General features: G+C 71.6%; 45 protein-coding genes. 24 read left to right on the top strand and 21 right to left on the bottom strand.

Annotation, left to right across the window (positions count from 1 at the left end; translation table 11 throughout):
- Window positions 1-63: 63 nt before the first annotated feature.
- Window positions 64-792: a FadR/GntR family transcriptional regulator gene (locus tag TR46_RS25840; protein ID WP_042405489.1), complete on the bottom strand. Its 729-nt coding sequence runs from the start codon at window positions 790-792 to the stop codon at window positions 64-66.
- A 192-nt stretch (window positions 793-984) separates the two neighbouring features.
- On the opposite strand from TR46_RS25840, the gene TR46_RS25835 reads away from it, so the two are divergent.
- From TR46_RS25835 to TR46_RS25820, 4 genes are all read left to right on the top strand, one after another.
- On the top strand, window positions 985-2328 hold the full coding sequence (locus TR46_RS25835; protein ID WP_042405488.1) for an enolase C-terminal domain-like protein: 1344 nt from the start codon (window positions 985-987) through the stop codon (window positions 2326-2328).
- 148 nt (window positions 2329-2476) lie between these two features.
- A complete protein-coding gene (locus TR46_RS25830) occupies window positions 2477-3535 on the top strand; it encodes a sugar ABC transporter substrate-binding protein (protein WP_042405486.1) in 1059 nt (352 codons plus the stop codon).
- A gap of 17 nt (window positions 3536-3552) precedes the next feature.
- Window positions 3553-5061, top strand: a complete 1509-nt coding sequence (locus tag TR46_RS25825; protein ID WP_042405485.1) for a sugar ABC transporter ATP-binding protein — start codon at window positions 3553-3555, stop codon at window positions 5059-5061.
- Window positions 5054-6094, top strand: coding sequence for an ABC transporter permease (locus tag TR46_RS25820; RefSeq protein ID WP_042405483.1), 1041 nt, complete (start codon window positions 5054-5056; stop codon window positions 6092-6094). Before TR46_RS25825 ends, TR46_RS25820 begins: the two co-directional genes overlap by 8 nt.
- 85 nt (window positions 6095-6179) lie before the next feature.
- On the opposite strand, the gene TR46_RS38290 is transcribed toward TR46_RS25820, so the two are convergent.
- Both TR46_RS38290 and TR46_RS25810 read right to left on the bottom strand, forming a co-directional pair.
- Window positions 6180-8012 carry a ricin-type beta-trefoil lectin domain protein gene (locus TR46_RS38290; protein WP_084718927.1) on the bottom strand — a complete coding sequence of 611 codons (1833 nt, stop codon included), beginning with the start codon at window positions 8010-8012 and terminating at the stop codon, window positions 6180-6182.
- 49 nt (window positions 8013-8061) lie between these two features.
- On the bottom strand, window positions 8062-9423 hold the full coding sequence (locus TR46_RS25810) for an extracellular catalytic domain type 1 short-chain-length polyhydroxyalkanoate depolymerase (protein WP_042405481.1): 1362 nt from the start codon (window positions 9421-9423) through the stop codon (window positions 8062-8064).
- A gap of 970 nt (window positions 9424-10393) precedes the next feature.
- Between TR46_RS25810 and TR46_RS25805 the strand changes: the two genes are divergently transcribed.
- The 7 genes from TR46_RS25805 (at window position 10394) to TR46_RS25775 (ending at window position 24157) form a co-directional block, all read left to right on the top strand.
- Window positions 10394-12802: a ricin-type beta-trefoil lectin domain protein gene (locus TR46_RS25805; protein ID WP_042405480.1), complete on the top strand. Its 2409-nt coding sequence runs from the start codon at window positions 10394-10396 to the stop codon at window positions 12800-12802.
- A 105-nt stretch (window positions 12803-12907) separates the two neighbouring features.
- The gene (locus TR46_RS25800; RefSeq protein WP_042405479.1) at window positions 12908-14896 is read left to right on the top strand and encodes an alpha-L-fucosidase; all 1989 of its coding nucleotides are present in this window, start codon (window positions 12908-12910) and stop codon (window positions 14894-14896) included.
- Between the two features lie 231 nt (window positions 14897-15127).
- Window positions 15128-16525, top strand: coding sequence for an arabinofuranosidase catalytic domain-containing protein (locus tag TR46_RS25795; RefSeq protein ID WP_236655504.1), 1398 nt, complete (start codon window positions 15128-15130; stop codon window positions 16523-16525).
- Between the two features lie 149 nt (window positions 16526-16674).
- Window positions 16675-19116, top strand: a complete 2442-nt coding sequence (locus TR46_RS25790) for an RICIN domain-containing protein (RefSeq protein ID WP_063770673.1) — start codon at window positions 16675-16677, stop codon at window positions 19114-19116.
- Between the two features lie 198 nt (window positions 19117-19314).
- Window positions 19315-20868 (top strand): alpha-L-arabinofuranosidase B, encoded by a 1554-nt coding sequence (locus TR46_RS25785; RefSeq protein ID WP_042405474.1) that lies wholly within the window; start codon window positions 19315-19317, stop codon window positions 20866-20868.
- 1028 nt (window positions 20869-21896) lie between these two features.
- A complete protein-coding gene (locus TR46_RS25780; protein WP_236655501.1) occupies window positions 21897-23519 on the top strand; it encodes an MFS transporter in 1623 nt (540 codons plus the stop codon).
- Window positions 23516-24157 carry an HAD family hydrolase gene (locus tag TR46_RS25775; RefSeq protein WP_042405472.1) on the top strand — a complete coding sequence of 214 codons (642 nt, stop codon included), beginning with the start codon at window positions 23516-23518 and terminating at the stop codon, window positions 24155-24157. Before TR46_RS25780 ends, TR46_RS25775 begins: the two co-directional genes overlap by 4 nt.
- Before the next feature lie 160 nt (window positions 24158-24317).
- On the opposite strand, the gene TR46_RS25770 is transcribed toward TR46_RS25775, so the two are convergent.
- Together TR46_RS25770 and TR46_RS25765 are read right to left on the bottom strand one after the other, a co-directional pair.
- Window positions 24318-24722, bottom strand: coding sequence for a VOC family protein (locus tag TR46_RS25770; protein WP_042405471.1), 405 nt, complete (start codon window positions 24720-24722; stop codon window positions 24318-24320).
- A gap of 267 nt (window positions 24723-24989) precedes the next feature.
- Window positions 24990-26564 carry a DUF8823 domain-containing protein gene (locus tag TR46_RS25765; RefSeq protein WP_174505154.1) on the bottom strand — a complete coding sequence of 525 codons (1575 nt, stop codon included), beginning with the start codon at window positions 26562-26564 and terminating at the stop codon, window positions 24990-24992.
- Between the two features lie 612 nt (window positions 26565-27176).
- On the opposite strand from TR46_RS25765, the gene TR46_RS25760 reads away from it, so the two are divergent.
- On the top strand, window positions 27177-28382 hold the full coding sequence (locus TR46_RS25760) for a hypothetical protein (RefSeq protein ID WP_052433092.1): 1206 nt from the start codon (window positions 27177-27179) through the stop codon (window positions 28380-28382).
- 69 nt (window positions 28383-28451) lie between these two features.
- A complete protein-coding gene (locus tag TR46_RS25755) occupies window positions 28452-28835 on the top strand; it encodes a VOC family protein (RefSeq protein ID WP_236655500.1) in 384 nt (127 codons plus the stop codon).
- Between the two features lie 5 nt (window positions 28836-28840).
- On the opposite strand, the gene TR46_RS25750 is transcribed toward TR46_RS25755, so the two are convergent.
- From TR46_RS25750 to TR46_RS25700, 11 genes are all read right to left on the bottom strand, one after another.
- Window positions 28841-29503: a hypothetical protein gene (locus tag TR46_RS25750; RefSeq protein WP_042405467.1), complete on the bottom strand. Its 663-nt coding sequence runs from the start codon at window positions 29501-29503 to the stop codon at window positions 28841-28843.
- Window positions 29500-31062, bottom strand: coding sequence for a hypothetical protein (locus TR46_RS25745; protein ID WP_042405465.1), 1563 nt, complete (start codon window positions 31060-31062; stop codon window positions 29500-29502). The genes TR46_RS25750 and TR46_RS25745 overlap by 4 nt, the downstream gene beginning before the upstream one ends.
- The gene (locus TR46_RS25740) at window positions 31059-31802 is read right to left on the bottom strand and encodes an ABC transporter ATP-binding protein (RefSeq protein WP_042405463.1); all 744 of its coding nucleotides are present in this window, start codon (window positions 31800-31802) and stop codon (window positions 31059-31061) included. The genes TR46_RS25745 and TR46_RS25740 overlap by 4 nt, the downstream gene beginning before the upstream one ends.
- Complete coding sequence (locus TR46_RS25735; RefSeq protein WP_042405461.1) at window positions 31799-32560, bottom strand: hypothetical protein; 762 nt, start codon at window positions 32558-32560, stop codon at window positions 31799-31801. The genes TR46_RS25740 and TR46_RS25735 overlap by 4 nt, the downstream gene beginning before the upstream one ends.
- Complete coding sequence (locus TR46_RS25730; RefSeq protein WP_042405456.1) at window positions 32560-33144, bottom strand: RNA polymerase sigma factor; 585 nt, start codon at window positions 33142-33144, stop codon at window positions 32560-32562. The genes TR46_RS25735 and TR46_RS25730 overlap by 1 nt, the downstream gene beginning before the upstream one ends.
- A gap of 217 nt (window positions 33145-33361) precedes the next feature.
- Window positions 33362-34396, bottom strand: a complete 1035-nt coding sequence (locus TR46_RS25725) for a zinc-dependent alcohol dehydrogenase family protein (RefSeq protein ID WP_042405454.1) — start codon at window positions 34394-34396, stop codon at window positions 33362-33364.
- 89 nt (window positions 34397-34485) lie between these two features.
- Window positions 34486-35103 carry a hypothetical protein gene (locus tag TR46_RS25720; RefSeq protein WP_042405452.1) on the bottom strand — a complete coding sequence of 206 codons (618 nt, stop codon included), beginning with the start codon at window positions 35101-35103 and terminating at the stop codon, window positions 34486-34488.
- A 143-nt stretch (window positions 35104-35246) separates the two neighbouring features.
- A complete protein-coding gene (locus tag TR46_RS43450; RefSeq protein ID WP_052433091.1) occupies window positions 35247-35948 on the bottom strand; it encodes a hypothetical protein in 702 nt (233 codons plus the stop codon).
- 179 nt (window positions 35949-36127) lie between these two features.
- Window positions 36128-36406 (bottom strand): antitoxin, encoded by a 279-nt coding sequence (locus tag TR46_RS25710; protein WP_161790194.1) that lies wholly within the window; start codon window positions 36404-36406, stop codon window positions 36128-36130.
- Between the two features lie 145 nt (window positions 36407-36551).
- A complete protein-coding gene (locus TR46_RS25705) occupies window positions 36552-38453 on the bottom strand; it encodes an ABC transporter ATP-binding protein (RefSeq protein WP_174505155.1) in 1902 nt (633 codons plus the stop codon).
- Window positions 38454-38525: 72 nt separating this feature from the next.
- Entirely contained in the window at window positions 38526-38987 is a 462-nt protein-coding gene (locus tag TR46_RS25700; protein ID WP_174505153.1) for a MarR family winged helix-turn-helix transcriptional regulator, read from the bottom strand.
- A gap of 165 nt (window positions 38988-39152) precedes the next feature.
- On the opposite strand from TR46_RS25700, the gene TR46_RS25695 reads away from it, so the two are divergent.
- From TR46_RS25695 to TR46_RS25670, 6 genes are all read left to right on the top strand, one after another.
- A complete protein-coding gene (locus tag TR46_RS25695; RefSeq protein WP_042405445.1) occupies window positions 39153-40121 on the top strand; it encodes an alpha/beta hydrolase in 969 nt (322 codons plus the stop codon).
- Between the two features lie 120 nt (window positions 40122-40241).
- The gene (locus tag TR46_RS25690) at window positions 40242-43349 is read left to right on the top strand and encodes an FAD-binding and (Fe-S)-binding domain-containing protein (protein ID WP_084718924.1); all 3108 of its coding nucleotides are present in this window, start codon (window positions 40242-40244) and stop codon (window positions 43347-43349) included.
- An 85-nt stretch (window positions 43350-43434) separates the two neighbouring features.
- Window positions 43435-43794, top strand: coding sequence for a hypothetical protein (locus TR46_RS25685; RefSeq protein WP_042405444.1), 360 nt, complete (start codon window positions 43435-43437; stop codon window positions 43792-43794).
- 140 nt (window positions 43795-43934) lie between these two features.
- Entirely contained in the window at window positions 43935-45002 is a 1068-nt protein-coding gene (locus TR46_RS25680; RefSeq protein ID WP_084718923.1) for an EamA family transporter, read from the top strand.
- Between the two features lie 95 nt (window positions 45003-45097).
- Complete coding sequence (locus TR46_RS25675) at window positions 45098-45727, top strand: DUF2231 domain-containing protein (protein WP_052433090.1); 630 nt, start codon at window positions 45098-45100, stop codon at window positions 45725-45727.
- A gap of 16 nt (window positions 45728-45743) precedes the next feature.
- Complete coding sequence (locus TR46_RS25670; protein WP_042405504.1) at window positions 45744-47531, top strand: glycoside hydrolase family 15 protein; 1788 nt, start codon at window positions 45744-45746, stop codon at window positions 47529-47531.
- Between the two features lie 24 nt (window positions 47532-47555).
- Here TR46_RS25670 and TR46_RS25665 read toward each other — a convergent pair whose 3' ends face one another.
- Window positions 47556-48806 (bottom strand): serine/threonine-protein kinase, encoded by a 1251-nt coding sequence (locus TR46_RS25665; RefSeq protein WP_052433089.1) that lies wholly within the window; start codon window positions 48804-48806, stop codon window positions 47556-47558.
- 254 nt (window positions 48807-49060) lie between these two features.
- Here TR46_RS25665 and TR46_RS25660 point away from each other — a divergent pair, with 254 nt between their 5' ends.
- Complete coding sequence (locus tag TR46_RS25660; RefSeq protein WP_042405441.1) at window positions 49061-50266, top strand: AI-2E family transporter; 1206 nt, start codon at window positions 49061-49063, stop codon at window positions 50264-50266.
- Window positions 50267-50323: 57 nt separating this feature from the next.
- Here TR46_RS25660 and htpX read toward each other — a convergent pair whose 3' ends face one another.
- The 3 genes from htpX to TR46_RS25645 form a co-directional block, all read right to left on the bottom strand.
- On the bottom strand, window positions 50324-51232 hold the full coding sequence (gene htpX, locus TR46_RS25655; protein ID WP_042405439.1) for a zinc metalloprotease HtpX: 909 nt from the start codon (window positions 51230-51232) through the stop codon (window positions 50324-50326).
- Window positions 51233-51378: 146 nt separating this feature from the next.
- On the bottom strand, window positions 51379-52662 hold the full coding sequence (locus TR46_RS25650) for an APC family permease (protein WP_042405437.1): 1284 nt from the start codon (window positions 52660-52662) through the stop codon (window positions 51379-51381).
- 123 nt (window positions 52663-52785) lie between these two features.
- Window positions 52786-53256, bottom strand: coding sequence for an ArsI/CadI family heavy metal resistance metalloenzyme (locus TR46_RS25645; RefSeq protein ID WP_042405435.1), 471 nt, complete (start codon window positions 53254-53256; stop codon window positions 52786-52788).
- An 87-nt stretch (window positions 53257-53343) separates the two neighbouring features.
- Here TR46_RS25645 and TR46_RS25640 point away from each other — a divergent pair, with 87 nt between their 5' ends.
- From TR46_RS25640 to TR46_RS25630, 3 genes are read left to right on the top strand one after another with little or no spacing between them, the layout of a single operon-like run.
- Complete coding sequence (locus tag TR46_RS25640) at window positions 53344-53736, top strand: ArsR/SmtB family transcription factor (RefSeq protein ID WP_042405433.1); 393 nt, start codon at window positions 53344-53346, stop codon at window positions 53734-53736.
- Entirely contained in the window at window positions 53733-54479 is a 747-nt protein-coding gene (locus tag TR46_RS25635; protein ID WP_042405431.1) for an aquaporin, read from the top strand. Before TR46_RS25640 ends, TR46_RS25635 begins: the two co-directional genes overlap by 4 nt.
- A gap of 55 nt (window positions 54480-54534) precedes the next feature.
- Window positions 54535-54954: an arsenate reductase ArsC gene (locus TR46_RS25630; RefSeq protein ID WP_042405429.1), complete on the top strand. Its 420-nt coding sequence runs from the start codon at window positions 54535-54537 to the stop codon at window positions 54952-54954.
- Window positions 54955-54982: 28 nt separating this feature from the next.
- Here the strand turns inward: TR46_RS25630 and TR46_RS25625 are convergent, their stop codons facing one another.
- On the bottom strand, window positions 54983-55825 hold the full coding sequence (locus tag TR46_RS25625) for a DUF1206 domain-containing protein (protein WP_042405427.1): 843 nt from the start codon (window positions 55823-55825) through the stop codon (window positions 54983-54985).
- A 155-nt stretch (window positions 55826-55980) separates the two neighbouring features.
- On the opposite strand from TR46_RS25625, the gene TR46_RS25620 reads away from it, so the two are divergent.
- Entirely contained in the window at window positions 55981-57459 is a 1479-nt protein-coding gene (locus TR46_RS25620; protein WP_042405425.1) for a bifunctional phosphatase PAP2/diacylglycerol kinase family protein, read from the top strand.
- Window positions 57460-57671 lie beyond the last annotated feature (212 nt).

The raw sequence follows: 57671 nt of genomic DNA, 5'->3' as shown, positions 1-57671 counted from the left end.
GGTAGGCGCGGGAGGCAGTGCCGCCGAAGCGCTCGGCGCCCACCGGGTCGATGCGGATAAGTCTCACTCCGGCTCCCCGGAGGCGGGTGACGGATCGGTGAAGGAGTCGGTGGCCTGGGCGTAGTGCTCCCGGAGCCATCTGTCGGTGGTGCTGACGTGCACGTACGCGGCGGCCTGGGCGAGTACGGCGTCGCCGGCGGCCAGCGCCTGGTGGATCGCCTCGTGTTCGGCGAGCGTCCGGGCCGCTGCGTCCCCGTCGACCAGGCCCCGCCAGACCCGGGCGCGCACGGTGCGGCTGCCGATGCCCTCCAGCAGGGTGATCAAGGTCTGGTTGCCGGTAGCGGCGATCACGGCGCGGTGGAAGGCCGCGTCGTGCTGGTTGAGCTGTTCCACGTCGTCCCTCGCCGCCCGCATCGCCGTCAGGTGGCGTTCCACCTCGGCGAGTTGCTCCCCGCTGATGCGCGTCGCGGCGAGGCCGGTGGCGACCGGTTCGAACAGCTTGCGGACCTCGGTGAGCTCCAGCAGCGTGTCGCCCTGCAGCAGTTCGACCGCGGCGCCGAGACCCTCCAGGAGCAGCCCGGGTTCCAGGCTCGTCACATAGGTGCCGTCCCCCCGGCGGATCTCCAGGACCCGGGCCACGACCAGGGCCTTGACCGCCTCGCGCATCAGGTTCCGGGAGAGGCCCAGTTCGGCCGCGAGCTGCTGCTCCGGTGGAAGTTTCGCCCCCGGGGGCAGCTCACCCGACTGGATGAGCTCCCGGATCCGGCTGATGGCCTTGTCGGTCAGTGACATCGCTCAACTCTCGCTCAGTTGCACCGTGACTCGACAGCGTAACAGGACATCCCATGTCCATGAAGTGATGGGACTCCTCCCTCGGCAAGCCGTTCAGATGAACCATCAGAAATGATAGGAAATAGGACCGATTTTGCCTTCCTCTGCCCGACCTATGGACATCAGACCGCTCACCGCCCTTAAATCCATCCCATGTCTCCCAGCCCGGAAGTCGTCGCTGCGGTCGAGGCGGTCGATGTGCGCTTCCCCACCTCCCTCCATCTCGACGGCTCCGACGCGATGAATCCCGAACCCGACTACTCCGCCGCCTATGTGACAGTGCGTACCAGCGCCGGCCAGACCGGCCACGGGCTGGCCTTCACGGTCGGCCGCGGCAACGACGTGGAGGTCGCCGCCGTGCGGGCGCTCGCCCCGCTGGTGGTGGGTCTGCCGGTGGCGGACGTCCTCACCGACCTGGGCGGCTTCTCCCGCCGGCTGACCGGCGACAGCCAACTGCGCTGGCTCGGCCCGGAGAAGGGCGCCATCCACATGGCCGCCGCCGCCGTCGTCAACGCGGTCTGGGACCTGTACGGGCGCCGTGAGGGCAAGCCGGTGTGGCAGCTGCTCGCGAGCCTCTCCCCCGAGCGGCTGGTGGACCTGGTCGACTTCCGCTACCTGGAGGACGCGCTGACCCGGCAGGAGGCCCTGGAGATCCTGCGCCGTGCCGAACCCGGCCGCGCCGAACGCACCGGGCACCTGCTGGACCGCGGATACCCGGCCTACACCACTACGCCCGGCTGGCTCGGCTACTCGGACGAGAAGCTGGTACGGCTCGCGAAAGAAGCGGTCGCGGACGGTTTCACCCAGATCAAGCTGAAGGTCGGCGCCGACCTCGCGGACGACGTGCGCCGGCTGCGGCTGGCCCGGGAGGCCGTCGGTCCTGACATTCGCATCGCGGTCGACGCCAACCAGGCCTGGGGCATCCAGCAGGCCGTCGACTGGATACGCGAGCTCGCGCCCTACGACCCGTACTGGATCGAGGAGCCCACCTCACCGGACGACATCCTCGGCCTCGCCGCCATTCACCGCGCCGTCGCGCCGATCCGGGTCGCCACCGGCGAACACGTGCACAACCAGGTGATGTTCAAGCAGCTGCTCCAGGCCGGGGCGCTGGACATCGTGCAACTGGACGCCAGCCGCACCGCCGGGGTCACCGAGAACGTCGCGATCCTGCTGCTGGCAGCCAAGTTCGGCGTCCCGGTGTGCCCGCACGCCGGGGGCGTGGGGCTGTGCGAGATGGTGCAGCACCTGGCGATGTTCGACTACGTGGCCGTCAGCGGCAGCACGACCGACCGCGTCATCGAGTACGTCGACCACCTGCACGAGCACTTCACCGACCCGGCTCGGGTCGAGGGCGGTCACTACCTGGCGCCCACCGCACCCGGCATCAGCGCGGAGATGCACCCGCGCTCCCTCGCCGACCATGCCTACCCGGAGGGGCCGGTATGGAGCGGCCCGGCAGCGTCGGCTGCCGACAGCGCGGAGGTGCCGGCATGAGCGCCGGGGAGTCCGCCGGGCTGTCCGCTCTCAACGCCCGCCGGCCGATCGGCCGCCCGTGGACGGCGGCACGAGCGGTCTGCGCCTGCGTCCCCTTCCGACCGGCCCCTGACCACCACCCACACCGCTCCCTGTGAGGCAGACCGCCATGAGACTCAGATCCGTCGCCGCAACCGCCACCGCCCTCCTCTGCATCAGCCCACTCGCCGCCTGCTCCAGCAGCTCGTCGACCGCGACCGCCGGCAGCTCTCCGGTCGTGGGCGTGGACTACCCGCGCTCCGACACCGACTTCTGGAACTCCTACATCCAGTACACCCCGCAGTACGGCAAGGAGCAGGGCCTCACCCTCAAGACGACCAACTCGCAGAACGACGTCGCGAAGCTCGCGGCGAACGTGCAGACCTTCATGGCCCAGGGCGTCAAGGGCGTGGCCATGGCGCCGCAGGACACCGCGGCGATCGCCCCCACCCTGGCCCAGCTCGCCGCCCGGAAGATCCCGGTCGTCACCGTGGACACCCGGCCCGACACCGGCAACGTCTACATGGTGGTGCGCGCCGACAACCGCGCCTACGGACAGAAGGCCTGTGAATTCCTCGGCACCAAACTGAAGGGGAAGGGCTCGGTGGTCATGCTGGAGGGCGACCTCGCCTCGATCAACGGCCGCGACCGCACCGACGCGTTCAACTCCTGCATGAAGCAGAGCTTCCCCGGCATCACCGTCTACGGCGAGGCCACCAACTGGGACGCCGCCACCGCCGCGCAGAAGCTGCAGACCGACCTCACCGCGCACCCGGGCGTCAAGGGCGTCTACATGCAGTCCAGCTTCGCCCTCTCCGGCACCCTCCAGGTCCTGCAGCAGAAGGGCCTGCTGGTCGGACCGAGCGACCCCCGGCACGTCTTCGTCGTCTCCAACGACGGCATCCCGGAGGAGCTCAAGGACATCGCAGCCGGGAAGATCGACGCCACCGTCTCCCAGCCCGCCGACCTCTACGCCAAGTACGCGCTCTACTACCTGAAGTGCGCGATCCAGGGCAAGGTCTTCAAGCCCGGGCCGACCGACCACGGCAGCACCATCGTCCAGGTCCGCCCGGGACTGCTGGAGGACCAGCTCTCCGCGCCGCTGGTCACCGCCGACGGCGGCGGCTACGGGGGCATCTCCAGCCTGAAGAGCACCGACTCGTCCCTGTGGGGCAACCACCTCGGCTGACGGAAGGCGGCACTCCCATGGACACGGCCCCACCCGTCGTGGAAGCGGCGGGCATCACCAAGCGCTTCGGCTCGACCGTGGCACTGCGCGACGCGCACATCACCGTCCAGCAGGGCGAGACCCATGCCCTGGTCGGCCGGAACGGCGCAGGCAAGTCCACTCTGGTCTCCATCCTGACCGGGCTTCAGGCGCCCGACGAGGGAACGGTCCTCTTCGGTGGGGAGCGGGCCCCGCGGATGACCGACCGGGACGCCTGGCGGCACCGGGTGGCCTGCGTCTACCAGAAGTCCACCATCATCCCCCAGCTCACCGTCGCGGAGAACCTCTTCCTCAACCGGCACGCCCGCACCCGCAGCGGCCTGATCAGCTGGCAGACCGTGCGCCGACAGGCCCGCGAACTGCTGGACACCTGGTCGGTGGCGGTGGACGCGGGCGCCCCGGCCGACGAACTGTCGGTCGAGCAGCGGCAGTTCGTGGAGATCGCGCGGGCTCTGTCGTTCGGCGCCCGGTTCATCGTCCTGGACGAGCCAACCGCGCAACTCGACGGCGCGGCGATCGAGCGGCTCTTCGCCCGGATCCAGGAGCTGCAGCGGCAGGGCGTCACCTTCCTCTTCATCAGCCACCACCTGGAGGAGGTCTACCAGATCTGCGACACGGTGACGGTCTTCCGGGACGCGCGGCACATCGTGACCGCTCCGGTCCAGGACCTGCCGCGGGCCGATCTGGTGGCCGCGATGACCGGCGAGGCAGCACGGACCAGGAGCGGCCTGCCCCGCCGACCGGACGTCGCCGCCGACGCGGCGGAACTCCTGTCGGTGACCGGTCTGGGTTCGGACGCCTACCACGACGTGGCCTTCTCCGTCCGCAGCGGCGAGATCGTGGGCCTGGCCGGGGCCGCGAGCAGCGGCCGCACCGAACTGGCCGAGACCGTGGCCGGGCTGCACACAGCCGTGGCGGGCGAGGTACGCGTCGCCGGCCGGCGGCTCCGCCCCGGCAGCGTGCCCGCCGCCCTGGCGGCCGGGGTCGGCTTCGTGCCGCAGGACCGCCACCACCAGGGCTACGTACCGGAGATGTCCATCGCGGACAACGGGACCCTCACCGTCCCGGAACGGCTGGGCCCGCAAGGACTGATCAACGGCCGCCGCCGGGACGCCCTGGCCCGGGAGATGATCGATCATCTGGCCATCAAGGCCCCCGGCCCCGGGCAGCACGTCTCCGGGCTCTCCGGCGGCAACCAGCAGAAGGTCGTGATGGCACGGGCCCTGGCCAACGATCCGGGACTGCTGGTGCTGATCAACCCCACCGCCGGCGTGGACGTGCGCTCCAAGGAGTTCCTGCTCGGCAAGGTCGAGGAGACCGCCGCCGCCGGCACGGCCGTCGTCATCGCGTCCGACGAGTTGGACGACCTGCGCCTGTGCGACCGGGTCCTGGTGATGTTCCAGGGCCGGATCGTCGCCGAGAAGCGCAGCGGCTGGCACGACCACGACCTGGTGGCCGCAATGGAAGGAATGGACCTCCATGTCTGAGACAACGACGCCCGACCCCACGACCGCGCAGCGGGTCCGGCGCGGCGTGGCGGGCGCCGGCCCGGTGCGGCGCATCGCCTTCGCCCGGCTCCGCGACCTCGCCCTGATCCCGGCGATCATCGTGATCGCGATCGTCGGACAGCTCGTCAACCCGGTGTTCCTGCAGACGGACAACCTCGTCAACGTGCTGCAGACGATGTCCGAGATGGCTGTCCTGGTCCTGGCCGAGACCCTGGTGCTGATCGTCAAGAAGATGGACCTCTCGCAGGAGTCCACGGTGGGCCTCGCCCCGGGAATAGCCGCCTGGCTCACGGTTCCGGCCGGCGCCGGACACGGGCTCGGCCTGCTTCCCGGAGCCTGGGCCGTCCCCGTGGCCCTCGCGGTCGGTCTGGTCGTCGGTGCCGTCAACGCGCTGTTCATCATCCGCTTCGGCCTGAACGGATTCATCGTCACCCTGGGCATGCTGATCGTGCTGCGCGGTCTGCTCACCGGCGTCTCCGGCGGCCAGACGTTCTTCAACCTGCCCGGCTCGATGCTCTACCTGGGCACCGCGCAGTGGCTGGGCGTCCCCGCGTCCGTGTGGGTCTGCCTGATCCTCTTCGCCGCCGGCATCGTCGTCCTGGGCGCGACCAGCTTCGGCCGCTCCCTGTACGCGATCGGCGGCAACATCGACGCTGCGAAGGCAGCCGGCATCCGCACCGACCGGGTGCTGTGGACGGTGATGGTCACCGCCGGCCTGCTGGCCGCGCTCAGCGGTCTCATGCTCTCCGGCCGCCTCGCCTCGGTGGCCTCCGCCCAGGGCAACGGTGACATCTTCACCGTCTTCGCCGCCGCCGTCATCGGCGGCATCAGCCTCAACGGCGGCAAGGGCAGCATGTTCGGCGCCTTCACCGGCATCCTGCTGCTGTTCCTCATCCAGAACGTGCTCACCCTGGGCGGCGTGCCCGCGCAGTGGATCGGCGCGCTCAACGGCGCGATCATCCTGGTCGCCCTGGTCATCTCCCGCATCACCGGCGGCAAGGTCCAGGACTGACGCCTCGGCGGTGGTGGGGGCCACCGCCGAGGCGTCAGCCTACGGGGTTGAGGCGGGATGTGGATCCCGGGCGCGGCCGGGTCGGTCACCCGGCGCTGGGGGCTGTCGCCCCCGGCACCCACGTGTAGGTGGCGATGCCGTGGCTGGGAAGCGAGTCGCTGAAGGACTGTCCGTTCCAGTTCGTGGCGAACGACTGGGTGGAGCCGGAGGTGTTGTCGACGATCAGCACGAGCGACCCGTCGGGGTTCTTGAACGCCACGTCGTCGAGGTTCGCCGTGGTGGTCGAGGCGACCCGCTTGGCGCCGGGCAGGACGAACTTGCTGAAGTGTCCGACCGAGTAGTAGGCGGCGTTGTAGGTCACGTTCCCGGTGCTCTGGTTGATCGTGACCAGCGGGGTGCAGGCGTTGCAGCCGCCGGGGATCACCGGTCCGTTGTTCTGGTCCTGGGCGATGTTCCACATGGTGGCGGCCCGTGCCGAGTTGCGGGTGCTCTGGATGAAGGTCTCGATCGCGTTCTGCGGGTCGATGCCGTCCGAGCACTCGGTCTCGTAGTTGTCCTTGTCCGGGAAGGCCGACTGCATGGTGGCGATGGTGTTCAGGCCGCCCGCGTAGCAGTGCCAGGAGGTGCCGGCCAGGTACTTGCTCGCGCCGGGGTCCTGCATCAGCGGCTCGGCGTAGCCGCCGAGGACGTTGGTGTTGAAGTCGGTGCCCAGGACCTTCGGTGAGAGGCCGGCCTGTGCCAGCGACGGGCCGAGGTCGTCGGCGACGAAGGCGGCCTCGTTCTGTTCGCTGAACTCCATGCCGGGATACGCGGAGGCGTAGGTCGGCTCGTTCTGTGGAGTGATCGCGTAGATCGGCACGCCCTGGGCGGCATAGCCCTGCAGGAACTTCACGAAGTACTGTGCGAGCGGGCCGTAGCTCGCGGGCAGCAGGGTCCCCGCGTGGCCGGTGTTGTTCATCTGGCCGTTCGCCTTCATCCACCCCGGCGGACTCCACGGATTGGCCATGAACTTGATACCCGGGTTGAGGGCCGCGGCCTGCTTCAGGTCGGGGACGATGTAGCCGAGGTCGTGGGCGATCGAGAAGCTCGCGAGCGACGGGTCCGGCCGGGTCCAGCGCTGGTTGGTCGCACCGCTGCAGCCCCACAGTTGCACCGGACTGCCGTTGCCGGTGGCCGCCCCGCTCACGTCCAGGCACAGGCCGGACTGCACGCCGGTGATCGAGCCGTCGACGTTGAGCTTCCACTTCTGGTTGCTCTGGCCGTTGCAGGTCCACAGGATCACCTTGGTACCGGAAACCGTGCCTTGGCCGTTGGCGTCCAGGCACTTGCCGGCGACCTGCAGCTCCGCGGCGCCGGTGTAGGCGAACTGCTGGTTCGCGTTGCCGCTCGCGCAGTCCCAGACGTACGCCTGTACGCCGTTGGACGGGTTGCCGGTGTCGTCCAGGCAGCGGCCGGAGCCCACGCCGACCGTCGTGCCCGTCGAGGTCGAGAGGTTGTCGTCGTAGGAGTACGGCTGGGCCGTCGCGGAGAAGTCGGACGATCCCATCGGGATGCGCACCCAGCTGATCCCGATGCCCTGACTCGGGCTGAACAGGGCATTCATCAGGTTCGTGTGCGCGGCGCTGCTCAGCTTGTCCGACAACAGCCACGCCGAGCTGTCCGTCATCGCCGCGCCGAAGCCGTCCATGGTCTGGTAGGTCTGCGCGTCGTCGATGCTGATGGTCCCCGACCCGGATGAGGCCGAGAAGCCGAGGTTGGCCTGTTGGGTCAGGTGCTGGCCCAGGTCCGAGGTGGTCAGCCACTTGTGGACCGTCTCATTGGAGGCCGAAGCGGGCGAGGCCGGGATCACCACCAGCGACAGTCCGATTGCGCCGGACAGAGCGCCGGTCAGACCGACGCGAAGTCTCGCTCTTGCCATCTGTGCGCACCTCTCTGCTGCTGCGAAGGGTCCACCGGGGATTCCGGACTCAACCGAGGCTCCACTGCTGGTTGCTGCCGCCGTTGCAGGTCCACAGCTCCACCGGGGCTCCGTCGGTGGTGGACCGGCCGGTCACGTCGAGGCAGAGGCCTGACTGGACGCCGGTGACGGTGCCGTCGGCGTTGAGGTTCCACTGCTGGTTGGCCTGGCCGTTGCAGGACCAGGTCTGCACCTTGGTGCCGGGGCTGGTGCCCCGGCCGCTGGCGTCCAGGCACAGGGTCGAGCCGTTGACGGTGACGCTCAGCTGGTTCGCCGAGGTGTGCGTCCAGGTCTGGTCGGCCTGGCCGTTGCAGTCCCAGATCTGCTGCTGCGTACCCGGGGTGGTGCTCGCGTTCGGATCGTCCAGGCACTTGCCGGCCCCCACCGCACGCAGTGCACCGGACTTCGGCCCGCCACCGCCGGACGAGCCAGCGTCCAGACCCATGAAGTGGACGGCGTAGGCGGCCATACCGGAGCCCTGGACCGGCAGCTGGTGCCCGGCACCCGCGATGCTGTACGCCTCGACCTGGGTGCTCCCGCTGCCGCTGTTGTAGCGGGTGCGGGTCCAGCCGGACACCGGCGTGTCCGTGGCTGAAGGGGTCTGGCTCACCCCGAGCACATCGGTCCACTGCTTGACCTCTTCAGCGAGGTTGTTGTAGCTCAGGGTGGTGTCGGCGGTGCCGTGCCACAGTTGCATGCGCGGGCGCGGACCGCTGTAACCCGGGTCGGCGCCTCGCGCCAGGTCGCCCCACTGCTGCGGGGTCATCGACACCTGGCCCTGGGCGCAGGCGGAGTTCCATCCGTCCACGGTGCCGGTGTAGAAGCAGTGGTCGGGCACACCCATGAACGCCGCGCCGGCCTTGAACACGTCGGGGTAGTCGGCGGCCATGACGTTGGTCATCATCGCGCCCGAGGACTCACCGGTGACATAGACGGCACCGGGGTCGCCGCCGTAGTGCTGCTCCGTGTAGCTGACCATCGACATCAGCCCGACGGGGTCGCTGCCACCGTTCCGGGTCAACGCCTGGTTCGACGAGACGTCCCAGCACCGGCCGCCCGGGTTCGTCGTCGAGGGGTAGACGACGATGAATCCGTACTGGTCGGCCAGCGAAGCGAAATCGGTGCTGGAGTACAGGTACGGCCCGGAGCCCTGGCACCCGTGCAGCGCCAGCAGGATCGGCGGGTCGGGTTTGACGTTGTTCGGCACGTACACGTACATGAGCAGATTGCTCGGATTGCTGCCGAAGTTCGTGACCTGGGTCAACGTAGCGGCGGCGGCGCCGGGTGCGGCCTGGAGGCCCATGCCGACGACGCCCACGACGGCAGCGACGATACTCAGTAGGCGGGATTTCAGCGAAGGGTGTCGGGACATGGGACCTCTTCGTCCGCGTGATTGTGAGCGTTAACAACTGTGCAGGTCGCGGCCGGCGCGCATGCGGCGCCCACCACTGACGGCCTCCGTCTTCGCAACTGCTTCTGGAGTGGTCTGATCGGCCCGTGCGAGCGGGCTGCCCGCCTCATCCCGGACTGCTGTGCGGGCTGCAGTTCATCGCCGAACCCGACATCGGACTGCCGGGCCCGGTGTTGAGTCCCGCGTCGACTGCCGGCGGGTGGAGATCGAACCGATTCGCTGGATCAGCTCGAAGGGATCGTACGACTGGCGGCATGAGTGGTCAACGGAATGTTTCGTACTGAAGGCTCTTGGGTGTCGAATCTGTTGCACCGTCACACCAGCGGTCCCGCACGGTCGTCCGGACCGGACATGACCCTTCCGACGCGCCGGCGAGGCGGCATCTCCGCAGGCCGGACCAGTCGGCGGAAGCAGCGGAGGACCCGTTGCCGCCGACGCCCGACCCCTGTCGGCACCGCCGATCACGGTGCTGTGGCTTGCCCATGACACTATGTAAGTTTCGGCTATTGGTCTGATCTATCCCACTCAGTCGGGCCTCGCCTGGAGCCCGGCGGGCGCGGACGCCCAGCGCGAAACGGAGAGCTTTCGACAGCAAGGAACACAGTCCACCATCCAAAGCCGACGCGGTCGGACATCTTGACACATCCCCGTCAGCGCCGGTTACCTACTCTGTGCGCAGCCTGGTCGCGGTTCGGGTGCCGGATCGTTCGCGACGGGCTGGTCTTCCAGCGGCACCACGGGTCGCCGCTGTCTCATCTCCCCCATCAACGCCCTGCACGCCGCCACGCCTCCCGCGACGGTCGGTGCGGCTGTGCTCGTGTGCCGTCACGGCCGGGGGTCGTGACGGTGGCGCCGCAGCCGGCACGTCCCGCGCGGTCGCCGCCGACGTGCCGGCCGCTGAATGCCGCTGCCCAGGAAAGGGACCTGCGCCATGTCACGATTGAAGCGATTACTTCGGCGACTGCGGGCTTCGACGGCAATGCTCGCCGGTGCCGCCCTGGTCGCGAGCGGCATGGTTGCCGTCGCGGCCGGGCCGGCACAGGCAGCGGCGTCGATCACCGTCAACGGCTCCTCCGGCGGCCGCACCTTCGACGGCGTCGGCGCGATCAGCGGCGGCGGAGGCAACAGCAGACTGCTGGTCGACTATCCCGATCCGCAGCGTTCCCAGATCCTGGACTCGCTCTTCAAGCCGGACTACGGCGCCTCGGTGCAGATGCTGAAGATCGAGATCGGCGGCGACACCAATTCCACCTCCGGTGCCGAGCCGAGCATCGAGCACACCCGAGGCGTCGTCAACTGCAACGCCGGCTACGAGTTCTGGCTCGCCGGGCAGGCCAAGGCCCGCAACCCGGGCATCAAGCTCTACGGGCTGGCGTGGGGCGCCCCGGGGTGGATCGGCAACGGGAACTTCTGGTCGACCGACATGGTCGACTACCTGGTCTCCTGGCTCGGCTGCGCGAAACAGCACGGCCTGAGCATCGACTACCTGGGCGGCTGGAACGAACGCGGCTACAACATCTCCTGGTACGAGCAGTTGCGCTCCACCCTGAACGCCGACGGCTACTCGGCCGTCAAGATCGTCGGCGCGGACTCCGACTGGTCGATCGCCAACGACGTCGACAGCAACTCCGCGTTCGCCTCCTCGGTCGACATCCTCGGCGCCCACTACCCGTGCGGCTACCGCTCCGCGCAGTCGACCTGCACGGTTCCGTCGGCCGCCACCTCGTCCGGCAAGCAGCTGTGGGCCAGCGAGAACGGGTCGGACGACTACAACGGCGGCGCGCAGGCCATGGCGCGCGGCATCAACCGCGGCTACATCGACGGCCGGATGACCGCGTATCTCAACTGGCCGATCGTGGCCGCGATCACCCCGAACCTGCCGTACCCGACGATGGGCCTCGCACTGGCTCCGCAGCCGTGGTCCGGCTACTACTCCGTCGGCAAGAACGCCTGGGTGGAGGCTCAGACCACGCAGTTCACCGCCCCCGGCTGGAAGTACCTCGACACCTCCAGCGGCTATATCGGCGGCAACCGCAACAACGGCAGCTACGTCTCGCTCAAGTCCACGAACAACAGCGACTACAGCACCATCATCGAAACCATGGACGCCGGCAGCGCCCAGACCCTGAACTTCAACGTCACGGGCGGCCTGTCCACGGGCCCGGTGCACGTCTGGGCGACGAACGTCGGCTCCAACAACCCGGCCGACTACCTGGTGCACACCACCGGCCTGACCCCGTCCGGCGGAAGCTTCAGCCTGACCGTCCAGCCCGGCTACGTCTACACCGTGACCACCACGACCGGGCAGGGCAAGGGCAGCACCGCAGGCCCCGCACAGGCCGCCCTGGGCCTGCCGTACAGCGACACCTTCGACGGCGACGCCACCGGCTCCGAGGCCAAGTACCTGATGGACTGGCAGGGCGCCTTCGAGGTCACCGGCTGCGGCGGCGGACGCAGCGGCCAATGCGTGCGCCAGATGAGCGCCCAGGCGCCGATCACCTGGGACCCGCTGACCGACCCGCACACCCTGCTCGGCGACCTGAGCTGGAGCAACTACACCGTCTCCTCGGACGTGCTGCTGGAGAAACCCGGTTACGCCGAGCTGCTCGGCCGCGCCAACAGCCAGTCGTACACCGGAGCCGCCGGCCTGAACGCCTACCACCTGCGGGTCAGCGACAGCGGCGACTGGTCGATCCTCAGCTCGAACACCAACGGCACCGTCTCCACCCTGGCCCACGGCACCACCGCGGCCCTGGGCACCGCCCGTTGGCACACCCTGGCCCTCACCTTCTCCGGGTCCACGATCACCGCGAGCATCGACGGCACCCAGGTCGGAACCGCGAACGACTTCAGCTGGGGCGCCGGGCAGGTCGGCTACGCCACCAGCCAGGGCGAGACGGCCCAGTTCGACAACCTCTCCATCACCCCCGGCAGCGGCGGCGGAACGGGCGGCAGTAGCGGCGCGATCGTCGGAGCCGGCTCAGGACGCTGCGTCGACGTCCCCGGCGCCACCCAGACGCTCGGCACCCAGGTGGAGCTCTGGGACTGCAACGGAGGCGCCAACCAGCAGTGGACCGCCACCGCCGCGGGCGAACTGCGGGTCTACGGCGGGGACTGCCTCGACGCCAACGGCCAGGGCACCAGCCCCGGCACCAAGGTGCAGATCTGGTCCTGCAACGGCCAGGCCAACCAGAAGTGGACCCTCAACGCCAACGGCACCGTCACCGGGGCCCAGTCCGGCCTCTGCCTCGACGCCGCCGGAGCGGGCACCGCCAACGGCACCCTGCTCGACCTGTGGACCTGCACCGGCGGCAGCAACCAGAAGTGGACCCACAACTGATCCGCTGACCGGCCGGCGGAGCAGGCAGCACTGCCGGCCCCGCCGGCCGGCACCCCCGGCACTCCCCCAGCCATCCCCACGTCGTCGACCCGAGAGGCCCCCGTCATGTCGCCGTCCGAGTCCCCGTTCCAGATCACCCGTCGGCGGCTGCTGGCCACAGCCGCGGCCACCGGCGCGTTGAGCGTGCTGCGCTTCGCGCCCGAAGCCGGCGCCACCACCGGCCCGCAGAGCTACAGCGCGAGCTGGTCCTCGGTGGACCAGCACCCGCCGGCCCCGACCTGGTTCCAGGATGCCAAGTTCGGCATCTACTACCACTGGGGCGTCTACAGCGTCCCGGCGTTCGGCAACGAGTGGTACCCGCGCAACATGTACATCAGCGGCTCCGCCGAGAACCAGCACCACATCGCCACCTACGGCGACCCGTCCGTCTGGCCGTTCCACAACTTCATCCTCGGCGCCAACGACAAGTCGGGCCACTTCGTGCAGTTCGCGCCGAAGCTGGCCTCCCAGGGCGGCAACTGGGATCCGAACGCCTGGGCGACGCTGTTCAGGAACGCCGGGGCGAAGTTCGCCGGACCGGTGGCCGAACACCACGACGGGTACTCGATGTGGAACAGCGCCTCGAACCCGTGGAACGCCGTCCAGACAGGCCCGAAGCTGGACCTGGTGGCCCAGCACGCCCAGGCGATCCGCGGGCAGGGGCTCAAGTTCATGTGCTCGCTGCACCACGCCTACCACTTCAACGGCTACTACGACCACGTGCCGGCCCAGTCGGACCCCAAGCTGCGCCTCCTCTACGCGCAGCAGGGCACCGCCGCCGAGAACCTGCTCTGGTACAACAAGCTGGCCGAGGTCATCGACGGCTACCAGCCCGACCTGATCTACCAGGACTTCGACCTGAACCTGGTGGAGGAGAGCTACCGGCTGCAGTTCCTGGCGTACTACTACAACAAGGCCGTGTCCTGGAACAAGGACGTGGTGGCCACCTTCAAGGACGGCCTCGACAACAAGGGCGAGGTCTTCGACTACGAGCGCGGCGGCCCCGGCGGGCTGCTGACCCCGTACTGGGAGACCGACGACGCGATCTCCGCGACCAGCTGGTGCTACACCAACGGCATCACCTACTACTCGCTCCAGGCCATCCTGCACTCGCTGATCGACCGGACCGCCAAGGGCGGCACGATGATCCTGAACGTCTCCCCGATGGCGGACGGCACGATCCCGAGCCAGCAGCAGAGCGTGCTGCTGGGAATGGGCGACTGGCTGGGACGTTTCGGTGAGGCCGTGTACGCCACCCGCTCGTGGGCCTCCTACGGCGAGGGGCCGACGGCCATGGGCGGTGGATCCTTCAGCGGTCCGAAAGCCGGCACGCCGCAGGACGTGCGGTTCACCCGCAGCCAGGACAACACCGTGCTCTACGCCACCACTCTCGGCTGGCAGGGCGGCACCACGACCATCACCACCCTGGGCTCCAACCAGATCAGCCTCAGCGGTCTGGCGTCGATCCAGCTGGTCGACAACGCCGCGGGCGTGTACACCGCCCTGACCGACTACTCCCAGGACGGCGGCGGGCTGCACATCACGATGCCCTCGTCCAACCCGCCGTTCAGCGCCCTGGCATACGTGTTCAAGCTGACCTTCAAGGGGCAGATCCCGACCCCGGGAGCACCCCCGGTTCCGACCGGCTGGGCGAAGGTCACCAACGTCACCACCGGCCTGGTGCTCGACAGCGGCGGCAGCGTCGCGTCCGGATCCGGGCTCAAGCAGTGGAACTACAACGGCAGTACCAACCTGCAGTGGCAGTTCGTTCCGCTCGGCGGGGGGTGGTACCGGATCGTCAACAACACCAACGGCATGGTCGCCGACAGCTGGGGCAACACCGCCAACGGCGCGACCTGCCTGCAGGCTCCGTGGAACGGCGGCAACAACCAGCAGTGGCGCCTCGACGACGCCGGGAGCGGTCGCCACCACATCGTCAACCGCGGCACCGGCACCGCCCTGGACGGCTCCGGCAGCACCGCCGCCGGCTCCCCCACGGTCATGTGGTCGGAGAACGGCAGCACCAACAACGAGTACACGATCACCGGCATCTGATCGCCGTCCGACGGAGAGCGAGGAACAGGAATGGACGACAACTTCTACGTCCGGGGCCGGTCCGACCGGCCCGGGACGGTGGACCGGCCGCCGCGGACGCGGCTCGGCCGAACCAGCCGGCGCGGACGGGGGAAGCGGCCCTTCGCACCGTCGGCCCCTCCGCGCCGCGGCGGGGTGCTCGCCCGCTTGGCGGTCGCCTTCGCGATCGTGCTCAGCACGTTGGCCGGCGCGATGGGCGTGACTGGGACGGCGCAGGCCGCCGCCTCCGGGCCCTGCGACATCTATGCCTCGGGTGGCACGCCCTGCGTCACCGCGCACAGCACCACCCGGGCGCTCTTCGCGTCCTACAACGGGCCGCTGTACCAGATCCAGCGCGCATCGGACCACGGCTACCTGGACATCGGGCTGCTCTCGGCCGGCGGCGACGTCAACGCCGCGCCGCAGGTGTCCTTCTGCGCGGGCACCTCGTGCACCATCACCAAGATCTACGATCAGACCTCGAACCACAATGACATGCCGATCTCCTGGGGCGGCTACTGGAAGGGTCCGGGGCCCAACGGCTCGGACCTGGGCGCCGACGCGATGGCGCTGCCGCTGACGGTCGGCGGACATGCGGCTTACGGGGTCAAGGTCACCCAGGGAGTGGGCTACCGCGTCGACAACGCGAAGAACGTGCCCACCGGTGCCGCGCCCGAAGGCGTCTACATGATCACGTCGTCGAACGACGTGGACCAGTGGTGCTGCTTCGACTACGGCAGCGGCGAGAACTCCCACACCGATACCGGCAACGCCACCATGAACGCGATCGAGTGGGGCACGGCGTGCTGGTTCGGCGGCTGCAGCGGCTCGGGCCCGTGGGTGGAGGCCGACCTAGAGAACGGCATGTACAGCTCCAACACGGGGCCGAACACCGCGAACAACCCGGGCGTGCACTTCCCGTTCGTCTCCGCGTGGGAGAAGAACAACGGCACCACCAACTTCACCCTCAAGTACGGCAACGGCACCAGCGGCGGGCTGACCACCACCTGGTCCGGCCCACTTCCCAACGGGTACTCCCCCATGCGTACGGACTCCTCGATCCTGCTGGGCACCGGCGGCGACAACAGCGGCAGCGGCGTCGGCTACTTCTTCGAGGGCGCCGTCACCGCCGGCTATCCCTCCGACGCCACCGAGAACGCTGTGCAGGCCAACCTCACGGCGGCCGGCTACTCGTTCAGCGGCGGCACCGGCGGCGGCGCGGGTGCGTTGCACGCGGTGGGTGCGGGCAAGTGCCTGGACGACCCGAACTCGACCACGGTGCAGGGTACGCAGCAGCAGATCTGGGACTGCAACGGCCAGGCGAACCAGGCCTGGACGCACACCTCCTCCGGTCAGCTGACCCTCGGTACGGGCGGCGGCGGCCTGTGCCTGGACGCCAGCGGCCAGGGCACCAGCCCCGGCACCAAGGTGCAGATCTGGTCCTGCAACGGCCAGAGCAACCAGCAGTGGAACCTCAACGCCAACGGCACCGTCACCGGAGCCCAGTCCGGCCTGTGCCTGGACGTCACCGGAGCCTCCACCGCCAACGGCGCCCTGGCCGAGCTGTGGACCTGCAACGGCGGCAGCAACCAGCAATGGACCCTCGGATAACCGAGCGCCGGACCCAGTCACCTGCCGGAGCGGCATCGTCCACGATGCCGCTCCGGCACCCGCGAGGCACGGCGCGCCCAGCCGAACAGGCGGTGCCGGACCTCGCCGCGCAGTCGTCCAGGCCAGCCCAGCGAAGAAGGCAGACAATGATGTCCCGAACACCCGCGACCATCGGCCGCCGCCGATCGACGAGGGCAGCCCTCGTCACGGCAGTCACCCTCGGGGCCCTCGCGGCGGCCCCGATCACGGTCTCCCAGGCCGCGACGGCGACCACCCTCTACGCCTCCCCCACCGGCTCCGGCACCGCGTGCAGCTCCTCTGCTCCCTGCTCGCTGACGCAGGCCAAGGCCTCGGTCGAGGCCGTCGACAAAAACATGAGCGGCGACATCGTCGTTCAGCTGGCCGGCGGCACCTACCGGCTCTCGGCACCGCTGACCCTCGGGACGACCGACTCGGGCAGCAACGGACACAGTGTCATCTGGCAGGCGGCCCCCGGCCAGACTCCTGTGCTCTCCGGCGGGCAGCAGATCACCGGCTGGAGCCTGCACGACGCGGCCAACAACATCTACGCCGCCCCCGTGCCGACCGGGGCCGACTCGCGGCAGCTGTACGTCGACGGGGCGCTGGCCCCCAGGGCCGCGATCGGCATCAACCGGAGTGATGTGGCGGTCACCGCCACCGGCTTGACCATCAAGAACTCCGCGCTGAACTACCTCGCCTCACTGCCGGAGCAGAACCGGATCGAACTGGAGAGCCAGAACTCCTTCACCGACCGCTACGCTCCGGTCCAGTCCATCTCCGGAACCAACGTCTCCATGCAGCAGCCCGCGTGGAACAACAACAACTGGGGTTACGACACCCTCGCCAGCCCCTTCGCCGGCGGCGGCCTGCAACTGGAGAACTCCTACTCGTTCCTGAAGAACACCGGGCAGTGGTACCTCGACCCCCAGGCCGGGCAGCTGTACTACAAGGCGCCCTCCGGCTGGAACCCCACCGCCCACGACGTCGAACTGCCGCGCCTGACCTCCCTGGTGCAGATCTCCGGCGGCTACAGCGCCCCCGCGCACGACATCGCCTTCCAGGGGGTCGCCTTCGAGCACACCACCTGGCTGGGCCCGAGCACGAACATCGGCTACGCGGACCAGCAGTCCGGCACCTTCCTGGCCCAGACCTACCAGCAACCCTCGAACTTCCTGACCTCCTGCCAGTCCGGCTGCCAGCAGTTCGAGGCCACCCGCAACACCTGGAACCAGGTACCCGCCGCCGTCCAGGTCTCCGCCGCCTCGAACGTCGCCTTCACCGGCGACACGTTCACCCATCTCGGGCAGGTCGGTCTCGGCATCGGCAACGACAACGACGCCACCGCCTCCGGCACCGGCCTGGGCGCCTCGGGGATCAGCGTCACCCGCAGCACCTTCAGCGACGACTCCGGCAGCGGCATCGTCGTCGGCGGCGTGCAGCCCAACGCCCACCACCCGACCGATCCGGCGATGACCGACCAGAACATCACCGTCCAGGACGACCTGATCACGGGCGTCGCCGAGGACTACAAGGACATGGCCGGCATCCTGTCCACATACGTCACCCACGCCGTGATCACGCACAACGAGGTCTCCGACCTCGGCTACGACGGCATCGACGTCGGTTGGGGCTGGGGGGCCAACGACCAGGGCGGCAGCCAGGACTACGTGAACCGCGGCCTCTACAACTACCAGCCCGTGTACAGCACGCCCACCACCTTGAAGAACACCGTGGTGTCCTACAACAAGGTGCACGGCACCAAGAGGATCTTCCACGACGGCGGCAGCATCTACAACCTCTCGGCCAACCCGGGCGCCTCGATCGACCACAACTACATCTACGACAACCAGTTCACCGTGGGCCTGTACCTCGACGAAGGCTCCCGCTACGTCACCCTGGCCGACAACGTGGTCCAGGACACCGGTGTGTGGGCGTTCACCAACGCCAACGCCAACAACAACACCGATGACAACGCCTTCACCGACAACTGGTACAACGGCGGCGCCACCAACGTCGCCACCGGAGCCCCGCACAACAACACCTTGACCGGGAACGTCCAGGTCTCCGGCACCAACTGGCCGTCAGGCGCCCAGCAGGTCATCGCTCAGGCCGGACCGGAACCCACCACCGGCGGTGGCTTCCCCGGGGGCTACCACCAGCTGGTGGTAGCCAGCGACGCGCTGTGCCTGGACGTGTACGGCAACTCCGGCAACTCCGGTGCGGCGATCGACCAGTGGACCTGCAACGGGCAGGCCAACCAGCAGTTCCAGTTCGTCCCGCTCTCCGGCGGCTACGGCGAGCTGCAGGCCCAGAACTCCGGCCAGGACGTCGCCGTGGCCGGCTCCTCGACCACCCAGGGCACCCCGGACATCGTCCAACAACCCGTCAGCGGCAGCGCAGCCGGCCTCTGGCTGCCGCAACAGCAGTCCGACGGCTCCTGGCAGTTCAAGAACCAGAACAGCGGCCTGTGCCTCGACGTCTACGGCGCCGGCGCCAACACCGGCCAGCAACTCGACCAGTGGCCGTGCAAGAACGCCCCCGGCAGCAACCAGGACTTCACCGCACGCTGAGTGACAGCAGGTGCTGTGGCCGGGACGTCCCCGGCCTCGGCACCTGCTTCTTGACGCCCTGTCCGGGATGGGTGGATAGTGATGCCTCAATCCGAGCGCCCGCACAGCAGTCGGCCGTCCTCGAAATTGTTAGCGCTAACATTCGCGCCCCGGGCGGGACCGGTCAGCTGTCCGTACCGATGAACAAGGGAGTTCACCATGCCCGCCCTGCACCTGTACCACCGAATGCGCCGAGGGCTGGTCGTCTCCCTGGCCGCGGTGCTGCTCGCCTTCACCGGTCTTGTCGCATTCGGTGGCATCTCGCACGCAGCCGCACAAGCACCCTGCGACATCTACGCGGCGGGAGGCACGCCGTGCGTCGCGGCCCACAGCACCACCCGCGCGCTGTTCGCCTCCTACAACGGCCCGCTCTACCAGGTGCAGCGGGCGTCGGACAGCGCGCTGCAGAACATCGGGGTGCTGTCCGCCGGAGGCGTGGCCGACGCCGCGGCGCAGGACGCGTTCTGCGCGGGCACCACCTGCACCATCACCCGCCTCTACGACCAGAGCGGCGGCGGCAACACCCTGGTCTACCAGGGGCCGGGCGGGACCGGCGGCGCCGACACGGCGGCCACCGCCACCACCGAAGCGCTGACCGTGGGCGGCCAGAAGGCCTACGCGCTGTACATCAACCCCGGCAACAGCTACTGGGCCAACGGCTCGGGTGTGCCGACCGGCAGCTCGCCCGAGGGCGAGTACATGGTCACCAGCGGCACCCATGTCAACAAGGGCTGCTGCTTCGACTACGGCAACACCGAGACCGACCACAAGGCCGACGGCAACGGCGCCATGGACGCGATCAACTTCAGCACGGAATGCTGGTTCGGCGGCTGCAGCGGAACCGGACCCTGGGTGCAGGCGGACCTGGAGAACGGCCTGTTCGCAGGCGGCAGTTCGGCGTGGAACCCCGGCCAGGTCTCCGAGACCGGCCACTTCGTCACCGCGATGCTGAAGAACAACGGCACCACCCAGCTGGCACTGCGGGGCGCCAACGCCCAGTCCGGAAGCCTGACCAAGCTCTACGACGGCGCACTGCCCAGCGGATACGACCCGATGCACAAGCAGGGCGCCATCATCCTCGGCAGCGGCGGCGACTGCTGCCAGACCAACCACAACGCCAGTGCGGGCACCTTCTACGAGGGCGCCATGGTCAAGGGCTACCCCTCCGACGCCACCGACGCCGCGGTCCAGGCCAACATCGCCGCAGCCGGCTACACCGCCGGCGCCCCCAGCACCGCCTTCACGCCCGGCGCGAAGCTCTCGCTCCGGGCCACCACCTCCTGCTGCACCAACGACTACCTGCAGCACGACAGCAGCGACGACAAGGTCGTGGTCGCGCCGGTGACCTCCGGCAGTACGGCCGCCGCCAAGGCAGACGCCACCTGGATCGTCAGGCCCGGCCTGGCCGACAGCAACTGCGTCTCCTTCGAGTCGGCCGACACCTCCGGCAGCTATCTCAGGCACTACGCGTTCCAGCTCCACCTCCAGCCCAACAACGGCACCAGCCAGTTCGCCGCCGACGCCACGTTCTGCCCGCAGCCGGGCAACAGCGGCACGGGCTACTCCCTCCAGTCCTTCAACTATCCGACCAAGTACATCCGCCATTACGACTTCACCGGCTACATCGCCAGCAACGGCGGCAGCAACGCCTGGGACTCCGCGTCGCTGTGGGCCCAGGACACCACCTGGCTCGCCGCCGCCCCCTGGAGCTGACGAGGAAACCGGGGGCTCCCCCGTTCCCCCGCCGCACGGCCGTGACTGCACATGCCGGTGCGGTAGGCGATGACCACGAGTTGGGCGCGGTCCCGTAGCCGGAGTCGGTCGCCGACCCGGTCCCGGCCGGGACCGCCGGTGTCCGACCGGCGTCGGTGACCTCGCCGCCGGTGCTGAGGGCGACGTCGAGCCCGACCGGGCCGAAGCAGGCCGCCAACCCGGACAGCCGCGCCGGTCCGGGGGCCGGTTCCAGCGGCGAGTCCGGGCCGCCGGCCCGTCGCGGCAGGCCGACGGTGGTTCCGCGGTCCTAGAGGTCCCCGGCCATGGTGCGGGCCTGGTCGGGTGCGACGTCCATGAGGCCACGGCGACGGCGCCGGGGGTGCTTCCCGACCCAGAACAAGGCGGCGCAGGCGACGCCCGTGATCAGGAAGCCGGGCCCGCGTGAGGATGACGTCCGTGGACCGCGGTTTGGCGCGCGAACGGCGCTGCCACCAGGGCTGAGCAATCGTCCTCTCCGCCGCCACGTCCACGCGGCGGGTGAGTCGGCACTGCGGTCGCGTCGGCAGTGGAACCGACGACAAGCCTTGCTGGTAGCGGGCGGGCCGGGCCACGTCGTGGGGTTCGGCCGGGCCCGCGTGTGCCCGCCCGACGGTGACCACACCGCCGGGCACCGCCACCCACACGCGCCTGGGACAACACCTCCAGCCTGTTCGGATCGGCGCGGTCATCGCGCGCCCGCGGGCCGCTTCGCCACGCGAATCCGGATACCGCGCAGTGCCGCCTACCGTGATCGACGTAGCCGCCCGGATCCCGCCTGGGACGGCTGCCGACTCCGGAAGCCATGAAATCCGTCAATTGGCAAATCCATCGGAGGGCACAGAATTATTTATTCCGCAAATCCGAGAGAGGGCATGAAGTCCGTTCGACTGCAACACTCCTGACGAGAAAAAACATATCTTGACAGCGCCGTGGAGTCTGCTTATGGTCCAGTCGTCCAGGTCTCGCCGATCGATATCCGAAGGTGTTCCATGACAGCGCCTCCGCCGTTGCCGAAATCCAGGCAGCAGTTGATTCTCTCCGTTCTCATGCTGTGCTCGCTGCTGATCTGGCTGGACAATACCGTCCTGAGCACCACGCTGGAGACCCTTGCCGACCCGGTCCGTGGACTCGGGGCCGATCCAGGTCAGCTGCAATGGGCGACAGGTTCGTACACTCTGGCCTTCGCCACATTGATGTTCACCGCAGGCGCACTGGGCGATCGCTTCGGTCACCGGACTGTGTTTTCCATCGGATTGGTGGTCTTCGCCGCCTCCTCGCTGTGGGCGGCCTACGCCGGCGACGCGGGCCAGTTGATTGCAGCTCGGGCCGCGATGGGGGTGGGCAGTGCGCTGATCACCCCCGCCAACCTGGCCATCCTCATGTGGACCTTCACCGGCCCGGCACGGGCTGCCGCGATCGGCATCTTCTCGACGTCGGCCGGTGTCGGAATGGCTGCAGGACCGGTGCTGGCGGGGTTCCTGCTCGATCATTTCTGGTGGGGCTCGGTCTTTCTGATCAACGTCCCGGTCGCGGCAGCGGCGCTGGTCGGGCTCGCCGTGCTGGTTCCGAACTTCCGCAGCCCCACCCCGCGGCCACTGGACCCCGCTGGAATGCTGCTGTCCATCGCCGGGCTCGTGGCGTTGGCCTACGGACTGATCCGGGCGGGGCAGGCGGCCGAGTGGAGTCGTACCGATGTCTGGGCGCCGATCGTGGCCGGCCTGGTCCTGCTGGCCGTTTTCGTACTCGCCGAACTGCGTGTCAAGGCGCCCGGCTTCGATCCGCGGCTGCTCGCGCAACGCACGTTCGGTGGCGGCAATCTGGCTCTCGGACTGCTGCTCTTCGCGGTGGCCGCCATCACCTTCTACAACGCGTTCTATCTGCAGGGCGCGCTCGGGTTTTCACCGATGAAGGCGGGTCTGGCCAATATCCCGACCGCGTTCGGCGCGCTCGTGGGCGCGCCCCTCGGGTCACACCTGGTGCGCCGCCTGTCGCTCCGCCCCGTCGCCGTGCCGGCGCTGACCGTGGCTGCACTGACGATGGGCGGGTACGGGTTCCTCGGACTGCAGACTCCGCTCGTCCGGATCGAGATCCTGTTGTTGGTACAGGGTCTCTCGATCGGCATGGTGATCGGCCCCGTCACGGCCGCATTGATCAGCAACCTGCCGTTGGAGCGGGCCGGTGCGGGATCGGCCGTCACCAACACCGTGCGACAGACCGGCAGTGTGATCGGAATCGCGGTAGGCGGCACGATCATGTCGATCATGTACCGGCGTGCGATCGAACCTTCGCTGAAGGGTGCGCCGGGTCCGGTGCAGGACCAGGCGCGAGTCTCCGCCGAACAGGCCCGCCACGTCGCCACCGCTGTCCACCGGCCCGCTCTTGCCCGGGCTGCCGACCATGCGTTCATCCATGCCATGCACGTGGGCGCGGGCTGGATCGCGGCCGTCGCACTCCTCGGAGCAGTTGTGCTCCTGGCCACCTTGCCCGCTGTCGGAAAGAAGAAGGCTCCAGTGCCGGTTCCGGTACCGGAGCCGGACTCCGCATGGCAGGGTTCGTCGCGGAGTTCGTCCTTGAGTGATCGCCACGGCTACGGGAAAGGGTCAGGTCAGTGAAGAAGTACATACTCTTCGATCACGACGGCGTTCTGGTGGATACCGAATTCTGGTACTACAGAGCCGGAGAACGCGCCCTGGCGGAGGTCGGTCTGACCCTGGACAAGGATCGATATCTCCGGGACATGGCCAAGGGATTGGGAACCTGGGACCAGGCCAGGGCGGCGGGAATCGACGAGCGGACGATCAGCAGGCAGCGCGAGATTCGCAACGGCTACTACCAGGAGTACCTGAGAACAGAAGACATTGAGATCGAAGGCGTCGTCGAAGCCCTGGCCGAACTGTCGAAATACGTCCGCATGGCCGTCGTGACGACTGCGAAACGGGCGGATTTTGACATCATCCACGAGAAGCGACAGGTCATACGATTCATGGATTTCGTCCTCGCCCGCGAGGACTACCGGCTCGCCAAACCGCACCCGGAACCGTACCTGACCGGCTTGAAGCGCCTCGGAGCCACCAGGGAGGAGACGCTGGTCGTGGAGGATTCGTCCAGGGGGCTGAACTCGGCCCTGGCAGCCGGTATCGACTGCGCCGTTGTCCACAACGACTTCACCAAAACGCATGACTTCTCACGGGCCAGCCATCGGATCGCATCCCTGATGGAATTGAAGGACATCATCCTCCGTACAAACTGAACGAGGTCCACCGGCGCGGCGGGGGGCGCCGGTGGACCTGCCTGCCGGGTCGGTGCCCGGTCGTGTTCGACGCCGAGCTGCGGGTACAGGCCACCACCGTCCGAACGGGACGTTGGTGGCCTGTTCCTGGTCGCCCAGTTGACCACCCGCTGGGCTGCCGCTACGACCCGGCCGGCTGGACCGTCCCCGCCTGGAGGTAGGGGCGGGTGATCAGCTCGATCGCGTGCCCGGCGGGGTCCTTGAAGTACACGCCGCGGCCGCCGTGCTCGGTGTTGGTCTCACCGGCGCGGCGCATCTGCGGATCGGCCCAGTGCTCGATGCCTGCCGCCTGGAGCCGCTGGTAGGCCCGCTCGAACAGCGCGTCGTCGAGCAGGAATGCATAGTGCTGCATCTGGATCTCCACCGGCGGCTCGGCGAACTGCAGCAGCACGCCGTCCTCCAACTGGACATTGGTGAACGGGCCCCATGAGGGCGCCTCGGGAAGCTCCAGCAGCTCACGGAAGAACCGGGCCGACTCGGCGCGGTCCTTGGACGCGATGATGGTGTGGTTGAACGTGGCCGGCATGCGGAGGTCTCGCAATCGCTCGATACAGGAAACGGACGGATGAGTACGCGCTTGTCCGTCGGGGGTCCTCGTATCGAATGCGGTGGGCGCGATCGCCGCGCCCGCTGCGCCGTCAGCCCCCCACCGGGTCGCCGATCCGTGCGTGGCCCGAAGCCGTCCCAGTGATCATGTGACGGACCCTAGCAGCGGGACCGCACCCCGTGCAGGCGTTTCCTGGGACGGCCGATCACGGCTGACGAGCACACCAGACTCTGAACACACCGCGCCCTAGCGAAGGCCACCGTGCTGTGGTGCGCGGGCGGCAAGCGCCGGGGCCACCGTGCAGGGCGCCTCGCCTGCCCTGGCATAGCTCGATCCGATATGGAAGGTGCCCGCGGAGGCGACGGTCAGTCTGGTCCACAGGCCGTCCTGGGACAGGCATCCGCGCCCCCCGTCGAGCAGCGCGAGCCACGGTGACCAGATGAGCCGGACGGTCATGCTGCCGGCGGCGGTGGTGCGAAGGGTGAGTTCTGCCTCACCGGCATGCACCACCCGCGCCGGAGCGGGTACCAGGGGGACCGCGTCGGAGACCCGGAAGACCTGCCAGTGGGCATCGTGCCAGACGGGCGTCAGCCAGGGCTGGCCCCCCTCGACGATCCTGCCCTCGGCTTCGGAGCTGTAGTCCAGCCCGGTGTCGGGCAGGACCACGAAGCCGACCGCCCAGGTGTCCAGCCAGGCCCGGTAGGACGCGGGAGTCAGGGTCCCGTCGTAGAACAGCGGGTTGCGGGCGACGTCGACCTGGCGGTTCCATCCCCGGGCCAGTTCCACGGTCGGGGCCAGGCTGGACGCTTCGACGTGCGAACCCGTGCCGACCACCTCCACCCGGCCTTGGTCCGCACCGAGGCGCAGCAGTTCGCCCTCCAGGGGCTCGGCGTACTGCGTCCATCCCGCCGCCGGTACCGTGACGGCCAGGTCCAGCAGGGGTTGGACGCACTGCCAGCCCAGCGCCAGTGCGAAGGCGAGCCACAGCAGGCGGGAGCCGCGTCCACGCCGGTTCAAGGCCGCGGCCAGCAGGACCGTCGCGGCGAACATCAGCGACAGCCGCTCGACGTTGCTGCCGATGGGCGAAGGGATCGCCAGGGTGAGCACGTTGCCCAGCGAGTAGGTCCACGCCCCGATGCGGACCGCCCGCCAGGCCCGGGGCGCGAGCAGGGCGATGGGCAGCGCGGTGCCTGCCACCAGCGACACCTGGAGCCAGGGGTAGGGCTGCACACCGTAGAACGGGAACAGCAGTGTCGTGGTCGCCACGACCAGCGGGGGCCCTGCTGCCAGGGCGCATGCGAGCCGGCGCCGGCCGGTCAGGAACAGAGCGGGAGCCGCGACCAGCAGGAACAGCCCCGCGACCGGGCTGGCCAGCGTGGCCAGCACCCCGAGCAGGCCTGCGCCCGCGGCCCGGAGCAGCAGCGACCCGCGTGACTCGTAGGCGGCAAGGACCGCAGCGAGACCGAAACACAGTCCGATGCCGAACGTCGCCCGCCCGGACATGGTGTTGCCGGCCAGTGCCGCCGCGCCGCAGAGAGCGGGCAGCAGGGGGCGTCGGAGCCCTGCGCGAACCAGTAGCCGTGCGAGCAGCGCGGCGGAGAGCGTTCCGGCAAGCACGGCCGTGGTGCGCATTCCGGCCCAGGCCATGAGATAGGACGCGATCACGCTGTAGGAGACGGGGTGCATCCCGCCGTACCAGGACAGGTCGTACGCCGATCCCGGATGGACGGCGGCGAACTGCGTCCACGCGTACTGAGCGGCCATGTCGCCGCCGTTGGTGGCCAGGAAGACCGACCACGCCACCTGCAGGAGCAGGGCCAACAGCGCTGCCGCTACTACTGGGTGACGAAGCAGGGCAGAACGCCGCGGCGGCTCGGAGAGCCCCGCGCCCGAACGCGCCGAGCCCGAGGGGGCGGCCACGACGACCCGGTCGAGGACGACGGCGGTTCCCCTCGCCCCGGGCCCCGGCCTGCCGGACTCCGGTCTGCGTATCTCCGGCCTGCGCATCTCCGGCCCACTGATCTCCGGCCTCCTGCGGCCCGAACCCGATGCCACGGGCACGGACCGGCGGGGGCGTGACGTACGGATCCTCAACGGCGGACGCCGGTTGCGGCAGGAGTTTGACCGACGAGATGTACCACCATCGAAATCCGGATGCTCCTACAGATCGTCGGCCACCAGAGCGTCACCAGCGGGTGCTCTCCAGAGGGCAGTGCGAGATGCCGTGTCCAAGCCACGGATCGCAGGCTACGCCCCCCTGGACCGCCGTCCCCGTTGAGGGGTGGCAGTCATCATCGCACAATGTCTACATCGGTGTAGACGCAGGGTCCTGCGGATCGACGACCACCGCGACCAGGAACGAACGTCGGTTGGAACCCGCCGCGGTGGATGCGGCGTCCTTCCTCCAGAGGTGATCAGTCCGAGGAGGAGGTGGTGGACGTGTCGCTGCAGGGCACCTGGCATCGGTGGGCGCTCGGGCTGTGGGCACTGGTGTGGCTGCTCGCGGACATGCCGGGCGGCGGCTACTCGTGGCACTACTTCTCCCACGGCAGCGCGCTGCTGTTCGGCGGTTCCGGCGCGACCCCGGCCGGCGGCCTGCACCTCTACGCCAACTATCCGAGCCTGCAGATAGGCCCGGTCGCCTTCGTGGCCGCCCAGGTGCTGCGCTCGGTCGGGCCGGACAACGGCATGGTCGCGGGCCAGCTGGCGATGACGGCCGTCGGCCTGCTGGTGCTGCACACCCTGGAGCGGTGCGTGACGCTCGCGCGCCCGGAGCTGCTGCGGCGGCCGGCCGCGCTGCAGCGGACGATGCTCCTGGGCGGAGGAGTGTTCCTGGTCGTCTGGGAGTCGTTGTCGGTGCACTACGGCCACCTCGACGACGTGCTGGCGCTGCTCTTCGCCGTGCTCGCGGTCCGGGCGCTGCTCGCGGACGCCCCGGCGCTGGCGGGGCTGTGCCTGGGACTGGCCGTCGACTCCAAGCCCTGGGCGCTGGCCTTCCTTCCGCTGGCCCTGGCCGCGCCCCGGATCCGGCGCCGGCATGTCGCCGCCTACGCCGCCGTAACCGTCCTGCTCGCCTGGCTGCCCTTCGTGCTCGCCGACCCCGGCACGCTCACCGCCACGCAGTACGCCATCGTCAACGAGCCCTCCTCCGCCCTGCGCGCGCTCGGCGTCACCACGGCCGGGACGCCCTCCTGGGACCGGACCGCCCAGCTCGTCCTGGGCTGCGGCCTGGGTCTGCTGGCGGTGCTGCGACACCGCTGGCAGGCCGTGCTGCTGCTCGGGGTCGGTGCACGGATCGTGCTGGACCCCGGCGTCTACGACTACTACACCGCCGGGCTGCTCCTCGGCGCACTGTGCTGGGAGCTGCTCGGCCTGCGACGCCCGGTCCCCCTGTGGTCACTGACCGCCTTCGCATCGCTGCACCTGGCCCCGGCGGTCGTCGGTGACGCGGCACTGCTCGGGGACCTGCGGCTGTGGACCGTGCTGCTGCTCTCCGCCGGCGCCCTTCTCCTGCCGCAACGGTGGTGCGCACAGGACGCGCTCCCGGGGCCGGCGACCGACCCGACCGACGACCCGGCCCCGGTCGCCGGCGAGGTGCACCGGCTCCCCGACCGCTTCGGGATGATCGGCGTCCGCTGAGCCGACCGCCGGATCGGACCGCAGGATCGAGCCCGCGACAAATACGCGATCATGAGGCAGGCTGCTGGAATGAGATCTCGGACCGGCGGCATGTGGTGGGGGACGACGATCGAGGCGCCCGACCCCGGCGCCCTGGCGCGGTTCTACGCCGAACTCCTCGGCTGGCACATCGGCCACGAGGAGCCGGGAACGGCCGTCCTCGCCGCCTCCCCCCAGGGGCCGTTCTTCGTGTTCCAGCAGGCGGACGGCTACCGGGCTCCGGTGTGGCCTCCGGTCGACGGGGAACAGCGCCCGATGATGCACTTCGACTTCCAGGTCGGCGATCTGGAGTCGGCGGTCGCGGAGGCCGTCGCCCTGGGCGCGACCGTGGCGGAGTTCCAGCCGCAGAAGAGCGTCCGGGTGCTGTTCGACCCCGCCGGACACCCCTTCTGCCTGTGCTTCGACGAGGGATGACCGGCTCACGCCGCTCGATCGCCGCGGACCGAGGCGACCGCCGTTGCGGCGGCGAAGGCCAGGCCGGCGCACACCCACGCACCCAGGTCGTGCGGCGGCCGGGCCGGCCACATCCACGGCGTGTGCCAGTCCTCCAGCAGCGCGAACTCGGCCACCACGGTGTAGGTCAGCGGGCCGACCCAGGCGAGCGCGCCGCCCAGCGCCGCCGCCGTCAGCAGGCCCACCGCGGTCAGGCCGGGCACGTCCCGCAGCACCTGCGGCGCACCACCCGGCAGCCGGGCTCCCACGGCGCCCAGCACCAGGGCGCCCACCGCGGCACCGGTGAGCAGCAGTGCGGCGCCGAGGCGCAGCAGCGGCAGCCGGAAGCCGGTGGACCGCTCGCTCTCGCCGAACGGGTTCCGCGTCGCTACGGCGACCGCCGCAGCGGCCCCGCACTCGATCAGCAGCAGCAGCTGCTGCGCGGAGGCCCCGCCGCCCTGGATCCAGCGCAGGTGCAGCGCGACTCGCAGCAGGACCGCGCAGCCGACCAGCGCCGCCAGCGCGCCCGGGGCCTGGCGGCTGATCAGGTGCAGCCGGAACAGCCGTGGCCCGGTCGGCCCCGGTCGGAAGGGGCCCATGTCCCGGACGGCGTCCGGCCCCAGGTCCACCCGGGGCATCGCCCCGGTCACGGCAGCTGCTCCAATGTCAGCGCACCGGCCCGCAGTTCGGCGAAATGCGCGGTCAGCCAGGCGTGCCGTGCCGCTGCGGGCAGTGCGGCGAAGCGGGCTCCGGCGAGGTACGCCGGACTGCCGGGCTGCGGTGTGGTCGACGTGACTCCGTCGAGCTGGGCGAAGACCGCCAGGCTGTCCAGCGGCACGCCGCTTGCCGTCAGCAGTCCCGCCGAGACCGCCTGCTGTGCCTGGTCCGCGTGGCCGACCAGATGGTCGACGACGGCCGCGGCTACCGGCGGCAGCACCTGCTCGGTCACCCGCGGGACGCTGGACCACAGCTGTTGCGAGGTGCAGCAGGACGCCCGCGCGCTCCCCGGCGCACCGGGCCCGATCCACATCGCGCCGTCGTAGCCGATGTTGAGGGCCAACCGCGCCACCGGCGGATCACCGGCGACGACGGCTCCGGCGAGCACCGCGTGCTGCTCGGACAGGTCGACCTGGTCGACGCGCACCGGTGCGCCGGGCAGCCCGGCCACCTCGCGCAGCAGCGGGGCCAGTGCGGCGGTCACGGTGGGCAGATAGGCCCGGTAGACCGGATTGAGGCAGACCTGGACACCGGCGCCGCCGCACACCGGTGTGTAGGCGACGGGCCGGTCGTCGGCCGCGTCGTGCAGGGCCGGCACGACCACGCCCTTGGCCTCCACCCTGGCGGTGCCGATCAGCGCGACGCCGGTCCCCGACAGGGCGAGCCCGACGGCGACGACGGATGCGGCCAGCCGCCGCAGACCGCGTCCGCCGCACACCGCCTGCACCCCGAGCATCCCGACCGCGGCAACGGTGAGGCCGCCGAGGAACAGCAGTTGGGTGATGGACAGGTCGGGCAGGTAGGGGTAGAAGACCCCGGCGTCGGCCCTGGGCGGGGACAGTGAGTAGGCGGGCGAGACCATCGGCGAGAGCAGCACGTACCGGCCGCCGCTGCGCAGCGTCTGGCGCAGCACCAGGGCGGTCACGATCGCGGCCAGCGGTGCGGTGAACCGGCTGGGGACCAGCACCCCGATGGCGAAGCCCACGGCGCTGCACGCCGCCAGCGCCATCGCCCCCACGGGCAGCGGCCACCACGGCGGACTGCCCGCGGCCCCCTGCCAGGCGATCACCGCGTACAAGAAGCCCACGCAGGCCAGATAGGTCCCCACGGCCCAGCCGGTGGACGCGGCCCAGGCGGCCGTCCGGCCCGCCCAGCGCGGCAGCGGCGTGCTGTCCACCTGCTCCCCGATGCCGCGCCGACGGTCGCGGCCGCCGATCCAGGCGGCCGCGCCCACCACGAAGGGGGCGAAGTCGTCCACGGCCATGCCCTGACGCAGGATCAGGGTCCGTGAGCCCCACAGCGCCGGGAGGGCCATGCTGCTGCGGTAGGTGTCGAGCCAGAACGCCAGCAGGGCCAGCGGCACCATCCACATCATCGTGCTGCGGCGCAGCTCCAGCCGCAGCAGCCGACCCGCGGACAGTCTGAGCACGGTCGGAATCCTCGGGCCGCGCGGCCCCTCGGCGCTGCGCGCCGGCAGTGTGACGGCGCTCATGCCCGCGCCTCCGCGAGGATCGCGCTGTAGCCGCGCTCCAGCGGGGCGTCGCCGACCCCGTGGCCGACCCCCCGGGCGGTCAGCTCGTCGGGAGTGCCCTGGAAGGCGATCCGGCCCTGGTGCATCAGCGCGACCTGCGAGCAGGCGGCGCCGACGTCCTCGACCAGGTGGGTGCTGACCACGACGGTGGCGCGCTGCCCCAACTCCCGGATCAGGGAGCGGAACTCGACCCGCTGCTCGGGATCGAGCCCGGCTGTGGGCTCGTCGAAGAGCAGCAGTTCCGGCTCGTTGACGATCGCCTGGGCGATTCCGGCCCGGCGCAGCATCCCCCCGGACAGGGTGCGCAGCTTCGCCTTGGCCTTGTCGCCCAGGCCGACCCGCTCGACAGCGGCGGCCACAGCCCCGGGCACCCGTCCCGGCGGCATCTCCCGGAGCAGCGCGAAGTACTCGACGAACTCCACCACGGTGAATCCCGGGTAGTAGCCCAGGTTCTGCGGCAGATAGCCGAGCCTGCGCCGGATCTCCCGGCGCGGTGCGTGCCCGGACGGGTCGCGGTCCAGCAGCAGCATGGTGCCGGAGCTCGGCGGGATGACCGTGGCCAGCATCCGCAGCAGCGAGGTCTTGCCCGCGCCGTTGGGACCGAGCAGGCCGAACACGCCGGGGCCGGTGCTCAGGTCCACGCCGTCCACCGCCCGGGTGCGGCCGAACCGCCTGGTCAGTTCGATGGTCTCGATGTTCACTGGTTCCCCTTCATGGTCCTGGTGGTCCTGGTGGTGCTGGTGCTGTGCAGTACGACGGCGAGGCAGCAGGCGACGACCGCCAGATAGGGCAGCACCAGGCCGGAGCCGGTGACGGCGGCGGCCGGCCGGCCGGTGGCGGACTGGCCGGTGACCACCGCGATGGTCCAGGCGGCCAACGCCGCACCCACCCCGGTGTTGGCCGACTCGGCGACCGTGGCCACGGCCAGGGCCAGCGCCGAGACGGCGGCCATCGGCACCAGCCAGCCGAAGGCGATGCCCGCCGCGGTGGGCGACACCGCCGAAGCGGTCAGAGCCAGCAGCGCGTTGACCGCGAACACCGCGAGGACCCGGGCCAGCAGCACCATACGGTCGCTGACCGCCATGGAGCGTGACAGCTCCCAGGCCGGATCGAGTCCGGGCCCGTAGGAGTAGGCGACCGCTGCTCCGGCCAACCCGGGGGCGGCCAGTGCCACCACCGGCTGGCCGGTTCCGGCGGTGGCCACGACTCCGGCGAGCAGCACCACGACCGTGGCCAGCAGCCAGGGCAGCAACAGCGACGGCGTGGTGAACAGCGCCCGGGCCAGCCCCGGCGAGCGCAGCAACCGGGAGCCCAGGCGCTCGACGGGTCCGGGCTCGCGCCGCCACACCTCGGTGGCGACCCCCAGCCACACCCGGTCCAGGTCGACACCGTCCAGGTCCGCTCCCGCCGGGCCCGCACCCGTCGGGTCCGGCCCGTCCGCGTCTCGCGGCGTCCGCATCACAGCCCCTCCTCCTGCGCCGCCCGCCCCACCAGCGCCGTCCGCATCAACCGCCGCACCCGGTGCGCCCGGCTCTTGACCGTGCCCTGGGGCACTCCCATCACCTGCGCCACCTGCGCGACCGGCTGATCCTCCACATACAGCAGCCGCCAGACCTCGCGCTCGGTGCTGCCCTCCGGACCGAGCACCGCCAGCGCGGCGGCCAGATCGCTCCGCGCCATCACGGCCTCCACCGGGTCCCGCGCGGCCGCCCGTCCCGCCGAGACCAGAGCGTCGTCGAAGGCGGCGTCGTCCAGAACGCCGGTGTCGACCGGTCGGGCGTCCTGACCGTGACGGCGCAGCCACCCGGCGGCCTGCCGGCGGGCTATCACCCACAGCCAGCCACCCGCCGATCCCTGCGGGCGGTAGCCCCCCGCACTGCGCCAAACCGCCAGGAACGTCTCCTGCAGCACGTCCTCGACATCCTGGGCCGGCAGCGCCGCGCGCAGCCGCACCGCGATCCACGGCGCATGCCGTCCGAACAGCTCGCGGAGCGCACTCTCGTCGCCGCCGGCCAGGCGGGCGATCAGCTCGTCGTCGTCCATCACTCCCTCTATTGCCGCGCACCGGCCATCGGTTCATCAAGCCGCGGAACCCGCCGGACACCTCCGGCACCGCGGGCTTCGACCGGTTGCTCCTGACGGGGAATCAGGGGGAAGTCAGGGGCGTCCCCGAGCCGCACGGCACCGTTCACCTCGCCGCCCTCGGCCGGCAGCTCGCCGCGGGCACCGTCCGTCGGGCTGAGCCGGAGGGCCGCAGGCGTCACTGACCGATCGTCAGGACCGCCACCCCGGTGACCCGGTCCGCGGCCAGATCGGCCAGCGCCTGGTCGGCCCGGTCCATGGGGTAGCGGTTCACCTGCACCCGGAGCGGCAGCCCGGCCACCTCGGCGAGGTAGTCGCGGCCGTCCGCCCGGGTGTTGGCGGTCACGCTGCGCAGGGTCCGCTCCTGGAACAGCTCGCGGTCGTAGTCCAGCGCCGGGATGTCGCTGAGGTGGATCCCGGCCACCGCCAGCGTCCCACCGCGGTCCAGGGCTGCCAGCGCCACCGGCACCAGGTCTCCCACCGGCGCGAACAGGATCGCCGCGTCCAGCGGTTCCGGCGGGGCGGCGTCGGCGGGACCGGCCGAGACAGCGCCCAGGTCGAGGGCCAGCCGCTGGGCCTCGGCCGAGCGGGTCAGCACGTGCACGGTGGCCCCCCGGGCCAGCGCCAGCTGCGCGGTCAGGTGGGCCGAGGCGCCGAACCCGTAGACCCCCAGCCGACCGCCCTGCGGCAGCTCCGCGCGCTGCAGGGCCCGGTAGCCGATGATCCCGGCGCACAGCAGCGGCGCGGCCTCCTCGTCCGGCCGGTCCCCGGGCAGCGGATAGGCGTAGCGGGCGTCCACCAGCAGATGACCGGCGTAGCCGCCGTCCAGGTCCCAGCCCAGGTAGCGCGAGTCCGGGCACAGGTTCTCCCGGTCCGCACGGCAGTACCGGCAGGTGCCGCAGGTGCACGCCAGCCAGGCCGCGCCGACCCGGTCCCCGATCGCGAACCCGCGCACCGAGGAGCCCGCCGCCAGCACCCGGCCGACCACCTCGTGCCCCGGTACCCGCTGCGGCGCCCTGGGGGGCAGATCGCCTTCGGCGAGGTGCAGATCCGTTCGGCACACCCCGCAGACCGACACCTGCACCAGCAGGTCCTGCGGCCCCGGTTCGGGGATCTCGCGGCGGATCCGCCGCAGCGGGGCCGACCCGATCGGACCCGGCGTGCCGACCGCCCACGCCGACGTCTCCAGGGCGGTCCTCCGGCCGATGTCCATCGTCTGCCTCCTCCGTCAGCGGTCGCCGCACCGGTCGGGCCCGCCGGGGACGAGCGACAGCGGAACTCCGGTCCCGGGCGGCCCTCCTCCTACAGCGTTCCGCCGTTCAGACGCACGCGCACCAGGGCGGCGGTCAGTCGTGCGAGGTCCGGGGACTCCGTGCGGCGGGCCAGACCCGCGGCCGTGTGCGGCAGCCCCAGAGCGGCCGCCTGCTCCAGCGCGGCCCCGTCGGCGTACGGTCGCAGCTCGGGCCAGACGGTCTGGGCCTCGCGGCAGAAGATGTCCGCTCCGACGGGTCCGATCCGCGGATGCTCCTGGAGCAGGGACCGGATCCGGTCCACATCGCCGTCGGCTTCCTCCCGCAGCTTGCGCAGGTCGCCGTGCCAGCGATCCAGCAGCTGCCGTGCTCCGTCGCCCAGAGCGGTGGCGGTGCTCTCGTCGTAGCGCTTGTAGTGGGCCCGGCCCAGTGCGTCGACGACCCGCTGCCACGGGGCGTCGGCCATCGCCCTCACGGTCCGCAGACCGTCGTGCGACAGCTCCCGGGCCGCGGCGACGGCGATGCCGGCCGAGATCCGGGTCGCACTCAGCAGGGAGAGCACCAGCAGCCGGTAGAGCGGCGAGGGCTGGTCCCGCAGAACGATGCCGGCCTCCTCCGCGAAGGTCCGGCCGTGCAGGTCAAGCAGCCGGTCCGTCAGGTCCTCAGCCATGTTCGCGCCTCCTTGCCGCGCTCGTCACCGACCCCCTTGTGCCTTCTACCCGCGGATGCAGGCCGCTGACCGGTGCCGCGCCGCCGTGCCGGGGTCCCGGGTCAGCGGCGTGCGGTGACCCCGGCGGGTTGCAGGTGTTCCGTTCAGCAGAACCGGTCGGGGAACGCGTCGATGATGCCGTCGGAGAGCATGTCGGCCATGCCGAGGATCTGGCGGTGGATCGCGTCGAAGTCGGCGATGTCCTGTGCGTAGTGACCGTGGAGGCGGTCGACGGCCTCCTTGAGGGTGAGGTCCAGGTGGCGCTTCATCATGGCGCGCAGGTCCGCGTCGGACCACTGGCCCGGGTTGAGGCCGTGCAGGAAGTCGGCGATCTGGTCGGCGTTGGCGTACCACGCCTTCTCGGCCGCGGTGAGCTTGGCGGTGTCGCCGGCCTTGGCGGCGACCAGGATGTCCACAGCGGTGAGGATGTGCACCCGCAGCAGGGCGGTGAGGTGCTCCCCGGCCTGGTTCCCGAAGAAGGGCTTGAACGCGTCGCCCAGGTCCGTCTGGTTGCGCAGCAGGCGGGCCTCGGTCGGCTGCAGGTCGGGCAGATTCCCGGCGAAGCTGACGATCGAGAGGCGGGTGTAGGTGATGTGGTCGTCCCACAGCTCACGCATCTGGTCGTGGAATCGCTGCGCACTCACGGGCGGCGCCGCGTCACGGGTCTGGGCGGCGAAACTGGGCTGCACGCCTCCCCCGAGAGCGGTCAGCGACAGCGCCAGGGCCGCCACGACGGTGCCACGCGCCAGCAGGCCCGCACGGGACGGCCGCGCCGCGGGGCGGCACTGCGGTTGAAGATCAAACATTCGCACAAACCTCCGATTGGTGACAGAGAGCAGTGCGATGGTCACACGGCGCATCGACGAGACGCCGGGACACGCCGGGCCCGCGGCTCCGAACGGCCCGGTTGGCCCGACGTGGCCCCGACGTGACGACGCGTCAGCGGTCGGGCCGGTCGGGCGCGGCCACTGACTCCAGACGGGCCCTACGAGTGGTTGGCCTCCTGGTCGTCGTTCTCGGCGTCCTCCTGGACCTGCTCCTGGCGCTGGCCGCCGTCGGGCTGCGGGCCCTCCGCACCGGCCTGCCGGCCGCTCTGCGGATCGGCGCCCAGGAGGCGCTCCGCCGCTCCGCCGCCTTCGCCGATCTGCTGGTCGTAGCGGTGGCCGGTGTGCTCCTCCGCGAACTTCTCGCCGCCTTCCACGCCCTGGTCGACCTTGTCCGGGTTGTCCTTGGCGTACTGCTCCGCCCTTCTGCGCGTACTCACCCAGTCCACTCATGGCAGACCTCGCTTCCTGAGTCGGTATGCGGTGACTTGTGTTCGTCGGCGCGCTTCGCCTACCCCGACTGGAGGCCTTACCCCTGTTTCGTCCGGAATCCGACGGACTGCCGCTGCGGAGCCGGTCGGGCGCCTAGGCCACCGCCTCGGCGCCCTCGGCGTTCCGGGTCGCCGGGTGGCCCGGCCTGCTGAACTGGGTGCGGTAGAGCTCGGCGTAGCGCCCGGCTTCGGCGAGCAGTTCGTCGTGGGTGCCGCGTTCCACGATGTGCCCGTCCTCGACGACGAGGATCTGGTCGGCGGCGTGGATGGTGGAGAGCCGGTGGGCGATGATCACGGCGGTGCGGCCCTCCAGTGCCTCCGCGAGGGCTTCCTGGACCGCGGCCTCGGAGGTGCTGTCCAGATGGGCGGTGGCCTCGTCGAGGATGACCACGCGCTGGCCGGCCAGGAGGAGCCGGGCGATGGTCATCCGCTGGCGCTCGCCGCCGGAGAGCCGGTAGCCGCGCTCACCCACCACGGTGTCCAGCCCGTCCGGCAGCGAGCGCACCAGGTCTTCGAGCCTGGCCCGTCCCAGCACGTCCCACAGCTCGTCCTCGGTGGCCCCGGGCCGCGCCAGCAGCAGATTGGCGCGGACCGAGTCGTGGAAGAGGTGCCCGTCCTGGGTGACCATGCCGAGCGCCCCGGTCAGCGACGCGTGCGTCGCGTCGCGCACGTCGAGGCCGCCGATCCGGACCGTGCCCTCGTCGGTGTCGTACAGCCGCGGCAGCAGCTGGGCGATGGTCGACTTGCCCGCCCCGGACGAGCCGACGAGGGCGATGGTCTGGCCCGGTTCGGCGCGGAAGGAGATCCCGTGCAGGACTTCCGCGCCGCCGCGGGTGTCGAGCGTCGCGACCTCTTCGAGGGAGGCGAGGGAGACCTTCTCAGCGGACGGGTAGCCGAAGCGGACGTTCTCGAACTCCACCGACAGGGGCCCGCCGGGGACCTGCCGGGCGTCCGGCTTCTCCGCGATCAGCGGCTCCAGATCGAGGACTTCGAAGACCCGCTCGAAGGAGACCAGGGCGCTCATGACGTCCACACGGGCACCGGCGAGCGAGGTCAGCGGCGCGTACAGCCGGGTCAGCAGCAGGGCCAGCGAGACGACGGCGCCGGCTTGCAGGCTGCCGTGCAGCGCGAACCAGCCGCCGAGGCCGTAGACCAGGGCCAGCGCGAGCGCCGAGACCAGGGTGAGCGCGGTGATGAACGCCGACTGGGCCATGGCCGTCCGGACGCCGATGTCGCGCACCCGGCGCGCCCGCGCCGCGAACTCGACCGACTCGTCGTCGGGCCGCCCGAACAGCTTCACAAGGGTCGCCCCGGGTGCGGAGAAGCGCTCGGTCATCCGGGTGCCCATCGCGGCGTTGAGGTTCGCGGCCTCGCGCTGGAGTCCGGCCATCCGGGTGCCGGTGCGGCGGGCCGGGATGACGAACAGCGGCAGCAGGACCAGCGCGAGCAGCGTGATCTGCCAGGACAGCGTGAGCATGACCGCGAGCGTCAGCAGCAGCGTCACCAGGTTGCCCACCACCCCGGAGAGCGTGTTGCTGAACGCCCGCTGCGCGCCGATCACATCGTTGTTGAGGCGGCTGACGAGCGCGCCGGTGCGGGTGCGGGTGAAGAACGCGACGGGCATCCGCTGGACATGGTCGAAGACCGCGGTCCGCAGATCGAGGATCAGTCCTTCGCCGAGGGTCGCGGACAGCCAGCGGTTCAGCATGCCGAGAGCGGCCTCGCCGAGGGCGATGAGCGCGATCAGCAGCGCCAGCCGCACCACGGTGCCCGAGTCCTTCCCGGACACGATGGCGTCCACCACACGCCCCGCGAGCACCGGCGTGGCCACCGCGAGCAGCGCACCCGCCACGCTGAGCAGCACGAACTGAACGATACGGCGGCGGTGCGGGCGCGCGAAGGCGCCGATGCGGCGCAGCGTCGCGCGGGCGAACGGGCGGCTCTCGCGCTGCGCGTTCATGACGCTGTGCAGCTGCATCCAGGCTGTGGTCTCCATGCTCATAGGCGAACAGTAGAACCTCCCGGCAGCCCCCCGCGGGCCGCGCGGCCCGCCGCGGCGGTCCCGGCCCTAGTCGGAGGCGGTGACGTTGGCCGTCAGCAGTCGCAGGAGTTGGCGTGCCTGGTCGAACTGGGACGTCGTCAGGCCCATCGCGTCGCCGATGTCGCCCGGGACCGACCGGGCCCGCTCGCGCAGGTCGCGGCCCTGCTCGGTGAGGGTGACCAGGACCGTGCGCTCGTCCTCGGGGCGGCGCTCGCGGCGGACCAGGCCGGCCGTCTCCAGGCGCTTGATCAGTGGCGTCAGGGTGCCGTAGTCGAGTTGCAGCGCGCCGCCGATGTCCTTGATCGGGACGGTGCCGTGCTCCCACAGCACCAGCAGCACCAGGTACTGCGGGTAGGTCAGGCCGAGGGCTTCGAGCAGGGGCCGGTAGCGGTTGGTCACCGCACGGGAGGCCGCGTACAGCGCGAAGCACAACTGGTCGTCCAGCAGCAGGGAGAAGCCCTGCCCGTCGGCGGTCCCGGTACTGCCCATGCCCTGTCGCCCCCTCGTGTCGAGCGCGTGGTCCTGGCCGTCCAGTCTAATCTTCCTATGGCGAAAGCTCAACGCCCACGATTACCTTGCGAGCAATGTAATCGTGCCATAGTCTTCTGCCGCGGGCAGCCTGCCCGCACAGTGTCAGAGGCAAGGAGTCCCCCCATGTCCGACTACACGCCGACCGCCCCGGTGCTGGAGCAGGCCGCCGCCGAGTTCGCCCGGGCCACCGCCAACCCGCCCTACCTGTTCGACCTCGGACCGGCAGAGGGCCGCAAGGCCGTCGACGAGGTCCAGTCCGGCGACATCGCCGAGCCCCGGGTCGACGAGGAGTGGGTCACTGTCGCCGGCGGCCCGACCGGCTCGGTCCGCGCCCGGATCGTCAAGCCGGCCGGCGCCACCGGCACCCTCCCCGTGATCGTCTACATCCACGGCGCCGGCTGGGTCTTCGGCAACGCGCACACCCATGACCGCCTGGTGCGGGAGCTGGCGGTGGGCGCCGGGGCCGCCGTGGTGTTCCCCGAGTACGACCTCTCCCCCGAGGCCCGCTACCCCGTCGCCATCGAACAGAACTACGCCGTCGCCCAGTGGATCGTCCGCGAGGGCGCCGCCAAGGGCCTGGACGACACCCGCATCGCCGTGGCCGGCGACAGCGTCGGCGGCAACATGACCGCCGCCCTGACCCTCATGGCCAAGCAGCGCGGCGACGTGCCCCTGGTCCAGCAGGTGATGTTCTACCCCGTCACCGACGCCGCCTTCGACACCGGCTCCTACCACCAGTTCGCGGAGGGCTACTTCCTGCGCCGGGACGCCATGCAGTGGTTCTGGGACCAGTACACCACCGACCCCGACCAGCGGGCCGAGATCACCGCCAGCCCGCTGCGCGCCACCACCGAGCAGCTCACCGGCCTGCCTCCGGCCCTGGTCATCACCGGCGAGGCGGACGTCCTGCGCGACGAGGGCGAGGCCTACGCCAACAAGCTCCGCGCCGCCGGCGTCCCCGTCACCTCCACCCGCTACCAGGGCATCATCCACGACTTCGTCATGCTCAACGCCCTGCGCGGCACCCACGCCGCCGAAGCCGCCATCACCCAGGCCGTCACCGTCCTCCGCCGCGCATTCGCCACCGCGTAGCCGCCCGCCTGCCGCCCGGCCCTCGATGGGGCCGGGCGGCAGACGAGGCCCCGGACCTGGCATGGGAGCCGCTGCGGCGGGCAGGCGTCCTGCATCCAGTGAGCCGAGGAAGGGGCGCGTATGACCAGGACACCCGGATCCCAGCCCGGTGCGGCCGACCCGGCGGGGCCGGTGGACGTCGCAGGACTGGACGTCGCAGGACTGGAGCAGGCGCTGCGCGCGGAGGTCGACGGCGAGGTGCGTTTCGACCCCGGGAGCCGGGGCGCCTACGCCACGGACGGCTCGAACTACCGGCAGGTCCCGATCGCGGTGGTCGTCCCGGAGTCGGTCGACGCCGGGGCCGCCGCGGTGGCGGTCTGCGCCCGGTTCGGTGCCCCGGTGCTCTCCCGCGGGGGCGGCACCAGCCTGGGCGGGCAGTGCACCAACACCGCGGTGGTCATCGACTGGACCAAGCACTGCGACAGGCTGCTCGAGGTCGATCCCGAGGCCCGCACCTGCGTGGTCGAGCCCGGCATCGTGCTGGACGAGCTGAACCGGCAGTTGGCGCCGCACCGGCTGATGTTCGGACCCAAGCCGGCCACGCACAGCCACTGCACGCTCGGCGGGATGATCGGCAACAACTCCTGCGGCGCCTCCGCCCAGGCGTACGGCAAGACCGTGGACAACGTGCGCCGGCTGGAGGTCCTCGGCTACGACGGCCTCCGCTGCTGGGTCGGCCCGACACCGCCCGAGGAGTACCAGGCCATCGCCAAGGAAGGAGGCCGCCGCGCCGAGCTCTACCAGGGCATGCGGGCGCTGGCCGACCACTACCTGGCCGACATCCGCCAGGGCTTCCCGAAGATCCCGCGCCGCGTGTCCGGCTACAACCTGGACTCGCTGCTGCCGGAGAACGGCTTCAACGTGGCCCGCGCGCTCGTCGGCAGCGAGAGCACCCTGGTCACCTTCCTGCACGCGGAACTTGACCTGGTGCCGGTGCCGCCCGCCCAGGCCATCCTGGTCCTCGGCTACCCGGACATCGCCGCCGCGGCGGACGACGTCCCCGAGGTCCTGAAGCACTGCCGGCCCAGCCAGCTCGAAGCCCTCGACGACCGCATGGTCCAGCTGATGCGCGAGGAGCACACCCACACCGAGTCGCTGGAGTCCTTCCCCGAGGGCGGCAGCTGGCTGTTCGTCCAGTTCGCAGGCGACAGCCAGCAGGACGTCGACCGGCAGGCCCACGAACTGCTGGCCGGCCTGGGGCGCGCCGAGGACGACCCCGGCGTCGCGTTCTCCGACGACCCCGAGCGCGAGCAGCGGATGCTCAAGGCCCGCGAGGCCGGGCTCGGTGTGACCGCCAGGCCTCCGGACGGCCGGGAGACCTGGGAGGGCTGGGAGGACTCGGCGGTCCCGCCGGAGCGCCTCGGGGACTACCTGCGGGACCTCAAACGGCTGTTCGCCGAGTTCGACTACGACCATCCGACGCTCTACGGCCACTTCGGCCAGGGCTGCGTGCACACCCGCATCCCCTTCGAGCTGCGTACCGCGGACGGCGTCGCCGCGTTCCGGGCCTTCGTCGAACGCGCGGCCGACCTCGTCGCCTCCTACGGCGGCTCGCTGTCCGGTGAGCACGGTGACGGGCAGGCCCGCGGCGAGCTGCTGGCCAGGATGTTCGGCGACCGCCTGGTGGGCGCGTTCGGCGAGTTGAAGGCGCTGTTCGACCCCGGGAACCGGATGAACCCCGGCAAGATCGTCGCGCCGAACCCGGTGGACGGGCAGTTGCGCCTCGGCCCGCACTGGCGCCCCCGGGACGACGGCGACGCCCGCTTCAGCTACCCCCACGACGACCACTCCTTCAACCAGGCCGTGCTGCGCTGCGTGGGCATCGGCAACTGCCGCGGCCACGAAGGCGGCGTGATGTGCCCGTCCTACCGGGCCACCGGCGAGGAGGAGCACTCCACCCGCGGCCGCGCCCGGCTGCTCTTCGAGATGATCGGCGGGCACCCCGACTCCCCGATCACCGACGGCTGGCGCTCCGAGGCGGTCCGCGACGCCCTGGACCTGTGCCTGGCCTGCAAGGGCTGCAAGTCCGACTGCCCCACCGGCGTCGACATGGCCACCTACAAGGCGGAGTTCCTCTCGCACCACTACCAGGGCCGGATCCGCCCGGCGGCGCACTACGCGCTGGGCTGGCTGCCGCTGTGGGCGCGCGCGTCCCGCGTCGCCCCGGGGCTGGTCAACGCCGTACTGCGGGCGCCCGGGATCTCCGCGGCGGGCAAACGGCTGGCCGGGGTGGCCGTCGAGCGCGAGGCGCCGCTGTTCGCCGAGGAGTCCTTCGTCCAGTGGTGGCGCGCCCGCGGCACCCCGGAGCCGGAGCCGGGCGACCCGCGTGCGGTGGTGCTGTGGCCGGACACCTTCAGTACCTACTTCCACCCCTCCGTCGCCCGCTCCGCGGTGCGGGTGCTGGAGGACGCGGGTTTCCACGTGGCAGTGCCCGCCGAAGCCGTCTGCTGCGGACTGACCTGGATCTCCACCGGTCAACTGGGAATGGCCGAACGGGTGTTGCGCCGCACCGTGCAGGTACTGCGCCCCTGGACCGAGGCCGGGACGCCCGTGGTCGGACTGGAACCGTCCTGCACCGCGGTCTTCCGCGCCGACGCGCCCGAACTGATGCCGGACGACGAGGACGTCAAACGGCTCGCCGGGCAGTTCCTCACCTTCGCGGAACTGCTGCTCCAGCGGGCGCCCGAGGACTGGCGGCCGCCGGTGCTCACCCGGGCCGCCACCGTCCAGACCCACTGCCACCAGCACGCCGTGACCAAGTTCGACGCCGACCGCGAGTTGCTGCGCCGGGCCGGCGTCGACGCGGACGTGCTGGACGAGGGCTGCTGCGGACTGGCCGGGAACTTCGGCTTCGAGGCGGGACACCACGAGTTGTCGATGCAGATCGGCGAGCTGGGCGTGCTGCCCGCGGTCCGGGGGACCGCCCCGGACGCGCTGGTGCTGGCCGACGGCTTCAGCTGCCGCACCCAGATCGAACAGGGCGGCACCGGCCGCAGCGCACTCCACCTCGCCGAAGCGCTGGCCCTCGCCCTCGACGGCCCCGCGCCGGCCGACCACCCGGAGAAGGCCGTGTCCCGTCCGACGGCTCCGTCACCGCAGGCGGCCCGCCTGCTCACCGGCGCCGCCGCCGTGTCCACCGCGGGGGCGGCAGCGGCCGCCTACACTCTCGTGCGCCGGCTGCGGCGGTGAACGGCGCGGCGGGCGGCGCTCCGGGGCGGCGGGCGCAGCCGACCGTCGAGTCACCGTCAGAAGCGTCACCGGAGGAGGTCAGGGCGTGAACAGCAGCTATCGGGACCGCTGGATCGAGTGCACCCCCGACGTCCTGCGAATCCGCGGCTACTACTTCCCCTGGGGTACGAAGACCGTCCGCTACCCCGAGATCCGCTCGATCCAGCGCGTGCGGACCGGCGCCCTGACCGGACGTGGGCGCATCTGGGGCACCGCCAACCCCCGCTACTGGGCGAACCTGGATCCCCACCGACCGGGGAAGCACACCGCGATCGTCCTCGACCTCGGACGGTTCGTCCGACCGTTCATCACGCCCGACGACCCCGACGCGGTCGAACGCGTCCTGCGTGAGCACACCGGCCTCGCCGCGGTCGGCGACGGCACCGGGCGCGGTCCGATCGTGTGAGGCGAATCGTGTGAGGCGAACTGCCTCGACCGCTGAGCCGACGGGCCCCACCACCGGGTCCGAAATTCTGCTGGCGCCCGGCCGGCGGGGTGCGGTTGGCTTCTCCCTGTGACGTACAGCAGCAAAACAAGGAGACATTGATGTCGGGGCTCCCTGCACGCCCCTCCCCAGGTGTCGGCGCCCCGGACTCCCCTGCGCCGCTCAGCGCCGACCTCCGCGGCGCCCGGGAGCACGCCGGACGGCTCGGCGGGATGGCCTGGTCGGCCCTCGGCCTGGTGTACGTCGTCTGGGGATCCACCTATCTGGCCATCCGCATCGCCGACCGGACCATGCCGCCGTTCCTGTCGGCCGCCGTCCGCTTCCTCGCCGCAGGCCTGCTGCTCGCCGGGGTGATCGGCTGGCGGTCCATGCGCTCCGGCCGCACCCGGATCCCCGGGCGCGCCGGGCACACCGGACGTTCCGGGCCCTCCGCGCTGAGGGTCACCCGGCGGCAGCTGGCGTCGGTCGTCCTGGTCGGGCTGCTGCTCCTGGTCGGCGGCAACGGACTGGTCGTCCTGGCCGAGACGGTGATCCCGTCCGGACTGGCCGCGCTGCTGGTCGCCGCCGTGCCGCTGTGGGTGGTCGTGCTCCGCGCGGTCTTCGGCGACCGGCCGCGCGGCGCCACCGTCGTCGGGGTGCTGCTGGGCTTCGCCGGCCTGGTCGTGCTGACCGTCCCCGGGATCGCGGGCAGCATGAAGCTCAGCGGGGTGCTCGCCGTGATCGCCGCCTCGCTCCTCTGGTCCACCGGCTCCTTCGCGTCCTCACGGCTGCCGATGCCGGTGAACCCGTTCGTCGCGAGCGCCTACGAGATGCTCGCGGGCGGCGTCGGGGACCTGCTGATCGGGCTCGGCCGGGGCGAGCAGCACCGGGTGCACCTCGCCTCGATCAGCACCAGCTCCTGGCTGGCGCTGTCGTACCTGGTGGTCTTCGGCTCGATCGTCGCCTTCACCGCCTACGCCTGGCTGCTGCAGAACGCACCGCTGTCACTGGTCTCCACCTATGCGTACGTCAACCCGGTGGTCGCCGTCGCCCTGGGCTGGCTGATCCTCGCGGAGCCGGTGAGTTGGCCGATCGCCCTCGGCGGCGCGATCGTGGTCGCCGGGGTCGGCGTCGTCGTCAGCACCGAGCGCCGGCGCACGGCGCAGCCGATCCCGGAGGAGGTGTCCTGATCACGCGGTCCGCCACGGGCCCGGGCGGACAGCATCGCCAGGACGAGTCCGGTCCGGCCCGGTTTGTCCCGTCTTCCAGCGGATAGGCGATGCCTATGAAACTCACACGGCTGACGATCGTCCCTCCCGCCGGGCGGGCCCCGGTCCGCGAGGCGCTGGACCGGGTCGAGGAGCTGCGCGCGCTGGACACGCTGGTGGCACCGCTGCAGCGGGTGGTGCGCGGCCTGCCGCTGGGCGGCTCGCGCGATGTGCTCCGTGGCACCTGGCTGGGGCATCCGCTGCATCCGGCGCTGGTACAGCTGCCGGTCGGGGCCTGGGCCAGCGCGGCGGTGCTGGACCTGCTGCCCGGTCAGCGGCGGGGCGCCGCGGTGCTGATCGCGGCGGGCCTGGCCGGGGTGCCGCCGGCCGCCCTGGCCGGTTGGGTGGACTGGTCCGAGCAGGACGAACGTCAGCTCCGGGTCGGGGTGGTGCACGCGGCCGCCAACGTCACCGGAGCGGCCCTCTACGCCGCCTCCCTGGCGGCACGCCTGCGCGGCCACCAGGTCCGGGGCAAGGTCCTGGGCTTCGCCGGGCTGACCGTCGTCAGCGCCGGCGGCGTGCTCGGCGGTCACGTGGCCTACCGGCAGGCCACGGCGGTCGGCAGCGCCGGGGACGGGACTGGGCCGGACTTCGAGACCCGGGTCGTCCGCGGCCCGGTGACGGCCCGTCCGCCGACCGGTGCCTGACCCGGTCAGCGGCGCCATGAAGGCCCGTGAGGCGTCGGCCGACGTCCGGCAGTTCCCGCTGCACGTGCTGCGGGAGTACGCGCTGCTGGCCGACGGGGAGCGCGGGGCCCTGGTGGGGCCTCGGGGAGACATCGCCTGGATGTGCGCGCCGCGCTGGCACTCCGAGGCGGTCTTCTCCACGTTGATCGGCGGCAGCGGCGTCTTCGCCGTCACCCCGGTCGACGAGCCGTTCGTGTGGGGCGGCTCCTACGAGGAGGGGTCGCTGATCTGGCGCAGCCGCTGGGTGACCACCCGACAGGTGGTGGAGTGCCGCGACGCGCTGGCGCACCCGGCGCAGATCGGATCGGCCCGGGTGCTGCGCCGGGTCATGGCCGTGGACGGCCGGACCCGGGTGCGCGTCGTGCTCGACCCCAGAGCCGGCTTCGGCCGGTACGGGCTGCGCGACCTGCGCCGTTCGGACACGGCCTGGACGGCGCGCTGCGGGCCGCTGCACATCCGCCTGACCGGGCTGCCGGAGGCCGAACACCGCTCCGACGGCGGACTGCAGGCGGAGCTCGTGGTCCCGGCGGGCGGGCACCGCGACCTCGTGCTGGAGGTCTCCGAACGGGCATTGAGCTCGGCCCCGCCCGACGCCGGACGGCTCTGGTCGCAGACCGCCGAGGCCTGGGCGCGGGCCGTTCCCGCCTTCCACTCCACGATGGCCGACCGCGACGCACGGCACGCCTACACCGTCCTGCGCGGCCTGACCAGCGGCAAGGGCGGCATGGTGGCCGGAGCCACCACGAGCCTGCCCGAGCGGGCCGAGGAGGGGCGCAACTACGACTACCGCTACGCCTGGATCCGCGACCAGTGCTACGCGGGCCGAGCGGTCGCCGTGGCGGGCCCGCACCCGCTGCTGGACGAGGCGGTGGGCTTCGTCAGCGACCGCATCCTGGCCGACGGCCCCGACCTCAGGCCCGCCTACACCGTCGGCGGCGGACCGATCCCCAAGGAGCGCAGCCTGAAGCTCACCGGCTACCCGGGCGGGGCCGGCAAGGTCGGCAACCAGGTCAGCAGCCAGTTCCAACTCGACGCGCTGGGCGAGGCACTGACCCTGTTCGCCGCCGCCGCGGACCACGACCGCCTGGACACGGACCACTGGCGCGCCGCCGAAGCCGCCGTCGCGGTGATCGCCGAGCGGGGCGACGATCCGGACGCCGGGATCTGGGAGTTGGACGACCAGCGCTGGACCCACTCCCGGCTGAGCTGCGTGGCGGGCCTGCGCGCGATGGCGCCGTACGCCCCCGGGGCGCGGAGCGCGCAGTGGAGCGCGCTGGCCGACCGGATCCTGGCCGACGTCTCCGCGACCTGCCAGCACCCCACCGGGCGATGGCAGCGCTCCCCGGACGACGAGCGCGTCGACGCCGCACTGCTGATCCCGGCCCTTCGGGGCGCCCTCCCCGCTGGCGATCCGCGCACCCGCGCCACCCTGGCGGCGGTGCTCGACGAGCTGGAGCAGGACGGCTACGTCTACCGCTTCCGCCAGGACGAGCGCCCACTGGCCGAGGCCGAGGGCGCGTTCCTGCTGTGCGGCTTCACCACCTGCCTGGCCCTGCACCAGCAGGGCCGACACGTCGAGGCCGTGCGCATGTTCGAACGCAATCGGGCCGCCTGCGGCACCCCGGGGCTGTTCGCCGAGGAGTACGACATCGCCCAGCGCCAGCTGCGCGGCAACCTCCCCCAGGCTTTCGTCCACGCCCTGCTGCTGGAGAGCGCCCACCTGCTGACGGTGCCCCAGCCCGGGGACGACCCCGCCGGCCGCTGAACGCCGCGCTGCGCGGCAGGTGCGTCAGCCGTCCGACTTCTTCCCCTGCCCGTGCCCGTGTCCGTGCGACTTGGCGTTCCTCGCCTGCCCCGGCGTGAGCACCACGACCCCGGGAGGCCCGGCGGTCGCCCCGGACCACGCGGACCCCGGCCCGGCGACCCCGGCCGGAACGGTCGTGGCCGGCGCCGCCGTGCCGGTCGTCGTGCCCGGGCGCGCACCCGTGCGGGGACCCGGTGGTCCTGCCAGCGAGGCCGGCGGCGCGGTGGACGGGTCGGTGGCGGCCGCCTCGGGCCGACCGGACAGCGGGTCCCGGTACGGGCCGGACGCGACCGCGGCCAGCACGGCCCCGGCGGCCAGAGCCGTCGCCGCGGCGGCGGACCAGGCCGCCACCCGGCGGCGCCCGATGCGCCCCGTGCGCCCCGTGGCCGGCGTGGGACCCTCGGCCGGCAAGGCCCCGAGAGCGGACAGCAGTCGGGCCACCTCGTCCGCGCGAGGACGCAGCGACTGGTCACTCGCGGTCATCCGCTTCAGCACCGCCCGCAGCGGGCGCGGCAGTCCGGCGGGAAGGACCGGGGGACGCCTCAGCCGGGCGAGGGCGGACTCGACGGGCGTGCCGGGGAAGGCACGCCTGCCCGTGATCGCCTCCAGGAGCAGCAGGCCGAGGGCGTAGACGTCGGCCGGGCGGCCGATCTCACCACGGCCGTGGATCTGTTCGGGGGCCAGGTAGGCGGCGGTGCCCACCACCGTCCCGCTGGACGTGGCACCCGCCTCGTCCAGCGCTCTCGCCAGGCCGAAATCGACCAGCCGGGGCCGCCCCTGACGGTCCAGCAGGACATTGGACGGCTTGATGTCGCGGTGCACCACTCCGAGACCGTGGAGGTACGCCAGGGTCTCCGCCAGCTGCGCGGTGACCCGCACCGCCTCTGCCATCGGCAGCGGGGCGCGGGCCAGCAGGGCCTTCAGACTCGTCCCCGGTAACAGTTCGAGCACCAGGAACGGCCCCGACGGGCCCTGGCCGCAGTCATAGACCTCGACCAGCCCGGGATGCCTGAGCCTGGCCAGCATCCGTGCCTCACCGACGAAGCGGCGGGCCGTGTCGGCATCGCCGCCGAACCGGAAGAGCTTCACCGCGACCGGACGCCGGAGCCGCTGGTCGACGGCCAGCAGGACCCTCCCCGAGCCCCCGCGCCCCAGTTCCTCCCCGAGCTGGTACCGCTGCGCCAGCAGTTCACCGGACGGATCCGCTTCGGGTACGTCGTCGTCGAGGAATCCCATACCGCCCACCTTCCTGGCACGAAGCATCAAAGCGATACCGAACGGCTGTCCGCAAGTGGCGTGCGTCATTCGCGGTCGAGCGAAATCGCCCCCGCGCGCTCCGGGCGGCGCGGGCGTTCCCCTGAACGGACGAGTTTTGCCCGCGCCCGCCCGGGGGACGGATGCGTGAGGCGCGAGGTCGGACGAGTCCTGGAGGCCTGCCCTGCACGCCCCGCTCGTCGCGCCGCTGGGCACCCGGGGAGAAAGGAAGTCTCGTGGACGGCGGGGGCGGCCCGGACGACCATGCGGCCCGTCCGAAGCGCCACCGGACCCGGGCCGGGAGCACACGCACGGCCCTGCGTGCCGCCGCCGTACGCGTCAGGACCCTGCCCGACCAGGCCCGCCGGGAACGCGGGCCCAGGCCCTCCGCGGTCCACCCGCTGCTCTGGTCGTCAGCCGCCTACGCCTGGCGGCTGCTGGTTCTCGCGGCCGCCGCCTATGCGGCCTTCACGCTCGTCAGCCGCCTCCAACTGATCGCCGCCGCCGTGTTCATGGCCCTGGTGGTGACCTCCGTCCTGCGGCCGGCGGCGGACCGCTTGGCCCGCACGGTCCCCCGGCGACTGGCCGTGCTGATCGTCCTGCTGTGCGCGCTGGTGCTGACGGCGGGCCTGCTGTCACTGGTCGGCGAGGTGGTGGCGATCCAGGCGCCGGCGCTCGGGCAGCAGCTGAGCAGCGGCGCGTCCCGCGTGGAGCACTGGCTGGAGCGCCCCCCGTTCCGACTCGGCTCGGGCACTCTCTCGCATCTGCAGAAGTCCATCGGCTCCTACCTGTCCGCCCACCGCTCCACCGTGGTCAGCACCGCCGTCAGCGGCGCCGGGCGGGTGGTGGAGGTGGTCACCGGGGCGGCCCTGGCCCTGTTCTGCTCGGTCTTCTTCATCCACTCGGGGGACCGCATGTGGCACTGGGCCACGGAGCAGGCGCCGCAGGCGTCCCGGGCGCGCCTGGAACGCGCCGGGAAGGCGGCCTGGGACACCTTCGCCGGCTACACCCGAGGGATCGTCATCGTGGCCGGCAGCAACGCCGTGATGGTCGGCATCGCGCTGTTCGCACTTCGCGTCCCGCTCGCCGTGCCGCTGACCCTGCTGGAGTTCTTCGCCACCTTCGTCCCCCTGGTCGGCTCACCGGTCGCGATGGCCATCGCCGCGGCGGTGGCCCTGGCCACCCGCGGCCCGGTGACCGCGGTGATCGTCCTGGTCCTGATCGTGGTCATCGGCCAGATCGAAGGCCACGTCCTGCACCCCCTGGTGATGAGCTGGGCAGTACGGCTGCACCCCGTCGTGGTGGCCGTGTCCGTTCTCGCCGGGGGCACCCTGGCCGGGATCACCGGCGCGGTCGTCGCCGTCCCGGCCGTCTCGGTCGCCTGGTCCATCGTCCGTGAACTACGGCTGCCGCCCCCGGGAGACCCCCCCGCCGACCGATGACCCGCGCAGCCGGGCGGCGAACCGCCGGGAGCGCGAGCACCGGTCGCGGAGCGGGTCTCACGCCCCCTCGCCCAGCCGTGCGGTGAGCTTGGCGAGTTCCGCCAGCCGGCGATCCAGGGACGGATGGGTGGAGAACAGGTTGAAGACGCTCGCGCCCTTGCCCGTTGCCGGCGCGAAGAAGAAGGCGTTGAAGGACTGTGCCGTGCGCAGGTCGCGGGTGGGGATCCGGGCGATGTCCCCGCTGACCTTGGTCAGGGCCGAGGCCAGCGCGGAGGGGCGGGCGGTCAGTACCGCCGCGGCGTGGTCCGCGGCCAGCTCGCGGTACCGGGACAGCGCGCGGATCAGCAGGAAGCTGATCGTGTACACGGCTACCGACACGGTCATGATCGCCGCCAGCAGCGCCGCGGTGTTCTGGTCGCGCCGGCCGCGGAAGATCTGGGAGTAGACCGTGAAGCGGACCATCAGCCCCGCGAGCACCCCCAGGAACGAGGCGATGGTGATGACGGCGACGTCGCGATGGGCGATGTGGGAGAGCTCGTGCGCCAGCACGCCTTCCAGTTCGTCCGGCTCCAGCCGCCGCAGCAGGCCGGTGGTCACGCACAGCACGGCGTGGTCGGGGCTGCGACCGGTGGCGAACGCATTGGGCATGTCCGACTGCGACACGGCCAGCCGCGGCCTGGGCATGTCCGCCATGGCGCACAGCCGGTCCACCGCGCCGTGCAGATGCGGCTGTTCGGCCGCGTCCACCTCGTGTGCGCGCATCGCGAACAGGGCGATGCGGTCGGAGTACCAGTACTGGGCGGCCAGCAGCCCGGCGGCGACCACCACCACCAGGATCCAGGACTTGAGCAGCACCACCAGCGCCGCCATGAACGCGACGTACAGCAGCCCGAGCAGGAACAAGGTCACCAGCATCCGTACCGTCAACTGCCGGTCGGGCCGGAACCTGGAACGTGTGGCACTCATCGTGACGTCAACCCCTCATCGGCAGGGAGGGCACAACCCGCGAGTCCTCTGCCTCAACTGTCACTCGCTCCGGCCCTCCGGCAAAGGGTCCGGCGGCCGCGGGTTCGGGCCGGCCGGCCCCGGTCGCCGGGACGAGCGCGCCGGCGTCACCGGTCGTGCGAACGCTGGGCGCGGCTCAGCGCGGCGCGCAGCCCGTACCCGGCGGCGCCGAGCACGATCACCGCGGCGCCCCACAGGACGGAGGCCGACGGCAGCGCGAAGGCCAGGACCACACAGCCGGCCATGCCCAGGACGGGCACGATCCGGGCCGGACGGCCCTCCTCGGCGGTCAGGGTCCATGCGGAGGCGTTGGCGACCGCGTAGTAGGCCAGCACGCCGAAGGAGGAGAAGCCGATCGCGCCCCGTACGTCCGCCGTGGCGGCCAGCACGGCGACGACCGCTCCGACCGCGGTCTCGGCGCGGTGCGGGACACCCAGGCGCGGGTGGACGGCGGCCAGGACGTGGGGCAGGTGCCGGTCCCGGGCCATGGCCAGGGTGGTGCGCGAGACGCCCAGGATCAGCGCGAGCAGTGAGCCCAGCGCCGCGACCGCCGCACCGGCCCGCACCACGGGGACCAGCCCCGGCGCCCCCGCCGTCCGCACCGCATCGGCCAGCGGCGCCGCCGCACGGCCCAGACCGCCCGCACCCAGCACCGACAGGGCAGCGACGGCGACGGCCGCGTAGACCACCAGTGTGATGCCCAGGGCGAGGGGGATGGCACGCGGGATGGTGCGCTCGGGGTCGCGGACCTCCTCCCCGAGGGTGGCGATGCGGGCGTATCCGGCGAACGCGAAGAACAGCAGCCCGGCGGCCTGCAGTACGCCGCCGAAGGTGGCGTCCGCGCCCGGGTCGAGGTGCGCGGCGTCCGACGCGGAGGAGCTGAGGCAGGCGACGACCACCGCGGCGAGCGCCACCAGGACCACGGCGACGATCGCGCGGGTCAGCCAGGCCGCCTTCTGTACGCCCGCGTGGTTCACCGCGGTCAGCGCCACCACCGCCGCGACCGCCACCGCGTGCGCCTGCGCGGGCCACACGTAGGAGCCGACGGTCAGCGCCATCGCCGCGCACGAGGCGGTCTTGCCGACCACGAATCCCCACCCGGCCAGGTAGCCCCAGAAGTCACCGAGGCGCTCACGGCCGTAGACGTACGTCCCTCCGGACTGCGGATAGCGGGCGGCCAGCCGGGCCGAGGACGTCGCATTGCAGTACGCCACCACCGCCGCCAGCCCCAGGCCGAGCAGCAGCCCGGACCCTGCCGCCCGGGCAGCCGGACCCAGCGCCGCGAAGATCCCCGCGCCGATCATCGAACCCAGGCCGATCACCACGGCGTCGGACACCCCCAGGTGCCGCTCCAGCTCCCCGTCGTCCGCAGCGGCCGCCGACCCGCTCATCACTCACTCCCCCGAGAGCCGCCCGTGCGCCTCCCTCCGGCCACGCGTCCCGATGTCGCTGCACGATAGCGGAGCAGGACGGCGAAACGGCGTCGGACCGGGCCGTGGCAGCCCAGGGGGCTGTCAGCCGCCGCAGGCGCAGCCGACCGGCGCCGCGGATTCGCCGGCGGCGGCCGGGGCGGCGCAGCACGCGTCGCCTCCCGGGGCAGCGGACCTGCCGAGCCGGTCGGCGTCGGCCTTGACGGTGTAGACCTCCCAGGGCTCCCTGCCGGGGCCGGTCACCCAGACCTTGTCCTGGAGGGCGTAGCAGCAGGAGGTGTCGTTCTCCTCGAAGGTGGCCAGCCCCGCGTCCTGGAGGCGGGTGGCGGCAGCGGTGACGTCGTCGGTGCCGGCGACCTCGACGCCGAGGTGGTCCAGCCGGGTGTCCTCCCCCGCGGGGCCCTCGATCAGGACCAGCTTGAGCGGGGGCTCGGCGATGGCGAAGTTGGCGTAGCCAGGACGGCGCTTGGCCGGCTCGGCGCCGAAGAGCCTCGAGTAGAACGCGACCGAGCCTTCGAGGTCGGCGACGCGCAGGGCGAGCTGAACACGGGACATGGTGTCTCCCCGATCCGGATGTCTGTATCGACGTTCGTCGATACAGACATGGTTGCTCTCTGAATCGATGGATGTCAACATAGACGTATGTCGAATCTGGAACTGGCGGTGCTCGGGCAGGACGACCCGGCACTGTGCTGCTCGCCGATGGTCCGCGAACCGCTGGGCGAGGACGCCGCCGCCGAACTGGCCCGCATGTTCAAGGCCCTGGCTGACCCGGTCCGGCTGCGACTGCTGTCGCTGATCGCCTCGCACGAAGGCGGCGAGGCCTGCGTCTGCGACCTGACCGGCCCCTTCGACGTGTCCCAGCCGACCATCTCCCACCATCTGAAGGTGCTGCGGGACACCGGCCTGGTCGGGTCCGAGCGGCGCGGGACCTGGGTCTACTACTGGGTGCTGCCCACGGCACTGGCCAAGCTGTCCTCCCTGCTCCGGACCCCCGACGCCGCGGAGCCGGCGGCGGCCGGCGGCTCCGAGTGAGCGCCCCCGCTCCGCTCGCGCGCCGGGCAGCGGTCGAACTGATGGGCACCGCGGCACTCGTGACCGTCGTGGTCGGCTCCGGCGTCCAGGCCGCAAAGCTCTCCCAGGACGTCGGCGTGCAACTGCTGGCCAACTCGCTGGCCACGGTGTTCGGTCTGGGCGTGCTCATCGCCCTGCTCGGTCCGGTGTCCGGCGCCCACTTCAATCCCGCCGTCACCCTCGCCGCCTGGTGGACCGGCCGGCGCGGCGCCGGAGGCCCCAGCCTCCGCGAGGCCGCCGCCTACACGGCCGCCCAGGTCGCCGGAGCGATCGGCGGCGCCGTGCTCGCGGACGCGATGTTCGCCGAGCCGCTCGTACGCTTCTCGACCCACGACCGCGCCGACCCGCACCTGTGGCTGGGCGAGGTCGTGGCCACCGCCGGCCTGGTGCTGCTGGTCTTCGGCCTGGCGCGGATCGACCGTACGCGCCTCGCCCCGGTCGCGGTCGCCTGCTACATCGGCGCGGCCTACTGGTTCACCTCCTCCACCAGCTTCGCCAACCCCGCCGTCACGATCGGCCGCACCTTCACCGACACCTTCGCGGGCATCGCCCCCGGCTCGGTGCTGCCCTTCATCGGGGCCCAACTCGCCGGTGCCGCAATCGGCGTGCTGCTGCTCGCGGTCTGCTTCGGCCGTCCGGCCCCCGCCGATGCGGACGTCCCGGCCCCACAAGGCGAGCGCCACCTGACCGCCTCCGGCCGCTGAGCGACAGCGCCCTCCCGTCCCCGTCCAGCGTCCCTCGTCCAGGAGAAACCCCGCCGTGAGCACTCCCTCCGCACCGTCCGTGCTGTTCGTCTGCGTCCACAACGCCGGACGGTCCCAGATGGCCGCCGCATTCCTCACCCACCTCGCCGGGGACCGCGTCCAGGTCCGCTCGGCGGGCTCCACGCCCGCCGACGCGGTGAACCCCGCCGTGGTCGAGGCGATGCGCGAGGTGGGCATCGACATCTCCGCCGAGACCCCCAAGGTGCTGACCACCGAGACCGTGCGGAGCTCGGACGTGGTGGTCTCCATGGGCTGCGGCGACGCCTGCCCGGTCTTCCCCGGCAAGCGCTACCTGGACTGGACGCTGGACGATCCGGCCGGACAGGGCGTCGCCGCCGTCCGCCCGATCCGCGACGAGATCGACCACAGGGTCCGCGAACTGCTCGCCGATCTCGGCGTCCGAACGAGGGCCTGACCCTGGCCCCGGTCCGCCCCCGGCTGCGTCACAGCTTGCGCCAGCGGGCGGAGGCGAAGGAGAAGCCGCCGAACAGGATCACCCCGAGCGCGACCAGGACCAGAAGCCAGGGTCCGGCCGGGGTCTGGGCGAAGCTGCGCAGGGTGGCGTCCAGGCCCTTGGCCCGGTGCGGGTCGAAGGTTGCGGCGGCGACCAGGACGAACACCCCGGCAGCGGCGAGGACGGCACCGCGCGCGGTGCCGCCGGCCAGCCCCAGGGCGGTGACCGCGTCGCGGGTGCGCCTGCTCATCCGGGCGGTGTCGAGCTTGGTCAGGAAGTGCCTCCGCAGGGCCCGGACCGTGACGCCCACGCCGACAGCGATCATGGCGACCCCGACGACTCCGACCAGGAACCGGCCGGCGGGCAGCTTCAGTGCGTGGGCGGTCCAGTCCTGCGACTGGGTGTCGCTGCCGGACCCGCTGCCCGAGCCGGCGGCGAACGCGGCCGTGCCCCAGCAGACCGAGGCGTAGAACGCCGCGCGCGCCGCGTTGAGCAGCCGCTTCCCGGGCTTCGTGTTCCCCGCCTCGCCCAGCACCGCCAGCGACGCCCGCCACAGCGCCATGCAGCCGAATCCCACCACCAGGATCCACAGCATCTGCGCCCCGAAGGGCTGGGAGGCGACCTCGTGCAGCGCGCCCTGGCGGTCCGCCTGCCCGCCCCGGCCGCCGAAGGCGATCCGGATCGCCAGCGCTCCCACCAGCACATAGACGATGCCGCGGGCGACGAATCCGGCCCGCCCCGCACCCCGCAGCCCCGCACGTTCCCGCGGCCCGGACAGCAGACGGCGCCGTCCGCCCGAGCCGGCTCTCCGATGCACCTGAGACGACGTCATACGTCCCTCCCGGTAGGGGGATGCGCGGGTGCGCTTCCCTGTCCTTCGCCTGCCCCGGCGGCGACGGCACAAGCCCGCGGGACCGGCACGGGGACGGGCCGTGCCCCGCAGCCCCGTACCGCGTGCACGGGGTCTGTCGGGGTAGCCGCAACGGCATGGGACGACTCCATGACCTCCAAAAGCTCGACGCCCGCCTCTTCGACCGGGTCGCCTCGGCCCGGCTGCGCGGAGCGCACCCGGTGCTCCCGCGCCTGGGGCGCGCCGCCGACCACGGCGCGCTCTGGATGGCGGCGGCCGCCGGACTGGGCCTGTCGCGCAACCGCGCCGCGCGGCGGGCGGCGCTGCGCGGCGTCGGTTCGCTCGCCCTGGCCTCGACCGCGGCCAATGTCTTCGCCAAGCAGGTCTCCGGCCGCAGCCGCCCGCTGACCGACGTGGTCCCGCTGGCCCGGCGGCTGCTGCGGGCGCCGATCACCACCTCGTTCCCGTCCGGCCACTCGGCCTCCGCCGCCGCGTTCGCCACCGCCGTCACCCTGGAGTCGCCCTGGCTGGGGGTGGTCGCCGTCCCGCTGGCCGCCGGCGTCGCGTCCTCCCGCGTCTACACCGGCGCGCACTACCCGGGCGACGTACTCGCCGGCGTCGCGCTGGGCACCGGCATGGCCCTGGCCACCCTGCGCTGGTGGCCGCTGCGGGCGGGCGACGCGGCCAAGGCCTCGCCCCCGCGCGTGCGCTTACCCGCCCTGCCCGGCGGCGCCGGGCTGGTCGTGGTGGCCAACCAGTCCTCCGGCACCGCGGGTCAGGCCCTGGCCCTGCTGCGCGAGGCCCTGCCCCAGGCCCAGGTCCGTGTCTGCGGGCCGGACCAGGACCTGACCGCGCTGCTGGTCCGCGCCGCCGACGAGGCCGCCCGGCAGGGCGGAGCGCTGGGCGTCCTCGGCGGCGACGGCAGCGTCAACGCGGCCGCGCCCATAGCGCTGGAGCACCGGCTGCCGCTGGCCGTGTTCCCGGGTGGCACGCTCAACCACTTCGCCGCCGACCTGGGCATCCTCTCCCCGCAGCACACCGCGGCGGCAGTTGAGGCCGGACACGGCGGATCCGTCGACCTGGGCCGGGTCGCCGACCGGCCGGCAGGGGCGGGGGCCGGACCCGGATACTTCCTCAACACCTTCAGCGTCGGCGTCTACCCCGAACTGGTGGCGGCCCGCAGATCCCTGGAGCGCCGGATCGGCAAGTGGCCCGCCCTCGCGGTGGGGCTGCTGCGGGTCCTGGCCGAGGGCCGCCCCACCGAGGCCGTCGTCGACGGCGACCGCCGGTCGCTGTGGCTGCTGTTCGTCGGCAACGGGCGCTACGACCCGCCGGGCTTCGCCCCCGCCTACCGACGCAGTCTCGACGACGGCCTGCTGGACGTCCGCTCGGTCGACGGCAGCCACCCCTACGCCCGCACCCGCCTGGTCGCCGCCTTCCTCACCGGCACCCTGGCCCGCTCCCGGGTCTACCAGGCCTCGGCCGTCCACCGGCTGCGGATCGACGGCCTGCACCGCACCGAGCACCAGTCCAGGGACGGCGAGATCGTGCCCGCCGGAGAGAGCGTCCTCCTCGACAAGGCCGGGCGGGCGCTGACCCTCTATCTGCCGGCCTGACACAGCCCTGAGCAGAATGAACAGAACTGCAGGTTATGAGCGTAATGGCGACTTAGACACGAAACATAGATGTCATCTGCGCGCCGTCCTAACTTCATAGTCCTCGACGACGAGGACGAAAGGAGCGGGACGTGACGGCAGCACAGAGTGATCGGCCAGTGGGCCGGGCCCCCGATGCGAGCACCAAGGCATCGGGACGGGACAACGCCCGT

The organism is Streptacidiphilus carbonis (assembly GCF_000787775.1).
GTDB lineage: Bacteria > Actinomycetota > Actinomycetes > Streptomycetales > Streptomycetaceae > Streptacidiphilus > Streptacidiphilus carbonis.
This window is presented reverse-complemented; position numbering and strand designations above follow the sequence as displayed.

Excerpts from the sequence above, each read along its gene's own strand:
- TR46_RS25675 (WP_052433090.1), top strand. The coding sequence starts at position 45,098 with ATGAAACTCACACGGCTGACGATCGTCCCTCCCGCCGGGCGGGCCCCG.
- TR46_RS25725 (WP_042405454.1), bottom strand. The coding sequence starts at position 34,396 with ATGGACATCGGCCGGAGGACCGCCCTGGAGACGTCGGCGTGGGCGGTC.
- TR46_RS25810 (WP_042405481.1), bottom strand. The coding sequence starts at position 9,423 with ATGTCCCGACACCCTTCGCTGAAATCCCGCCTACTGAGTATCGTCGCT.
- TR46_RS25640 (WP_042405433.1), top strand. The coding sequence starts at position 53,344 with ATGTCGAATCTGGAACTGGCGGTGCTCGGGCAGGACGACCCGGCACTG.
- TR46_RS25770 (WP_042405471.1), bottom strand. The coding sequence starts at position 24,722 with ATGCCGGCCACGTTCAACCACACCATCATCGCGTCCAAGGACCGCGCC.
- TR46_RS25720 (WP_042405452.1), bottom strand. The coding sequence starts at position 35,103 with ATGGCTGAGGACCTGACGGACCGGCTGCTTGACCTGCACGGCCGGACC.
- TR46_RS25800 (WP_042405479.1), top strand. The coding sequence starts at position 12,908 with ATGTCGCCGTCCGAGTCCCCGTTCCAGATCACCCGTCGGCGGCTGCTG.
- TR46_RS25830 (WP_042405486.1), top strand. The coding sequence starts at position 2,477 with ATGAGACTCAGATCCGTCGCCGCAACCGCCACCGCCCTCCTCTGCATC.
- TR46_RS25705 (WP_174505155.1), bottom strand. The coding sequence starts at position 38,453 with ATGGAGACCACAGCCTGGATGCAGCTGCACAGCGTCATGAACGCGCAG.
- TR46_RS25645 (WP_042405435.1), bottom strand. The coding sequence starts at position 53,256 with ATGTCCCGTGTTCAGCTCGCCCTGCGCGTCGCCGACCTCGAAGGCTCG.
- TR46_RS25780 (WP_236655501.1), top strand. The coding sequence starts at position 21,897 with ATGACAGCGCCTCCGCCGTTGCCGAAATCCAGGCAGCAGTTGATTCTC.
- TR46_RS25680 (WP_084718923.1), top strand. The coding sequence starts at position 43,935 with ATGTCGGGGCTCCCTGCACGCCCCTCCCCAGGTGTCGGCGCCCCGGAC.
- TR46_RS25670 (WP_042405504.1), top strand. The coding sequence starts at position 45,744 with ATGAAGGCCCGTGAGGCGTCGGCCGACGTCCGGCAGTTCCCGCTGCAC.
- TR46_RS25690 (WP_084718924.1), top strand. The coding sequence starts at position 40,242 with ATGACCAGGACACCCGGATCCCAGCCCGGTGCGGCCGACCCGGCGGGG.
- TR46_RS25805 (WP_042405480.1), top strand. The coding sequence starts at position 10,394 with ATGTCACGATTGAAGCGATTACTTCGGCGACTGCGGGCTTCGACGGCA.
- TR46_RS25735 (WP_042405461.1), bottom strand. The coding sequence starts at position 32,560 with ATGCGGACGCCGCGAGACGCGGACGGGCCGGACCCGACGGGTGCGGGC.
- TR46_RS25795 (WP_236655504.1), top strand. The coding sequence starts at position 15,128 with ATGGGCGTGACTGGGACGGCGCAGGCCGCCGCCTCCGGGCCCTGCGAC.
- TR46_RS43450 (WP_052433091.1), bottom strand. The coding sequence starts at position 35,948 with ATGTTTGATCTTCAACCGCAGTGCCGCCCCGCGGCGCGGCCGTCCCGT.
- TR46_RS25730 (WP_042405456.1), bottom strand. The coding sequence starts at position 33,144 with ATGGACGACGACGAGCTGATCGCCCGCCTGGCCGGCGGCGACGAGAGT.
- TR46_RS25790 (WP_063770673.1), top strand. The coding sequence starts at position 16,675 with ATGTCCCGAACACCCGCGACCATCGGCCGCCGCCGATCGACGAGGGCA.
- TR46_RS25620 (WP_042405425.1), top strand. The coding sequence starts at position 55,981 with ATGGGACGACTCCATGACCTCCAAAAGCTCGACGCCCGCCTCTTCGAC.
- TR46_RS25650 (WP_042405437.1), bottom strand. The coding sequence starts at position 52,662 with ATGAGCGGGTCGGCGGCCGCTGCGGACGACGGGGAGCTGGAGCGGCAC.
- TR46_RS25755 (WP_236655500.1), top strand. The coding sequence starts at position 28,452 with ATGAGATCTCGGACCGGCGGCATGTGGTGGGGGACGACGATCGAGGCG.
- TR46_RS25785 (WP_042405474.1), top strand. The coding sequence starts at position 19,315 with ATGCCCGCCCTGCACCTGTACCACCGAATGCGCCGAGGGCTGGTCGTC.
- TR46_RS25835 (WP_042405488.1), top strand. The coding sequence starts at position 985 with ATGTCTCCCAGCCCGGAAGTCGTCGCTGCGGTCGAGGCGGTCGATGTG.
- TR46_RS25625 (WP_042405427.1), bottom strand. The coding sequence starts at position 55,825 with ATGACGTCGTCTCAGGTGCATCGGAGAGCCGGCTCGGGCGGACGGCGC.
- TR46_RS25825 (WP_042405485.1), top strand. The coding sequence starts at position 3,553 with ATGGACACGGCCCCACCCGTCGTGGAAGCGGCGGGCATCACCAAGCGC.
- TR46_RS25840 (WP_042405489.1), bottom strand. The coding sequence starts at position 792 with ATGTCACTGACCGACAAGGCCATCAGCCGGATCCGGGAGCTCATCCAG.
- TR46_RS25695 (WP_042405445.1), top strand. The coding sequence starts at position 39,153 with ATGTCCGACTACACGCCGACCGCCCCGGTGCTGGAGCAGGCCGCCGCC.
- TR46_RS25700 (WP_174505153.1), bottom strand. The coding sequence starts at position 38,987 with ATGGGCAGTACCGGGACCGCCGACGGGCAGGGCTTCTCCCTGCTGCTG.
- TR46_RS25820 (WP_042405483.1), top strand. The coding sequence starts at position 5,054 with ATGTCTGAGACAACGACGCCCGACCCCACGACCGCGCAGCGGGTCCGG.
- TR46_RS25745 (WP_042405465.1), bottom strand. The coding sequence starts at position 31,062 with ATGAGCGCCGTCACACTGCCGGCGCGCAGCGCCGAGGGGCCGCGCGGC.
- htpX (WP_042405439.1), bottom strand. The coding sequence starts at position 51,232 with ATGAGTGCCACACGTTCCAGGTTCCGGCCCGACCGGCAGTTGACGGTA.
- TR46_RS38290 (WP_084718927.1), bottom strand. The coding sequence starts at position 8,012 with ATGGCAAGAGCGAGACTTCGCGTCGGTCTGACCGGCGCTCTGTCCGGC.
- TR46_RS25665 (WP_052433089.1), bottom strand. The coding sequence starts at position 48,806 with ATGGGATTCCTCGACGACGACGTACCCGAAGCGGATCCGTCCGGTGAA.